At 69.0% G+C, this 42799-nt stretch carries 29 protein-coding genes; 14 read left to right on the plus strand and 15 right to left on the minus strand.

What is annotated here, in order from left to right:
* Nucleotides 1-221 precede the first annotated feature (221 nt).
* Nucleotides 222-1454 carry a hypothetical protein gene (locus AB1L88_RS11810; RefSeq protein ID WP_367096856.1) on the plus strand — a complete coding sequence of 411 codons (1233 nt, stop codon included), beginning with the start codon at nt 222-224 and terminating at the stop codon, nt 1452-1454.
* Nucleotides 1455-1661: 207 nt separating this feature from the next.
* Here the strand turns inward: AB1L88_RS11810 and AB1L88_RS11815 are convergent, their stop codons facing one another.
* Together AB1L88_RS11815 and AB1L88_RS11820 are read right to left on the minus strand one after the other, a co-directional pair.
* Nucleotides 1662-6788, minus strand: a complete 5127-nt coding sequence (locus AB1L88_RS11815; RefSeq protein WP_367096857.1) for a PAS domain S-box protein — start codon at nt 6786-6788, stop codon at nt 1662-1664.
* A gap of 401 nt (nt 6789-7189) precedes the next feature.
* A complete protein-coding gene (locus tag AB1L88_RS11820; protein WP_367096858.1) occupies nt 7190-8737 on the minus strand; it encodes a hypothetical protein in 1548 nt (515 codons plus the stop codon).
* Between the two features lie 267 nt (nt 8738-9004).
* Here AB1L88_RS11820 and AB1L88_RS11825 point away from each other — a divergent pair, with 267 nt between their 5' ends.
* Nucleotides 9005-10345: a neutral/alkaline non-lysosomal ceramidase N-terminal domain-containing protein gene (locus tag AB1L88_RS11825; protein ID WP_367096859.1), complete on the plus strand. Its 1341-nt coding sequence runs from the start codon at nt 9005-9007 to the stop codon at nt 10343-10345.
* A 50-nt stretch (nt 10346-10395) separates the two neighbouring features.
* Here AB1L88_RS11825 and AB1L88_RS11830 read toward each other — a convergent pair whose 3' ends face one another.
* Entirely contained in the window at nt 10396-12258 is a 1863-nt protein-coding gene (locus tag AB1L88_RS11830) for a GDSL-type esterase/lipase family protein (protein ID WP_367096860.1), read from the minus strand.
* Between the two features lie 476 nt (nt 12259-12734).
* Here AB1L88_RS11830 and AB1L88_RS11835 point away from each other — a divergent pair, with 476 nt between their 5' ends.
* Genes AB1L88_RS11835 through AB1L88_RS11845 form a run of 3 tightly spaced genes read left to right on the plus strand, consistent with a single transcriptional unit; the run spans nt 12735 to nt 16983 of the window.
* Complete coding sequence (locus tag AB1L88_RS11835) at nt 12735-13145, plus strand: GntR family transcriptional regulator (RefSeq protein ID WP_367096861.1); 411 nt, start codon at nt 12735-12737, stop codon at nt 13143-13145.
* Nucleotides 13142-14104 carry an ABC transporter ATP-binding protein gene (locus tag AB1L88_RS11840; protein ID WP_367096862.1) on the plus strand — a complete coding sequence of 321 codons (963 nt, stop codon included), beginning with the start codon at nt 13142-13144 and terminating at the stop codon, nt 14102-14104. Before AB1L88_RS11835 ends, AB1L88_RS11840 begins: the two co-directional genes overlap by 4 nt.
* 50 nt (nt 14105-14154) lie before the next feature.
* The gene (locus AB1L88_RS11845; RefSeq protein WP_367096863.1) at nt 14155-16983 is read left to right on the plus strand and encodes an ABC transporter permease subunit; all 2829 of its coding nucleotides are present in this window, start codon (nt 14155-14157) and stop codon (nt 16981-16983) included.
* Nucleotides 16984-16987: 4 nt separating this feature from the next.
* Here AB1L88_RS11845 and AB1L88_RS11850 read toward each other — a convergent pair whose 3' ends face one another.
* A complete protein-coding gene (locus AB1L88_RS11850) occupies nt 16988-19477 on the minus strand; it encodes a DUF1549 domain-containing protein (protein ID WP_367096864.1) in 2490 nt (829 codons plus the stop codon).
* A gap of 154 nt (nt 19478-19631) precedes the next feature.
* On the opposite strand from AB1L88_RS11850, the gene AB1L88_RS11855 reads away from it, so the two are divergent.
* Nucleotides 19632-20999 carry a DUF1501 domain-containing protein gene (locus AB1L88_RS11855; protein WP_367096865.1) on the plus strand — a complete coding sequence of 456 codons (1368 nt, stop codon included), beginning with the start codon at nt 19632-19634 and terminating at the stop codon, nt 20997-20999.
* A 24-nt stretch (nt 21000-21023) separates the two neighbouring features.
* On the opposite strand, the gene AB1L88_RS11860 is transcribed toward AB1L88_RS11855, so the two are convergent.
* Nucleotides 21024-21830, minus strand: coding sequence for an alpha/beta hydrolase (locus AB1L88_RS11860; RefSeq protein ID WP_367096866.1), 807 nt, complete (start codon nt 21828-21830; stop codon nt 21024-21026).
* Between the two features lie 293 nt (nt 21831-22123).
* Here AB1L88_RS11860 and AB1L88_RS11865 point away from each other — a divergent pair, with 293 nt between their 5' ends.
* The gene (locus AB1L88_RS11865; protein WP_367096867.1) at nt 22124-23587 is read left to right on the plus strand and encodes a M81 family metallopeptidase; all 1464 of its coding nucleotides are present in this window, start codon (nt 22124-22126) and stop codon (nt 23585-23587) included.
* 235 nt (nt 23588-23822) lie between these two features.
* Nucleotides 23823-24368, plus strand: a complete 546-nt coding sequence (locus tag AB1L88_RS11870; protein WP_367096868.1) for a hypothetical protein — start codon at nt 23823-23825, stop codon at nt 24366-24368.
* A gap of 285 nt (nt 24369-24653) precedes the next feature.
* Here AB1L88_RS11870 and AB1L88_RS11875 read toward each other — a convergent pair whose 3' ends face one another.
* Nucleotides 24654-26006 (minus strand): IS1182 family transposase, encoded by a 1353-nt coding sequence (locus AB1L88_RS11875; protein WP_367096869.1) that lies wholly within the window; start codon nt 26004-26006, stop codon nt 24654-24656.
* 122 nt (nt 26007-26128) lie between these two features.
* Between AB1L88_RS11875 and AB1L88_RS11880 the strand changes: the two genes are divergently transcribed.
* Entirely contained in the window at nt 26129-26932 is an 804-nt protein-coding gene (locus AB1L88_RS11880) for a leucine-rich repeat domain-containing protein (protein ID WP_367096870.1), read from the plus strand.
* A gap of 18 nt (nt 26933-26950) precedes the next feature.
* Here AB1L88_RS11880 and AB1L88_RS11885 read toward each other — a convergent pair whose 3' ends face one another.
* Both AB1L88_RS11885 and AB1L88_RS11890 read right to left on the minus strand, forming a co-directional pair.
* A complete protein-coding gene (locus AB1L88_RS11885) occupies nt 26951-27568 on the minus strand; it encodes a Uma2 family endonuclease (RefSeq protein ID WP_367096871.1) in 618 nt (205 codons plus the stop codon).
* 152 nt (nt 27569-27720) lie between these two features.
* Nucleotides 27721-28383, minus strand: coding sequence for an RraA family protein (locus AB1L88_RS11890; RefSeq protein WP_367096872.1), 663 nt, complete (start codon nt 28381-28383; stop codon nt 27721-27723).
* A gap of 152 nt (nt 28384-28535) precedes the next feature.
* On the opposite strand from AB1L88_RS11890, the gene AB1L88_RS11895 reads away from it, so the two are divergent.
* On the plus strand, nt 28536-28946 hold the full coding sequence (locus tag AB1L88_RS11895; RefSeq protein ID WP_367096873.1) for a c-type cytochrome domain-containing protein: 411 nt from the start codon (nt 28536-28538) through the stop codon (nt 28944-28946).
* Nucleotides 28947-28976: 30 nt separating this feature from the next.
* On the opposite strand, the gene AB1L88_RS11900 is transcribed toward AB1L88_RS11895, so the two are convergent.
* Together AB1L88_RS11900 and AB1L88_RS11905 are read right to left on the minus strand one after the other, a co-directional pair.
* Nucleotides 28977-30545: a hypothetical protein gene (locus AB1L88_RS11900; protein ID WP_367096874.1), complete on the minus strand. Its 1569-nt coding sequence runs from the start codon at nt 30543-30545 to the stop codon at nt 28977-28979.
* Nucleotides 30545-31477, minus strand: a complete 933-nt coding sequence (locus AB1L88_RS11905) for an ABC transporter ATP-binding protein (RefSeq protein WP_367096875.1) — start codon at nt 31475-31477, stop codon at nt 30545-30547. Before AB1L88_RS11905 ends, AB1L88_RS11900 begins: the two co-directional genes overlap by 1 nt.
* A gap of 169 nt (nt 31478-31646) precedes the next feature.
* Between AB1L88_RS11905 and AB1L88_RS11910 the strand changes: the two genes are divergently transcribed.
* Complete coding sequence (locus AB1L88_RS11910; protein WP_367096876.1) at nt 31647-32564, plus strand: sugar phosphate isomerase/epimerase family protein; 918 nt, start codon at nt 31647-31649, stop codon at nt 32562-32564.
* A complete protein-coding gene (locus AB1L88_RS11915) occupies nt 32527-33585 on the plus strand; it encodes a glycosyltransferase family 2 protein (protein WP_367096877.1) in 1059 nt (352 codons plus the stop codon). The genes AB1L88_RS11910 and AB1L88_RS11915 overlap by 38 nt, the downstream gene beginning before the upstream one ends.
* On the opposite strand, the gene AB1L88_RS11920 is transcribed toward AB1L88_RS11915, so the two are convergent.
* Nucleotides 33548-34633 carry a lysylphosphatidylglycerol synthase transmembrane domain-containing protein gene (locus AB1L88_RS11920; protein WP_367096878.1) on the minus strand — a complete coding sequence of 362 codons (1086 nt, stop codon included), beginning with the start codon at nt 34631-34633 and terminating at the stop codon, nt 33548-33550. The two genes, AB1L88_RS11915 and AB1L88_RS11920, sit on opposite strands and share 38 nt — an antisense overlap.
* Before the next feature lie 182 nt (nt 34634-34815).
* Here AB1L88_RS11920 and AB1L88_RS11925 point away from each other — a divergent pair, with 182 nt between their 5' ends.
* On the plus strand, nt 34816-36327 hold the full coding sequence (locus AB1L88_RS11925; RefSeq protein WP_367096879.1) for a glycosyltransferase family 39 protein: 1512 nt from the start codon (nt 34816-34818) through the stop codon (nt 36325-36327).
* 34 nt (nt 36328-36361) lie between these two features.
* Here the strand turns inward: AB1L88_RS11925 and AB1L88_RS11930 are convergent, their stop codons facing one another.
* The 4 genes from AB1L88_RS11930 to def form a co-directional block, all read right to left on the minus strand.
* The gene (locus AB1L88_RS11930) at nt 36362-37117 is read right to left on the minus strand and encodes an SMI1/KNR4 family protein (protein ID WP_367096880.1); all 756 of its coding nucleotides are present in this window, start codon (nt 37115-37117) and stop codon (nt 36362-36364) included.
* Entirely contained in the window at nt 37114-38583 is a 1470-nt protein-coding gene (gene miaB / locus AB1L88_RS11935; protein ID WP_367096881.1) for a tRNA (N6-isopentenyl adenosine(37)-C2)-methylthiotransferase MiaB, read from the minus strand. Before miaB ends, AB1L88_RS11930 begins: the two co-directional genes overlap by 4 nt.
* A gap of 383 nt (nt 38584-38966) precedes the next feature.
* A complete protein-coding gene (fmt, locus tag AB1L88_RS11940; protein ID WP_367096882.1) occupies nt 38967-39959 on the minus strand; it encodes a methionyl-tRNA formyltransferase in 993 nt (330 codons plus the stop codon).
* 64 nt (nt 39960-40023) lie between these two features.
* Complete coding sequence (gene def / locus AB1L88_RS11945; protein ID WP_367096883.1) at nt 40024-40689, minus strand: peptide deformylase; 666 nt, start codon at nt 40687-40689, stop codon at nt 40024-40026.
* Between the two features lie 920 nt (nt 40690-41609).
* On the opposite strand from def, the gene AB1L88_RS11950 reads away from it, so the two are divergent.
* The gene (locus AB1L88_RS11950; protein ID WP_367096884.1) at nt 41610-42587 is read left to right on the plus strand and encodes an ATP-binding cassette domain-containing protein; all 978 of its coding nucleotides are present in this window, start codon (nt 41610-41612) and stop codon (nt 42585-42587) included.
* The last annotated feature ends 212 nt before the right edge of the window (nt 42588-42799 follow it).

Here is a 42799-nt window from a genome sequence, read left to right on the forward strand (position 1 = left end):
GCGTGGGGTGAGGGACGGGGGAGTTGCATCGGACAAGGGGCCGGCCCAGGGGGCGGCCAGGGGCGACGGGTAAGGTCGTCCCGAGGCTCCGGAGGCGCAACGGCGTCGTCAGCCGGGCGGTCGAGGGCGGTAAGGGGCGGCGGGTGTGGTTGTTCAGAGGGAGGAGGCGAAACGTGGGGAACGGGCGTTGTGATCGGCGGGGGCGGAGATATTGGGGACTGGTGGCGGGGCTATCGGGAATTGCTCTGGCGCCGTCGGCGGCGACGGCAGGGGAGCCGGCCGGGCATCGGGTGGCGGCGGTGGTGACGGAGTACCGGCATAATTCGCATGCGGACGTGATCGTCAGCCGATTGTTGCTGACGGACATGCTGGACGGGACGGGGGAGGACTCGCCGTTGAGCCTGGCCTCGCTGTATACGGATCAGAGGCCGGCGAATGACATCAGCCGGTTGCTGGCGGCGTCGCATCGGTTCCCGATCGCGCCGACGATCGGCGAGGCGCTGACGTTGGGGACGGGTGAGCTGGCGGTCGACGGGGTCCTGCTCGTCGCCGAGCACGGGGACTACCCGTTCTCGGAGACGGGGAACCATCAGTACCCGAAGCGTCGGTTCTGGGACGAGACGCTGGAGGTCTTCCGCGAGAGCGGCCGGGTGGTGCCGGTGTTCATCGACAAGCACCTGGCGGACAACTGGGAGGATGCTGCATTCATTTATGAGTCGGCCCGGGAGCTGGGGATTCCGCTGATGGCCGGCTCGTCGGTCTCGGGGACGTGGCGGCACCCGCCGGCCGACGTGGAGCGGGGGGCGAGGCTGTCGGAGATCGTGGCCTTCACGTATGGATCGACCGATGCGTATGGGTTCCATGCGCTGGAGGCGGTGCAGGCGCTGGCCGAGCAGCGGGCCGGGGGTGAGACGGGGGTGCGGGCGGTGCAGTGCCTCCGCGGCGAGGCGGTCTGGGAGGCGCTGGACGGGGGGGCGTGCGACCGCGAGCTGTTCGAGGACGCCTTGCGGCGGGTGCCGGCCTATCGGGAGGGGCGGGCGATCGACCGATCGGCGGTGCGCGATCCGAAGCTGATGATCGTGGAGTATCGCGACGGGCTGCGGGTTTCTCTGTTCGAGCTGAACGGGGCGGTGGCCAACTGGGCGGCCGCCTGGCGGTATGGGGAGGAGGGGCGGCCGGTCGAATCGACCCTGTTCTGGACCCAGGAGGCGCGGCCGGCGGCGCATTTCACGCTCTTGCTCAACGGGATCGAGGGGATGATGCTGACCGGCGAGCCGTCGTGGCCGGTCGAGCGGACCCTGTTGACGAGCGGGACGCTCGACGCCCTGCTCCTGTCGATGACCCGGGGGGGCGAGCGGATCGCCACGCCGCACCTGGACGTGCGCTATCAGCCGACCTGGCGATGGCAAGAGCCGCCGCCGCCGCCGCCGGGAAGGCCGTGGAATGAGCAGTAAGGTAGTCAGAGCGGTGGGGAGAATCGGGGAGGAAGCGGTTCGATCGTTTCCGCGGCGTGAGGGCGGGGGCGAGGGTGTCGAGGACCGCGAACCCTGGCGTTCGTGCCGGGTTCCCCCTCACCCGGCCTGACGGCCACCCTCTCCCCCGCGGGCGGGGGAGAGGGTTGAGGGCGCTCGTTCACCCTCTCGCCGCATGCGGGGACCTGGTCAGGCTTCCCGATGGAGGACGACGCGGTTGCGGCCGGAGCGCTTGGCCTGATACAGGGCCTGGTCGGCGCGGTTGATCAGGAGCTCGCTGTCGAAGGAGCCGGCGGGGCCGGTGGAGACGCCGAAGCTGGCGGTGATGGGGCGGAGGGGCCAGGGGTGCGCGGCGATGGTCAGGCGCAGCCGGTCGGCGATCTGGGCGCCGGCGTCGGCGTCGGCGCCGGGCAGGATGATCAGGAACTCCTCGCCGCCGTAGCGGATGGCGAGGTCATAAGGCCGAAGGACCTGGCCGAGGATCGAGGCCAGCTCGCGCAGGACCTGATCGCCGGCGAGGTGGCCGAAGTCGTCGTTGAAGGCCTTGAAGCGGTCGACGTCGAGCATGACCAGGGAGAGCATGCCGCCCAGGCGCCGGGAATGGTCGATGGCGGAGTCGACGTGGGCGGCCAGGGCATGGCGGTTCGCCAGGCCGGTCAGGGCGTCGACCGAGGCCAGGCGGGAGAGCTGCTGCTCGGCCTGGACCCGATCGGTCACGTCGATCAGGCAGGCGGCCCAGCGATAGCCGCCGTCGGACCCGGTGATCCGCGTGGCGTCGAGCTGGACGTGGCGAGGGCTGCCGGTGGCGTCGGTGACCTCGAGCGTCCCGCAGTAGACGAGCTTGTCGGTCGGGGCGTCCTCGAAGGTCTGCTGCACGATGGGGCGGAGCGGCTCCTGGAGGAGTTCGGTGAAGCGACGGCCGGTGAGCCGGGCCGGGGTCTCCCCGAGCAGGAAGGCGCAGCGGGGGTTGACGGCCTCGATGAGCCCCCGGTTGTCGATGATGCCGATGCCGATGGACGCGCCGAGGAAGAGTTGGCGGAAGCGGTCCTCGCTGCGTCGGAGCGCCTGCTCGGCCCGTTTCCGCCCGGTCGTGTCCTGGACGACGCAGGCGAAGCGCCGCGTTCCCGGGCCGGCGGTGCCGATGGCGCTGACGGAGACATCGAGCCATCGGGGGTTGTTCGGGTCGAGGCGGTCCTGGTATTCGAAGTGGGCCGGCTCCTGGCCGGGTTGGCTGGCTCGGAAGGCGCGGGCCCAGAGGCCTTGGTGTTCGGGGCTGAGGTGGAGCCGCAGGCGTTGATCGTGGGGCGGGTTGGCGGGGTCGACGCCGAGGAAGTGAGCCGCCGATGCGTTGAGCTTGACGAAGCGGGGTTCGTCGCCCTGGAGCTCGACGATGGCCATCATCATGGGGACGCTGTCGAAGAAGCTGCGGAGGGTCTCCTCCCCCTCGCGCAGGGCCTTCTCGGCCTGGACCTTCTCGGTCACGTCGCGGGAGGTCAGCAGCAAGCCGCGGAAGGTGGGATGATGCAGCAGGTTCGTCCCGACGACCTCCAGGACGCGCCATGAGCCGTCCTTGTGGCGGACGCGGAGGGTGAGGGCCGGGTGGAACTCGGGGTCGCGCAGGAATTCGTCGAACACGGGTCGGACCGAGGGGAGGTCGTCCTCGTGGATGTACTCGAAGACGTTGGTGCCGATGACTTCGTGCGACTGGTAGCCGAGCAACTGGCCCAGCAGGGGGCTCTGCCAGCGGATGGTGCCGTCGACCTCGACGATGGTGAGCAGGTTGGAGATCTGCTCCATCAGGAGCCCGAGCCAGCCGGCGCCGGCGCCGGGCGTCGAGCCGGGGACGGCCCAGGCCTCGAACGACCGGTGGAGCGGGTCGGGGTCGGGGGACGGGGCCTCGCCGAGGAGTTCGACGTCGGGCGGGTCGCGGTCGGGCGGGATCGGTTCGGGGGCGGCTTCGGCGTCTTCGAGCAGCCGGATCAGGGCGTCGACGACCTCGGGATCGAGGTGGGAGCCGGCGAGCCGGCGCAGGTGGTCGCGGGTCTGCTCCTCGCTCCAGGCGGGCCGATAGGGGCGGTCGGACCGGAGGGCGTCGTAGATGTCGACCGCGGCGAAGATGCGGGCGCCCAGGGGGATCTGCTCGCCGGCCAGGCCGCGGGGGTAGCCGGCGCCGTCCCAGCGCTCGTGGTGGCAGTAGGGGATGTCGAGGGCCGACTGGAGGAAGGGGATGGGGGCGAGCATGGCATGGGCCAGCACGGGGTGACGCTCCATGACCTGGCGCTCTCGGGCGTCGAGCGGGCCGGCCTTGTTGAGGATGCGGTCGGGGATGGCCATCTTGCCGATGTCGTGCAGCAGGGCGCCGCGCCGGAGGTGGACGAGGTCGGCATCCGAGACCCCCATGCGACGGGCGAGCCGGAGGGTCAGGGCGGTGACCCTCCGCGAGTGGCCCTCGGTCTCGTGGTCCCGGAAATCGAGGGCGCGCGACCAGCCGGCGATGGTGGCGTCGTAGGCGGCTTCCAGCTCCGCGTTGGCCTGCTCCAGGCCGGCGACGAGCCGGGCGTTCTCCAGGGCGATGGCCGCCTGGGAGGCGAGCCCGGCGGCCAGGCGTTCGGAACGCTCGGTGAAGATGCCGGCGCCCTCGTGGCCGAGCAGGATGGCGCCGAGGATGGCGCCGGAGCGGCCGACCAGGGGCATGGCCATGCAACTGACCAGGGCCGGCCCCTCGGCCTGGCGGCCGGCGACGCGCCGGAAGTGGGGGTCGAGCCGGGCGTCGTCGAGCCGGATGACGCCGTGGCCGCGGAGCATCGGCCGCAGCAGTTCGATCCAGTTGAGGCCCGGGACCTCGGACGATTCGAGGTGCTCCGACCCGGAGCTGGTGAACATGCGATAGATGCGTTCTTCCTCGTGGGGCCCTTCGGTGAACAGGACGGCGAACCCGGCGCCGGTGAGGCCGACGGCGGCGTCGGCGATGGCCTGGACGAGGGAGCCGAGGTCCAGCTCGGAGGCGAGCAGCAGGCCGACCCGGTTGAGGGCCTCGACCGCCTCGGCCTGCTCGCGAAGCTCGGCCTCGAGGTTCAGGCGGTCGCTGATGTCGCGGGTGACGCCGGCCAGCCCGACGACCCCTTCGGAAGGGTCGCGGAGCGGGGCGGCGGTGATCTGGACGGGGCAAGGGTCGCCGTCGCGCCGCAGGAGATGGCCGTGGAAGGTGGCGGCCCCCTCGGCATAGGCCGTGTTCATGGCCTTGATCACCGCCTCGCTTTCATCCGAGGGGCAGAAGTCGAGGGCGTGGCGCCCCTGGAGTTCGGCGGGGGTCAGGCCGGTGAGCTGTCCGAGCCGATGATTCCAGCGGATGAGCCTGCCGTCGAGGTCGATCACGAAGAGGATGTCGGGGACCGCCTCCATGATGGTCTGGAGTTCGCCGAGGGCGGCCTTGAGGCGGTGTTCGGTCTGCTTGCGATCGGTGATGTCGGTGGCCTCGGGGACGAGCAGGGTGACGGCGCCCGAGGCGTCGAGGATCGGCTTGATCGAGAAGTCGATGAAGGCGGTCTCCTCGGCCGACTTCCGGACCTGTTCCTCGTAACGGACGGAGACGCCGGAGGCGGCCCGCGCGATGGCGTCTCGGAGCCGCTGCTGGACGGCCGGCGAGACGGTCCACCAGTCGCATTCCCAGAAGGGCTTGCCGATGACGTCGTCGGGGGTCAGGTTGCCGATTGCGAGGGCATGGTCGTTGACCTGGAGCGTGGTGCCGTCGGGCGAGAGGATGGCGGCGTACTGGAAGGTCTGATCGAAGATGGCCCGGAAGCGTTCCTCCCCGAGGCGGAGGGCCTCGCTGGCCTGGGCCTGCTGGGTGACGTCGGCCAGGAAGCCGAGGAACCGGGCCGGCCGGCCCGACTCCCGGGGGAAGAAGCTCCCGTCGTCCCTCAGGATGATGCACTCGCCTCGGCGATTGATCACGCGGTAAGTGCCGTGGAACCCCGTCTCGGGGTGGGAGGAGATCTGGAGGTCCGAGACGAATCCGTCCCGGTCGTCGGGGTGGATCCGGGCGATCCAGCGGTCGAGGCCGCCTTCGAGCTCCTCGGGGGAGAAGCCGAGGACCTGCTCGCAGGCCCCGCCGAAGGTGAGGTGGTCGGCGTCGATGTCCCACTCGTAGAGCACCAGGCCGGCGGCCGAGGCGGCCTCTTCGTATCGGGTCCTCCACTCGGCCTGTTGCTGCTCGGCGAGGCGTCGCTGGGTCACGTCGCGGCCGATGATGCCCAGGGCGCAGGGGGAGCCGTCGGCCTCTCGGATCGGGAAGACGAGGGTGCTGGTGGCCTTCGGGTTCCCGGCCGGGCCATAACGGTCCTCGAACTGCTGGGGGGTGTCCTGCTCCAGGACGAGTTGCTCGCGGCGGCGGTCCTCGGCGGCCCGGTCGGCGGGGCCCGGGGCCTCGGCCGGGGAGCCGGGCCGGGCGTCGGGATCGCCCGGGAGGGGGGCGGTGAACCGGGCATTGGCCATCAGGCAGTGGCCCTCGAGATCCTTCAGGGCCACGGCCGCGGGGACGTGGTCGAGGAACCCCCGGAGCAGGGCCTCGCTGGTGCGGAGCGCCCGGTTGACGGTCTCGAGGGTGGCGGTCCGCTCGGCGACGTGCTCTTCGAGCGTGTCGCGCTCGGCCCGCAGCTGGTCTTCCAGGCGTTTCCGGTCGGAGATGTCGCGGATGCTAGCGCGGAACCCGAGGCCATGGCCGTGGGCGTCCTGCATCGGCCGCCAGGAGATGGCGGCCCATCGGATCGACCCGTCGCGATGGCGGACCCGGAACTCGAGATTGTCTCCCGAGGCTCCCGCGAGGGCGTCGGTGAGGGTCCGGGCGAGCGTGGGGCGGTCGTCGGGGTGGACGAATCCGAGCGGGTAATCGGGCCGCTTTAGGCAGTCGGCGGGGGAGCATCCGGTGAAATGCTCGACGGCCGGATTGACCCATCGGGTCACGCCGTCGGCGTCGATCCAGGACTCCCAATCGGCGGTGCTGTTGGCGATGAGTCGGAAGAGGTCGTTCTGATTCCAGCCCAGCGCCGTGCCTCGGGCCGGGTGTGAGACGCGGGGCGATTGCACGTCGATCGTCCCGGGGTCGGGGCCGGGGCCGGGGCTGGGGGGCAGGTCCGCCTGGTCCGTCGCCGGTCCGTTGGCGTTGGCGTCGGCGTCGATGGTGAGGTCGGCGTTGACGTTGGACGAATCACCCGACGCCTGGGGGCGGGTCGGCAATTCGGCCCAGGACGCGAGGGGAATGGAGTTGCAACGACCGGGGAGTGCCTGGTATCTCACGTCGTACGGGTCGTCTTGCACCTTGACCATCCTGACGAAACGAGGAGTCGTGCCTTCACCGAACGATCGGCAGGAGGGCCGCCGGACTGGCACCCGGCTTCACTAAGGGGCCCAGCGCGATTGGCCGTGTGCCACACCTTCACATTTGCATGGTCGTTCGGTTCGAATATCCCCGATAGTGAACCCTAGGTTGTTTTGGGGGCCTTGTGCGAAGTCTCCGGGAAAATCGCCGGCCGGTCGGGGAGGGATCGCCCCCGACCCGGGGCGGGAGGCCCCCGAGTCGTCGGGCGGCGAGCCGCGGGATCGCCCCGGTGGCCTGATCTCCCGATGGGGGACATTCTGGGAGCAGCGTCTTCGATGAGCGTGTTTTTTGCCGGGGGGGATCGATTCGCATGACCGCATCCCCCCCGAGGGGCAGGGCGTCAGTCGCGCTGGGGAGGGTTGTTGCCGTACGACCAGGGGGCGCCGGTGAAGGGCGGGCGGCGGGGGGGCTCGGGGGTGGTGCCGGGTGCGAGCCGGCCGATCAGGTCGATGCCGACGTCGCGCATCTGGGTGCCGGCGGTGATTTCGAGGTTGCTGTAGCTGGTCAGGCGGGTCTCGTAGCCGCCGCCGCTGGGAGCGAAGGCGGCCTCATCGGGGACGTAGCCGACGCAGCCGTTGGCGAGCGAGACGGGGAAGGTGAACGGGAAGGCGCTGGCGGCCTTGATGTCGAGCCCGAGCTGGCAGAAATACTCGGCCGGGGTCGTCACGAACACCGCCGGGCCGACCTGGACGGCCTGGACCTCGACCTCGGCCTTCGGCTCCTTCCGGAGGAGGGCGTCGAGCATGACGGTTTCCTTGGCGAAGGTCCACTCGGTCGGGTCGACCTCGGAGCGTTCCCGGGCCAGGATCTCGACGCTCTCGCGGACGCGATCGGGCGAGGGGACGCGGCGATCGACGTCCCAGACCTTCAGGGCGGCATCGACCGGGAGCAAGTCGCCCGGCTCCATGCTGAGCAGGACCTTGACCGCCTCGGCCCCGACTCGGCCGCCGACCTGTTGCGCCCAGCGCTCGCCGTTCGGGTACACGTAGGGGCTCTGGTTGTTGACCTGGGTGATGTCGCCCGAGGCCCCGGCCAGGAAGACGACGACCGCGTCCTCGCCGTAGTACCCCTGGATCACTTTCTCAAGATAATAGATATAATTCGCCGAGATGCCGCCCGGGCTGGTGGTGGCGTGGCAGGCGAAGTTGACGATGCAGCCGAGCAGGCGGTTGGGGTCTTCGGCGTCCCAGGCCCCCACGACGCCGACCTCGGGGTCGACCGGCCCGGCGGGCTCGACGATGTCGGGGTTGCCGAGGCCCGGGTGGGTGACCGTGCGCCCGTCCTTCATCAGGAAGCGTCGGTTGAAGGCGACCTGGTCCTCGATGCCGGAGCCGACGCCCCCCTTGGCGGCGATCCGCCGGTCGTTCGCCTCGCAAATGGCGTCGATCAGGGCCTGCTCGGTTTCTTCGAGATAGACGGGGTTGACGCAGGTGGAGTGCTCATACGCAAGCTCCTGCACGTTTTGCGGGGCATGGTCGTACTCGTCGGGCATGATCCAGACGATCGGGCCGGACGAGTGGGAATGCGAGGCGCCGATGAGGATCGAATCGGCGGGGATCCCGGTGCGGTCCTCGACCGCCCTGCGGACCTTCAGCACGGTCTCGCGGCGGATGCCCAGGGCATCGACCCCGACGATCGCCACGCGGGACTGGCCGTCGTCGAAGACGGCCGCGCGGACCTTGCAGGGGTCGTGCAAGGACCGGTGGTACGACTTGCCGTAGCCGCCGGGCGCCTCCATGCCGATCTCGGGCGTGATGTCGCGGACGGAGAACCCGGCCTTGAACACCGGGGCGGCGGCCTGCGGTTCGTCGTCGGCGAGGGCGGGGGCTGAGGCAGCGGCCGAGAGCAGGGCGACGGCGAGTCCCAGGGGGACGATTGATCGAGGCATCGTGATTCCTCTTGGGCCATCTGGGCGAATCGGGTGGGTGGCCGGCGAGCGGGATCGGTCCGAGTCCGGCCCGCCCGCCGTCGACGATCGGGGTGCCGCGCATGGTGCACGCTGGTGGACCGATCGCCATGCCGCTATGGTAAGGGAGCCTCGGTTCTCCAACAATGGATTGACCAATCTTGGAGCCTCGTGATGATGCGTCGTGATCGAGTTCGGCGAGAAATGGGCGCGAGCGGGCGCTGGGCGGTTTGCGGGGTGATGGTCGGAATGCTCGTCGTTTCGGCCTCGGCAAAGGCCGCGGACGGCGCGCCCGAGACGTGGAAGGCCGGGGTTGCCCGGGTGGTGATCACGCCGGAGGAAGACGTCTGGCTGGCCGGTTACGGCACGAAGCGGGTGCCGGACGGGAAACTGCATGACCTGTGGGCCAAGGCGGTTTGCCTGGAGGATGCCGAAGGGAATCGCGCCGTCCTGATCACGACGGACTTCCAGGGGGTGCCGAAGGGGATGAGCGACCGGGTGTTCGATCGCCTGGAGGAGCGCTTCGGGATCGAACGGACTCAGGTCATGCTGACGTTCTCGCATAATCATTGCGGCCCACGACTGGGGGAGGATCTGGTCGATTACTACCCGGTCGAGGAGGAGCAGGTTGGGCTCGTCGAGCGGTACACCGACGCCATGGTCGAGACGATGGTGGACCTGGTGGGGGAGTCGATGGAATCGCTCGCCCCGGCGGTGCTGAAGGCAGGGCAGGGAACGGCGACCTTCGCGGTGAACCGGCGGAACAATACGGAGGCCGAGGTGCCGGCATTGATCGAGCGCGGCGAACCGCTGGCCGGGCCGGTCGATCATTCGGTGCCGGTGTTGAGCATCGAACGGCCGGATGGGTCGCAGGCCGCTGTGCTGTTCGGGTACGCCTGCCACCCGACGACCCTGAGCTTCACGACCTGGTGCGGCGACTACCCGGGGTTTGCCCAGGTTGAGCTGGAGCGAGCGTTCCCGGGGACGACGGCGATGTTCGTCAACACGTGCGGCGGGGATCAGAACCCCATTCCCCGTCGGTCGGTCGAGCTGTGCGAGCGCTACGGCGAGGAACTGGCCGACGCGGTGGGCGAGACGCTGCAACGGCCGATGGAACCGATCGCGCCGGTCCTGCGCACGGCGTTCGCGATGGTGGAGCTCCCTTATCTCGAAGTCGTGACCCGGGAACACTTGAACGAGCGATTGGACGATGCGAACGCGATCGTGGCCCGGTGGGCGGCCCGGCTGCTCCGGAAGCTGGACGCGGGGGAGACGTTCGAGGCGTCGTATCCGTATCCGGTGCATGCCTGGCGGCTCGGGGAGGACACCCTGATGATCGGGATGGGGGCCGAGACGGTGGTCGATTACGCCCTCCGGTTCAAGCGGGAGTACGGCTCGAACACGTGGGTGTGCGGCTATGTCGATGACATGATCGCCTATATCCCGTCCCGTCGCGTGTGGGAAGAAGGGGGATACGAGGGGGGATCGTATCTCTATGAGTATGGACGTCCCGCGTTCCGGTGGGCCGGCGACGTGGAGGAGAGGATCGCGGCGACGGTCGATCGGCTGGTGAGGGACGTGAGGGAGTGAGGAGGACGTCGGGCCGCGGTTTCGCCGGGGAAATCGCGGCCCGATGACGGTCAAGGGGTGGGGGATTCGGCGGCGGGGTCGCCCCAGAGGACGCGGCCGATGAACAACGCGCCGGTGGCCCCTCGGCGTCGGGCGTCCTCGTTCCAGACCCCTTCGGAGACCGTGACCCAGGATTCGCGGTCGCTGATGGCCGATGCGCCGAAGTTGCCGAGCTCGCCGCCGCGCTCGGGGATGATGATGCGCTCGGTGCTGCGGATGACCTGGAGCAACTCGGGATCGACCTGGGCGACAAAGAGCGGGGCGCGGTGCCGCATGATGTGGTCGTTGTCGGCCCCGCGGCGGGTGTAGACGAGGAACAGGCCGTCGCCGTGCGCGAGCCAGTGCTGCTGCGTGTTGTAGCTGCAGAGGTCGGTGCCGTCGTCGAAGGTCCAGGCCTTGGCGGGGCGGTAGTTCAGGCCATCATCACCGACGCTTGCGTACCCCTTCAGGTCGTTGCGGATGGTGAGATAGTACCGGTCGGCGCAGCGGATCAGGGAGGGTTCGTAAAGCCCGCGTTCCTCAGCAAGCGAGAGGATGTTCCCATGTTCCCGGTAGGTCAGGGTCTCGCCGTCGAAGGAGCAGCGGGCGACGGTGACGCTGAACGGCTCGCCGGCCGATCGGCCGATGTAGAAGGGCAGGAGGACGGTGCCGTCGTCCTCGATGACGAACTGGGCGCAGGCGCTCCGGGCGAAGTTGAATCGTTCATCGTCGGGCATTTCCAGGCGTTGCCAGGGGGTCCAACGACGGGTCTCGGGGTCGAAGACGGCGAAGGCGGTCTGGTGGGCGCGGGCCTGGTCTTCGAGCTGCTCGCCGGCGGCGCTGTAGCGGACCTGGGCGCCGACGGCGATCACCTTGCCCGAGGCCGGGTGCAGCATGGGGGTGACGTCGGCGACGGCCACGTCGACCCCCCCCGGCTCGCGGACCCAGTCGAGTTCCTCGACCGGTTCGGGCCCGGTCCAGGTCTGGCCGAGGTCGGCACTTGTGAGCATGCTCAGGCCCGAGTAATGGTCTGAGGTGTGCAAGTGCTGTTGCAAGGTGATCAGGACGTTCGGTCGGTGCGGCTCGTCTGAGGGGGGGAGGACGGTCGCCCTGGGGTGGTACCACAGGAACCGGCCGTCGTCGTGTTCGAGGACGGTCTGGGCCGAGGTTTCGAAGGGAATAATCGGGGGAGATTCAAGCAACTGTTGCAACGTGGGCATCATGAGGTTCGCAAGTTCGCGATGGCCGCGCGGGTTGGGGTGGAGGCCGTCGGTCGTCCAGTCGCGGAGGTTCTGGCCGTCGGCCCGGGCCTCGGTCCAGTGGGCGTAGTGATCGACGAGGGCAACGCCGGTGTCGCGGGCAACGTCTCGGCAGGCCTCGATGTAGGGTTCGAGCTGGAGGTTCGGATTGCGGCCGAGGCCGTCGGGATCGGCGTCGTCGGCCCATCGCGGTTCGGTCATCAGGACCGGCTCGATCCCGGCGAGCAGGAGGTGCTCGACGATCGTCCGGAGATTGCGGGCGAAGTCGTCGATCGAGAGGCGGCTGGTGGTGGCCCCCTGGTCGACGTAGCTGTCGTTGGCGCCGTACATGACGGTGACGATGCGCGGACGCTGGGCGATCAGGCCGTCGAGCCGGGCGAGGGCCTGGTCGGTCCGCTCGCCGCCGACGCCGAGGTTGATCCCCTCGACCGCGAGGCCGTCGGCATTCAGGGCCGCCTCGACGCGGGCGATGAAGGTGTCTTCGGGCGAGACGCCCGGGCGGACGCCCTTGGTGATGGAGTCGCCGAGGGCGATGATCCGGCCCGGCGGCTTGGGCGAGGAGGCGGGATCCTCGGCGGAGGCGGCCGTGCCGAGCAGGAGGATCAGGGGGGTGACGGGCCAGCGGGCGTGCGTCATGGGACGAGGTTCCTTGGCCCATCGGGGCCGTTCGGGGTGAGGGCGAGTGGGGTGATCGGGCGGACAAGGACGGCCGGCGTGGGCTCCGGGGCGTGTTCCGGCGCAGGGATCGCCCGGGAGGAATTGAGGTAGTTAGATTGTGTATTAGTTATTTACGATTGAATGATAGGTCATATCTGTGTTGCTGGGTGATGGTGGCCTCGTGTGGCGGTTCTCCGGTTCGGTGTTGCCGGGCTGATATGATGGGGCGGGCCTGCCTCGGAACGCAAGGACCCCTCACCCCGGCCCTCTCCCCGCGAGCGGGGAGAGGGGGGCAGATTCGACCTTCTCGCGGGCGAGAGGGGTAGAAGTGTAAACATTGCGAAACTTCGAGCCCGTCGTGCTCGAATTTTTTCCGAAGTTCTCCCTTGATCGGCGGCGAGTGTGGCGCCATAGTGTATGAGTTCAATAGAACACCAGGACGGAGGGCCTGAGCCATGCTCTTACTCGGCCTGATCCCGGGGGACGATCGGGCGATTTACGCCCAGATCGCCGATCGGGTGCGGTTCGCGGTGGCGTCGGGGGCCTTGCGGCCGGGGGAGCTGGTCCCTTCGGTCCGCGAGCTGGCCAAGCAGTTGGTGGTCAATCCGAACACGGTGGCGCGGGCCTATCGGGAGCTGCAGGCCGAAGGGCTGCTCGACGCCGTGCGGGGGACCGGCCTGAGCGTGACGGTCGAGGCCCCCGAGCGTTGCCAGTCTGCCCGCCACGCCTTCGTGCGCGACCGCCTTCGCGCGGCGATCGACGACGCGAGGCGGAGCGGGCTCGACCCATCGGAAATCGAACGCATCTTGCACGACCAATGGCGGGAGTCCGGCGTGGCGGGCCAACACGAAGGGGGACAGTCATGACGCAACAGGGTGCGGCCATCCGAATCGTCCAGCTCGCGAAGCGGTTCCGGGGGGTGACGGCGGTCGACGGCCTCTCGCTCGACGTGCCCGAGGGGGCCGTCTTCGGCCTGCTCGGCGAGAACGGCGCGGGCAAGACGACGACGATCCAGGTCTTGCTCGGCCTGCTCGCCCCCGACGCCGGGCAGACGCGCGTGCTGGGGCTCGACCCGAGCCGGGAGGGCCTGGCCGTGCGTCGCCGGGTCGGCTACGTGCCCGAGGTCCCGGCCCTCTACGACTGGATGACGCCGGCCGAGATCGGCTGGTTCGCCGCCGGGTTCCACGCCGAGGGCCCCGGCGGGTCGGTCGGGTACGAGTCGCGGTTCAACGACCTGATCCGGGGGTTCGCCCTGCCCCCGGCCCGCAAGATCAAGATGTTGTCGAAGGGGATGCGGGCGAAGGTCAGCCTGTCGCTCGCGCTGGCGGGCGATCCGGGATTGTTGATCCTCGACGAGCCGACCTCGGGACTCGACGTGATGGTCCGCCGCGAGTTCCTGGAGCAGATGGTGGACCTGGCCGGGTCGGGCCGCACGGTCCTGCTCTCCAGCCATCAGCTCGCCGAGGTGGAGCGGGTGGCGAGCCATGTGGCCCTGATGCACGGCGGGAAGCTGCTCCTGGCCGAGCCGCTCGATCAGCTCCGGTCGCAGACCTTCTTGCTGGCGATCACCTTCGGCGATCGTTCCCACCCGGTCGCCCCTCCCGATCACCTGCCGATGGAATTGATCGACGCCGCCGATGCCCCCCGGCAGGCCCACTGGCTCGTCCGGGCCCGCGATCGGGCGGCGTGCGAGGCGGTGCGGGCCTTGCCGGGGGTCGAGTCGGTCGAGATCGAAGTCCCCACGCTCGAAGATATTTATCTCGGTTACATGCGGTCGCGTCGGCCGACGCCGTCCGGCCCCCCGTCCGAGGTCCACGTGGCCTGATCGGGTTCCTGCGCGTTCTATCCGTTGACCCGTTGAGGGGAGGCCCGCTCATGCTTGCTCGGCTCTGGTGGAAAGACGCCCGGCAATTCGGCCCGGCCTGGGGGGCGATTGCCGTGATGGCCCTGGTCGGCTTCCTGCTGGCCGGCCGCTATCTGCCCGATGAGGACGGGGTTGATACGAGTATCTGGGGCTTCGCGATCCTCTTCTCCGGCCTCTATGCCCTGGCCATCGCGACGGCCGCGATCGCCGGCGAGCGCGAGAACGGGACCTTGCGCCTGCTGGATACGCTCCCGGCGCCGAGGGGGCGACTCTGGGACGCCAAGGCGTCGTTCGCGGTCGTCTCGTCGCTGGCGTTGACGCTCGTCTTGCTGCTGATCGCGGCCACGCAGGTGAATTCGTGGGAGTTCGACGGCCTGGGCGGGCCGGGGGCGACGCTCGGCAAGCTCCTCCTGGTCCTTGCCCTGATCCTGGAGGCGATCGGCTGGGGATTGTTCTGGTCGGCCCTCGTGCCGAACGTGCTGGCGGCGGCGGCGGTGGCGGCATGTTGCCTGCTCCTGCTCCTGCCCGCGCTGGCGCCGGTGATCGGCGAATCGACGCCGACGATCTTGATGCCATCCTCGACGCCGATCCGATTGTGGATCGCGATCACCACGGCGGGGCTCTCCCGGGTGGTCTTCCTCGCCTCCGGGCCGCCCCATCGCCCCTGGAAGGGTGTTCGGGCGGAAACGCCGGGCACGGGACAGGCCGTCGCGTCGCCGAGCGATCATGTGTCCATTCGCGCCCCATCCGGCTCGTCCTGGTCCCGGACCCTGGCCAGCCTCGCCTGGCAGGCGTCGCGCGAGGCGCGATCGGCGTGGCCGTACCTGGTGCTGCTGGGCCTGGGGGTCCCGGTGCTGGGGTGGCTCGCGGCCGATGTGATCTACGGCCTGGATCCGTTCGGCCTGGCGCTCTTCCTCTGCCCCGTGGTGGCATTGCTGGCGGGCGTGGGGGTGTTCCACGCCGAGCAGCGCGGCCGGTCGTTCCTGCTCCTGACCCATCACGGGGTCCGCCCGGCCATCGTCTGGCCGATCAAGGTGGCGGTCTGGGGGGTGGGACTCATGATGATCTGGGTCCCCCTGAGTTTGTTTCTCCTGGCTGTCGGACCGAGGCCGACGCTTACCCTGGTCGAGGCGACGGTGGTCTACCTGGGCCTGACCCTGGCGAGCTTCTCGGTGGGATTGCTCTGCGGCATGGCGATTCGGCGGGGGATCACGGCGGCCCTGATCGGCGTGGTGCTGCTGGTGGCCTTGATCGTGCCGGTCGGGATCATGATCGACATCCGGTTGCTCGATCCCCGGTGGACGATCGTCTTGCCCTTGGCCTTGCTCGCGGTGTCGTGGGCCTGGACGGGCCCCTGGATGCTCGACCGGCCGGGGGCGTCGCGGTGGGTCCGCCTGGGGGGGCTGGTGCTCCTGTTCGTGGGGACGTTGTTCCCCCTGTACATGGGCCTTCGCGTCTGGCCGATGCCCGACCCCGGCCCCCTGCCCGCCGAACTCCGTGCGCAGCTCACCGTCTCCCGGGCAGACGAGGGGGATGACGCCGGCCCGCTCTATCAAGAGGCCGTGAACGTGGTCAGGCAAGTTCAGTCGGATCGCGCGATGGCCGAGGGGATGGGCCGGCCGATGATCCTCACCAGTGAGGATCTCGATCGCCTGCCCGATGCGCAGACCTGGATCGATGCCCATGCCGAAGCCATTGAATTCGCCCGACGCGCCAGCATTCTCCCATATGTGCGGTTCGGATCCCTAGAAGGGCGTACGGTGTTCGATTGGGGCGCATCAGAAGACGTGCCGGTCATGCCGGTGGCCGACCTCCTCTGGGTGGTGGCCGATCGACGCCGGCAGATCGGCGACATGGACGGCGCGTGGGAGGATTTGCTCACGCTTTTCCGCATGTCTCGCCAGCCGTTTGAACCGAGGACGGCAAGGAATGCGACCATCCTCCTGGGCATCGAGGAACAGACCCTGCGCCGGGCGATGAACTGGGCGATGAGCGAGCGACAGACGCCCGAGCTGCTTCGCAATGCGCTCGAATCGTTTCAAACGCTCGATCCCCCGCCCGATCCGCTGCTCGTGATCGCGACCGAGCAGGTGATCGCCGAGCAGACGCTCGACCTCCCCCGCGAGACCTTGCGCGATGGCCTGGCACGGAGCAACACGCCTTCACGATCTCAGGGGAGCGTCACCCCCGAAATCGCCGCCTGGACGGGGGCCATCAGCACCCCCTGGGAGATCGAGCGGGCGCGGCGGGTGCTCCGGACGGTGCTTGGCGACTGGCGCATCGGCCTGGATCGGGGGCCGTTCCGCTCGGTGATTTACGAGCCGTACCGCGTGCAACGCGAGACGCAACTGCTGGAGGCGTCTCCCCTGGTCGAGGAACTCGTCCCCCCGATGCTCGCCCCGATGATCCGGGCGAATGACCAGAACGAGGTCGATCGGCGCGCCCTGGTCCAGATCCTCGCCCTGAGGGCCTGGCAGCTCGAGCACGACGGCCGGTGGCCCGACCGGCTCCAGGACCTCGTGCCGTCGGAACTCGACCGCCTGCCCGACGACCCGTACAAGCCCGGCCAGCCGTTCGGGTATGTCGGGTCCTCGACCGATGCCTCGGACGTCATCGGCTCGCTGAACTGGTTGCTGGGGGCCCCGCGCGGCCCCTCGTCGAGCGGCCTGCCGGTCATCTTGCTCTACAGCATCGGGCCCGATGCTGTGGATCAGCGCGGGGCCTTCGTCCTGCCGCGCAATCAGATCGGGCAGGGAGACATCGTCTACCCCCTGCCCGATGATCGGCCGCGACCCGCCAAACCGGACGATCCGGACCTGGAGTCGCTTGCGCCGGATTGATCGATCAATGCCGGAACAGGAATTCCGGGTGGTTGAGCAAGGACCAGAGCAGGTCCTCGGCCACCCGGCGGCGGTCGGCGTCGTCGGTGGCGGCGTCGAGCCGGTCGAGCGCGAGGGTCGTTTCGCTCTCGGTCGGGAACCGGCAGAGGGTGGCGAGGAAGAGTTCCTCGATCACACTGGCATCGTCGGCCCCCGAGGCCATCAGGCGGCCGATCCGGTTCTCCTCGGCGCTGACCTTGCGGTGGACCGTGCGACCGCCGACAAGCTGAAGTGCCTGCTCAAGTGTGGAATCTTCCTCGCGTTCGCATTCGCACGCCTCCGACCGCAGGGGCTGGCCGAAGGTCCGCAGGAACGGGTGGGAAAACTCGCCGTCGGGCACCTCGACCGCCCTCGTTCCGGGGGGAAGGTGAAAAAGTCGTTCATCCACGCCGGTCGCCTGGGAGATGGCGTCGAGCAACACCTCGGCCGGGAGCAGTTCCACGAGCGACCGGGAGAAATAGCGGTCGTCCCCGGCGTTGAAGGCGTTCGGCTCGGCCGAGAGCTGGTAGGCCCGGCTGGTGCAGATGAGGCGGATCGTCCGTTTCACGTCGAAGTCGTGGGCGACGAAGTCGTCGGCCAGGGCGTCGAGCAAGGCTTCGGAGATCGGCGGGTTCGAGGCGCGGAGGTCGTCGACCGGGTCGACGATCCCCTTGCCCATCAGGTGATGCCAGATGCGGTTGACGGCGGCCCTGGCGAAGAAGGGGTTGTCCGGCGACGTGATCCAGTCGGCCAGGGCCTCGCGGCGGTCGGCCCCCTCGGGGATGTCGGGGGCTTCGGCACCCAGCGGCTTCGGGGTCATCACCTGTCCGGTGCGGGGCTGGCGGACCTCGCGGCCGGGGCGGAGGTAGACGGTCTCTTCCTTGTTGTACTGGGCGAAGAACTGCGGGCCGTTCTTGTAGTTCACCTGGCTGAAGAAGGCGGCCATGCCGTAGTAGTCGTCCTGGGTCCAGCGGTCGGCCACGTGGTTGTGGCACTTGGCGCACTGGAGCCGGAGGCCGAGGAAGAGCTGGCTGACCGTCTCGACCCGCTCCTCCGGGTTCCGGATCCGGCGGTAGAAGCTGGCGGGCGGGTTCGAGTAGTTCGGCCCCTTCGCCGTCACGATGGAGCGGACGAACTCGTCGAACGGCGTGTTCTCGGCCACCTGGTCCCGGATCCAGCGGTAGTAGCTGAACGCCCCCTTGTGCCCCGTGTAGCGCTGATTGCACCCGAGCCGGTCGGCCCACTTCATCGTCCAGAAGTCGACATACTCGGTACTGTTGAGCAAATCGTCGACCACCCGCTCCCGCTTGTCGGGGGACGGATCGCCCACGAAGGTCCGGATCTGCTCCGGCGTCGGCGGCAGGCCGGTCACGCCGAGCGACACGCGCCTGAGGAACGTCGTGTCGTCGCTCAGTTCCGAGGGGGGGAGCCTCAGCAACTCCCACTTGGCGGCCAGGTGCTCGTCGATGAAATTGTTCGCGGGGGGGTCGGACCAGGCGAATCCGTCCACCGGCTCTCGGAAGATGAGGCGGACGGTGGCGACCTGGGTGTCGAAGTTGACCAGGATGGTGGTTTCGCCCGTGCCGACCTTGCGGATCAGGCCGCCCGGCGCGATCGTGGCGATGGTCTCGTCCGACGACTCATAACGGGCCAGCCGGGTGACGTCGCGCGTCGACCCGTCGTCGTAGATCAGTCGGGCCGACAAGTGTTGCGACGTACCCGGCAGGTCGATCACCCGGTCTCCGGGCGAGACCTCCAGCCCGACCGGCCTGGGCAACCCTTCCGGCTCGGGCCGAAGCCCCTCGGCGATCCAGTCGCGGACGATCCGATAGGTCGGGTCGCCCGGCGAGAACCGGACGCCCCCTTCATGCGGCACGGCCCCCGAGCCTTTGAGCAGGACCAGGCTCTGCTCCGGGTCGAACGGGTTGACCCGACGGTTGCCGACCTCCCGGGCGAGGCTCGCGAAGTCGAGCACCGGGTCGTACCCGCGGAGGCTCAGGCGGAAGCCGTCCTTGCCGGTCGGCGTTCCGTGGCAGGCCCCCGCATTGCAACCGGCCTTGGTCAGGGCGGGCAGGACCTCATGCTCGAACCGCCGAGGGTCGGCCACCCCGGCCCGATCGACCGTCACGGTTGCCGAGGCCTCGACCCCGCCGACCCGGGCCACGATCTCCGATCGGCCGTTGCTTTGCGGATGCATGAGCCCCGACCCTTCGATGCTCACCACCGAACCCTCGGCCGGATCGAGCGCGGCCTCGGCGGTCAGGTCGCGTACCGAGCCGTCGGCGAAGTGGCCGGTGACGACCAGTTGCGCCTCGCTCCGGGCGCCGTCCAGGTGGATCGTGCTCGGCTCGATCGTCAGGCGGATCGGCCCTGCGTCGTCGGCGACTGCGGGAGCACAGGCGAGCCACAGCACCCCGCCCAGGGTCAGCGAGCGCTTCATCCACGATTGCCTGGTCGGGTTCGGCCGGTCGGTCATGACGACCTCCTCACGGTGGATCGGCGGATCGGTCGGTCGATTCGGTCTGATCAAGATCGGGGTGGTTTCCCGAGCCTTTACTGTTTATAAGATATTAAACCTTTGGAGGCCCGAAACGCGAGGCCGATTCCCCGAACGAATGGAGAGCAAGGCGATGCGCCACGAGCCAATCGGTTGTCGGGAGTTTGTCGAGACTCGGACCTCGCGTCGCCAGATCCTTCAAATTGGTGTGCTCGGATGGCTCGGCCTGGGCCTGGCCGACGTCTTGAAGGCCGAAGGCTCGGGCCGGGGGCTGCCGATCAAGGCGAAGTCGGTCATCTTCCTGCACCAGTTCGGCGGCGCGAGCCATCACGACACCTTCGACATGAAGCCCGACGCCCCGGCCGAGATCCGGGGCGAGTTCAACCCGATCGCCTCGAACCTGCCCGGCGTCCAGGTCTGCGAATTGCTGCCGAAGATGGCGACCGTGATGGACAAGGTCTGCCTCGTCCGGTCGGTCAACCACCGGACCGGGGCGCACAACTCGGCCACCTATTACTCCCTGACCGGCCACAAGCCGCTCATCGACATCGTGACGGCCAACGCCACGGCGACCGACTTCCCGGCCTACGGCTCGATCGTCGACAAGCTCGCCCCCAGCCCGCCGACGATCCCGACCGCCGTCTCCCTGCCCACGATGATCGCCGACGGCCCCTTCCGCACCCCCGGCGAGTTCGCCGGTTTCCTCGGCAAGCAGCACGACCCCCTGTTCATCCTCAAAGACCCGAACAAGCCGGAGTTCTCGGTCGAGGAGCTGAGCCTGCCGCTCGAAGTCCCCACCGAACGCGCCGGCGACCGGCGGGCGATGCTCTCGGAGTTGACCCAGTTCGCCCGGCTCGGCGATCAACTTTCGGCCGTGAAGGGGATGAACGCGTATCAGCAGCGGGCCTTCGACCTGCTCACCTCCCCCGAGACCCAGCGGGCGTTCGACATCCACTCCGAGCCCGAATCGGTCCGCGAACGCTACGGCCGCACCACCTACGGCCAGAGTGTCTTGATGGCCCGCCGCCTGGTCGAGGCCGGCGTGCGGTTCGTCACCGTCTACTACTCCCCCAACATCGGCGGCTGGGACACGCACAAGGACAACTTCAACACCCTGCGCGACTCGCGCCTGCCGATCACCGATCAGACCCTGCCCACCCTGCTCGAAGACCTCGACGAGCGTGGCATGCTCGACGACACGATGGTCGTCTGGACCGGCGAGTTCGGCCGGACCCCCCGCATCAACAAGGACGCCGGCCGCGACCACTGGCCGCAGTGCTACACGATCCTCATGGCCGGCGGCGGCCTGAAGCGCGGCTACGTCCACGGCGCCTCCGACGCCTCCGGGGCCTACCCGAAGTCCGACCCCTGCACGCCCGACGACATCTCCGCCACCATGTTCCACTGCCTCGGCATCGACCCGGCCACCGAGCTGCGCGACCAGCTCAACCGGCCGATCCCCGTGTCTTATGGGTCGCCGATCGCCCCGATCCTCGCCTGATCCGCCGGGGGTGCCGGGGGCAGGTCATCCCCCGGTCGCCGGCATCCCCAACCCCGCCAGGAACGCGCCGAGCAGGCGGTTGAACGCCTCCGGCTGGCAGAGGTTGCTGGGGTCGATCGCATCAGCGATGACCTCAAGCTTCGCCCCGGGGATCGGCCCGATCGCCCGTTCCATGAGCGTGACGGCCGTCTTGCTCCACCCGCCGACGATCCCGAGCGTGGGGCAGGCGATCCGATCGGCCGGGCGGACCGCGTCGATCCGGCACATGGCGATGCTTTGTAACACCGCCTCGGTCGGCCGGAAGCCATCGACCAGATCGGGGATCGCCGCGTGCGCCGTCGGCCAGCGCCGGAAGAACAGGCCGGCCAGTCCCTTCAACACCGGCCGGGGCAGATAATACATCCCCAGCGTCAGGTACGAGCCGAGCAGCAAGAGCCCCTCCATCGGCCTGCTCGCCCGCAACTCGCCGAACGCATCGACCACGACCAGGCCCGCGAGTCGTTCCGGATGCCTCAATGCGAACTGCAAGGCGACCGCCCCGCCGTAGGACACGCCGACCATCACCGCCGATGGGACGCCCATCACATCCATCAAGCTCGCCAGGTCGTCGCACTGGCGGTCGATCACCGTCCCGATCGGCCCGTCGAGCCTGCCCGACCCGCCATTGCCGCGCAGGTCGGGCCGGATCACCCGGCGTGTCGCCCGAAACGCCTCCGCCTGCGGCGCGAACATCCGATGCGTCCCTCCCAGGCCGGGGACGAACAGCAGGGGCACTCCGACCCCCTCGTCCTCGTAATGCAGTTCCGTCTCGTCGAGCAACAGGCGGGGCATCGTCGGCGGCTCCCCCTCGACGGGGATCGGGCGAACGGGGAAACTCGGGCGATCGTCCGTCGCACCGACGAGCGCCGTTCGTTGCGTCTGCGTTTCGAGTCGCCCTTGCGGATCGACCCCCTCACCCGGCCTTCGGCCACCCTCTCCCCCAATGGGGGCGAGGGTTGAATCTGTCTCCCTCTCCCCCGCTTCGGGGGAGAGGGCCGGGGTGAGGGGGCCTTCACAAGCACGCAAGAACCGCGCTCGATCCTACCGGAATTCCCCCCCCCGATCCCGCCTCGGAGCCTCCCCCCATGCGCATCGCCATCGCCGGCCTGATGCACGAGTCGAACACCTTCAGCCCCGACCGGACCGGCCTCGATCAGTTCCGCGAGGGGAGTCTCGCCGACGGCCCCGCCCTCATCCCCGTCTGGCGCGAGGCCCACCACGAGGTCGGCGGCTTCCTCGAAGGGGCCGAGCGCTTCGGCTTCGAGGCCGTGCCCACGACGATGGCCTGGGCCACCCCCGGGGGGCCGGTCGACGACGCCGTGCTCGACGAGGTGACCGCCCGGATCGCCGACGCCCTCGCCCGCCTCCCCGTCGATGGGCTGCTGGTGGCGCTCCACGGCGCGATGGTCACGCCCCGCTTCCTCGACGCCGACGGCGAGGTCCTCCGCCGCCTCCGCGCCGCCCTCGGCCCCGACCGCCCCCTCGTCTGCTCGCTCGACTTCCACGCCAACGTCTCCCCGCTCATGGCGGAACATGCCGATGCCCTGGTCGGTTATCAGACCTATCCCCACGTCGATCAGCGCGAGCGCGGGCTCCTCGCCGCCGAACTGATCGCCCGCGCCGTCCGCGGCGAAATCCGGCCCGTCACCGCGATCGCCCAGCCGCCGATGATCGTCAACCTGCTCGGCCAGGACACCGGTTCCGAGCCGATGCGCTCGCTCATGAACGAGGCCCGATCCCTCGAACGACGCCCCGGCCTCCTCTCGGTCAGCCTGATGGGCGGCTTCCCCTACGCCGACGTGCCCGAGATGGGCTCGTCCGTCATCGCCGTGGCCGATGGTGATCGATCCCTTGCGCAAGCTGCCGCCGATGAACTGGCCGATCGCCTCTGGTCGATCCGCCACGACCTCGACGCCCGACGCCCCGACTCCGCCGAGGCCGTCCGCCAGGCGATCGCCTCCGACCGCACGCCCGTCGTCCTCGTCGACCTCGGCGACAACATCGGCGGCGGCACCCCCGGCGACGGCACCGTAATCCTCTCCGAGCTGATCCGCCAGCAGGCCCGCGATGCCGTCGTCGTGATCCACGACCCCGACGCCGTCGCCGAGGCCGCCCGACTCGGCCCCGGCGCCACCTTCGACCGCCCCGTCGGCGGCCGGAGCCACCCCGATTACGGCGGCCCCGTGCCTGTCCGCGGCGTCGTCCGATCGCTCCACGACGGCACCTGGATCGAGGACGCCCCCCGCCACGGCGGCCGCCGCCACAACGACCAGGGGCCCACCGCCGTCATCGACCTCCCCGGCCTCATCACCCTCGTCCTCAACACCCTCCGCACCCCCCCCTTCAGCCTCGGCCAGCTCACCAGCCTCGGCCTCGACCCCTCCTCCTCCTCCATCCTCGTCGCCAAGGCCGCCGTCGCCTACAAGGCCGCTTATGGTCCGATCGCCGGCTCGATCATCGAGGTCAACACCCCCGGCCTCACCGCCATCGACCCGGGGCGATTCGCGTATCGGAATATTCGAAGGCCGTTGTTCCCTATCGATCGGTGATCGGCGGTCGATCAGTCCTTCCCGGGCTCCCCAATCACGGATACGATGGTGCGCGATTCCCCGTTGCGGGCTTGTCACGTACGTAGACGCTACATGTCAGCAGTCGGCCCGATTTGTTCAGGGGCATTTCCAGGGCCTTGAGGGCACCCGACATCGCCCATGACCTCGGCTGGCTTGACCGGCTCATAGCGACTGCGAGACGATCACACCGGGCAAACGGGATCGAACCATGAGGATGAACCACTTTAACGTCCGTACCCTAATGATCGCCGTGGTGGTGATCGCGATCAACCTCTCCGTTGGGATTGCCCTTTGGCGACTCGATAAAACGCTCCTGTGTCGGATTGCCGTCATCGGGATGGCGATGCAATTCGGGCTGGTCCGGCTGATCCAGGGGCGAGGACGCCCCTTCTGGGGCGGGTACGTGGCCGCCGCCGCCGCGCTGATCTCGGCATCGAGCTTCCTCGTCTTCCCGCCCCAATTTGCGGGAGGCGCCCCGCCCGTATTTGGCCCGGCTCCCGCCCCGACGTATCCCGGCTCGGTGATGTGGCGGGCGTGGGACCGATACGATCGGTTCACCGATCCGCTCTGGGCGCCTGTCTACAGCTTCTTCGATCAGGCGGAATTCGACCCTCTGTCGCTGAGGGTCCAGGCCGCCGCGTATGCCTCGTACGCCTTGGTAGCGTCCCTACCCCAGTTGGCCATTGCGTTACTTTGCGGTCTGGCCACTCAAGCGGCTGTCCGTCTCCTCTCGTCACGGCCGCCTTCGCCACTCGCATGACGCCCGCTGTCATCACTGCCGGTAATCCGTTGGAGCCGATGTGCACGCGGGCGATTGCGACCAAACCGTTCGCCACCTGGAGTATTCCCCAGCCTGGTAGGGTCCGCTGTGAGGCTGGGATGTTTTCGATTTTCTTCGTGATCGGAGGCACCTGCGAGGGGCGGTCTGCCTGAGGCGATGGGTTCCGCGCGTCGGGCGTCTTCCCGCCTCGAATCGGGCTCGCGAGCCCCTCGGGCGGGCCGAGGGGCCCAGGTCCCGGCCCGGGTGGACCGCGATCGCCTCCGCTTACGCCGTCAGGACGATCATCTGCCATCCGAAATGCATGACGTTGTAGGCCAGCACGCACCACAACGCCACGCATCGCACCTTGGGCAGCCCTCGGACCCGGAACGGCGTCAGGCCCCGCTCGGACTTCAACTCCCCGTTGACCGTCTCGACCGTCGCGGCTCGGTCCTTGTAGCCCGACTTGGCCTCGGCCGTCCCCATCCGGCTCCGCCAGGCGGCCACCGCCTGGCTGTCCCCTTTCTTCGGTTGGTGCGGGTCGGCGGCCGTCTTCCGGGGCCGGGGCACCGGCATGGTCATCGTCACCGGGGGCTCGGACGCGGCGGCCAGGTCCAGGTCCTCGAGCTTGACGTAACCGCCGTCGACCAGGTGCTCCCGAACCACGCCGCCGGTCCGCTCGGCGATCTGCTCACGCATCGGCTCGGCCAGCCCGGCGTCGCCGCCCGCGTTGGTCACCTCGACCCCGACGATGGCGCGGCTCTCGGTGTCCACGGCCAGTTGCACGTTGTACGCCGGGCGGCTGCCCCCGTCGGGCATCCGCATGTACCGCGACTCGGGGTCGGTCATGCTCGCCCGGGCCGGGTTCGACCGGCTGGGCTTGGCCTTCTGCTGCGCCTTGGCCTGCTCGACCTTCGCCAGCTCGTCGAGGGCCTGCGTCATGCGGTCGACCTTCCGCTGCGCCGCCCGCGTCTCGGCGGCCCGGCGTCGCTCGGTCGCGTCCTCGGCCCGCTCCGCCTGGCGCCGGATGATCTCCAGATGGGCCCGCGCCTGCTGCAAGGCCCGCTCGATCGTCTCACGCCGCTTGAAGCTGTTGGCCCCGGCGCCGGCCCGGACCCGGGTGCCGTCCTGGGCGATCCGGCTGACCGTCACGAGCCCGCCGCGGATCAGCACCGCGAGCATCTGGGTCAGCAGGTCCTGAAGCGCCTGCGCGTGGGCCACCCGAAAGTCATTGAGCATGTGATAGTTGACGGGCACCATGCCGCAGAGCCAGCGGTACGGGTCGCTCGACGCGCAGAGTCGTGCCAGTTCCCGGCCGCCGGCAACCCCCTGGGTGGCGGCATAGAGCCACAGCGCCACGAGCAGCTTCGGATCGGTGGCCGACCGCCCCGGCGTCTCGCCCCGGGCCCGGATCGCGTCAAGGAACCGCGAGAGGTCCCAGGACTCGACCAGTTGCCAGACGAGTCGTGCATCGTGATCGTCGCCGATCAATTCGTCGAGCGAGCAGGGCCGCATGAGCATCTGCTCGCGGTTAGGCCGCCGCAGTCGCGGCGGCGGGGCTGGGCCGAGGTCGACCGGGGGCCGCTCCGTCGGCCCGTCGTCGCCCTCCAGGTCGGGAAATAGCGGTGAAGTGCTCATGTGGATATTATGCACGACCAGGGGGCGAAAAAATCCCAGCCTCTGTGCGGACCTCCTCAACCCGGATCAGGGAGGTCCGCACAGCGGACCCTACCAGGCTGGAACGTCGCAATGGAGCGAACATGCCGAGGAAGTCGAAAGCCGTTCAGATCGCCGAGCAAATCGCCGCCGTCCAGGCGGGGGGCGACACGCTCAACCTCGACGCATTCAACGTCGTGACGACCCTCCCGGAGGAGATCCGGGGCTGTCGCTGGTTGCGCTGCCTGATGCTGGGGATCAACCCGTTGAAGGAACTGCCGGACTGGATCGGAGAGCTGACGAGTCTCGAAGACTTGAACGTGTTCACCTGTCAGTTGGAACGCCTGCCCGACGCGCTCGGCGAGCTCACGTCCCTGACCTGCCTGGTCCTCACGAACAATCCGCTCCGTCAGGTGCCCGAATCGATCCGCAACCTGCGCCGGCTCCGCATCCTGAGCCTTTCGGGATGCGACCTCACGACGCTCCCGGCCTGGATCGGCGAGCTGACGGAGCTCGAAGAACTCGACCTGGATATGAACCAGTTGACCGAGCTGCCCGACTCGATTTGCCGCCTGACGAAGCTCGAATCGCTCTCCCTCTCGACGGGATCGCGGCTGACCGCGTTGCCGGCGGACTTCGGGGACCTGGCCAACCTGAAGGACCTCGACCTCCGGGGCAATCGCCTCACCGCCCTGCCGGATTCCTTCTCGAAGCTCGTCCGGCTCCGATCGCTCGACCTGCGACGCAATCAGTTGACCGACGTCCCGCCTTATTTCTCGACATTCATCCAACTGAAGCAACTGGATCTCGGCGACAACCCCCTCCCCCCTCCCCTCGCCAAAGCCGCCGAGAAGGGGAGTCGAGCGATCTTGAAGGCGATCGCCACGCGGGAGACGCCTCCGGCCTGATGACGCGATGGGACGCGATCATCCCGCCACGGCCGGCAGGAGCGAGGCCACGGGCAGCTCGGCAATCGCCCGTCCGTCGAGGGTCAGGGGGATGGCCTCGCAGTCGCCGAAGGAACGGATCGAGCGGTATTCAGGCTTGTCACCGCCGATCGGGTCGGCGTGGGCCTCGATGGTGCGCGTGCGGAGGTTCACCACCCAGTAGGCCACGACGCCGCCGGCGGCATAGGCCGATCGCATGCGACCGAGGTCCTTCGCCACGCTCGTGTCAGCGACCTCGATCACCAGGGAGACGTCGGCGGGGGTTGGGTCTCGGTCGAGGTAGTCGTCCGGGCCTCCGCGGACGATCGTTAAATCCGGTTCGGGGACCGAATGCGGCCCGAGGTGGAGCGGGCACTCGGGGGCCAGATGCCAGCCGGGCGGGATGATCGGGAACAGGGCGGCCAGAATCTTCTTCAGGGCGGTCGAGCGCGGCGGATTCTTGGTCATCTTCTCGACGAGCTGCCCCTCCCAGAGTTCGACCCGACGGCCTTCGGGAATCGCGCCGCATTCGATCATCCGGGCGTAATCCTCGGCCGTGATGAGGTACGGCCGGCCTCCCCTGGCCCCGGCCGGCGGGCTGCTGGGTGCGACGCTCATGCGGAGGCTCCCTTGAACGGAATCCGACGAACCACGTCTCCCCTCCATGCTACCCCGCTTCAGCCGGGCCCGTCGATGCAACCCGCCTCCGGACCCTGGGGGAGCGTTGCGACCCCCACTTTTGACTCACCGACGAGGGCAGCCCGATCCGATCAGAGGACCCCGTAGCGGCGGAACGCCTCGGTGACGGTCATCCCCTCGGCGAGCTTGTCGCGGACGAGGTTCTCGCCGCGGACCTTGTCCTCAGCCTTCGCGATGGCCTCATCGGCGATGGCGGAGGGGACGAAGACGATGCCGTCGTGGTCGGCCAGGACGAGGTCGCCGGGCGCGACGGACACGCCGCCGAAGTCGATCGGCACGTCGTGGGCCTCGACGTCGATCCGCCCCAGGCTGTCGGCCGGGTGGATGCCGCGGCAGAAGACGGGGAAACCCATCTCGATAATCGCCTGCGTGTCGCGCGTGAATCCGTCGATCAGGACGCCGCGGCACCCTCGGTAGCGGGCGGCGGTCGACAGGAGTTCGCCCCAGAAGCTCCACTCGCAGGAGGAGACGACCATCACATCGCCGTCCGCCAGCGCATCGACGGCGGCCATTTCCCCCTTGTACGGCTCGGCGGGTTCGAGGGTCGGCGCGACGATCGTCTTCACCGGCCGGACCACACCGGCGCAGCGGAAGGCGGGGGCCAGCGGGCGGATGTCGGCCCTCGGGCACTGGTTGCGGGCGCCGAGGCGGTCGAGCACGTCGGCCACCACGGGCGTGTACAATGCGGCCAGGCGATCGGCCAGGGCGATCGATTCAGACTTCGGGGCACTCACGAGAACAGGCTCCGTGGCGGGGGGACGGGTCGGCCGGTTGTCCCGGCATCCTCAGCCCCGTAGCATGGCAGACCGGGCCGCCGATGGCGAGAGACTGGCCCGGCTTTCCCGGCCCACTCCCCCTCCATGTCTCCCCACCGAGAACGCCGTCGATGCGACACCACCACCCCTCCTCCTGGACCCGCGTCGTCCTCCTTTGTGCCCTGCTCTGTGCTCCCGGCCTCGCCCTCGCCGACGACCCGGAAGGGGCCGCCTTCTTCGAGAAGAAGATCCGACCCGTCCTCATCGAACGCTGCTACGCCTGCCACTCGTCGCAGGCGAAGCCGCCGAAGGCCGGGTTCCGCGTCGATACCCGATCGGGCCTGCGCCGAGGCGGCCATTCCGGCCCGGCCATCGAGCCGGGGCGGCCGGACGACAGCCTCCTCATCCGGGTGCTTGAGCATACGAGCGAGATCGCCATGATGCCCCCCGACGGCCGTCTGCCCGACGCCGTCCTCGACGACTTCCGCGCCTGGATCGAGCGAGGGGCCCCCGACCCCAGGCCCGAAACCCCGCCCCACTGAGCCGATCTGGATCCAATCCCCCTGCTCCGATCAGGCGTTCCCCTTTGATGCCGAGGCCATCGGCCCGTCGATCGGGTCGGCCAGCTCGGGATCGTGCTCCTTGTCCGGGACGCCGAAGACGTCGTCGAACGGGTCGGGCGAGCGCCGGGCCGAGGTCCCCCGGACCGCGCGGTCGATCCGCCGCTGGACCATTTCGAGCAGGAACTGGAAGAGGAACGTGAACCCCACCGCCGGCAGAAGGGACGCGATCCGGACGGTCTGGATCGACATTTCCAGCGGCGCATCCCGGAGGATTCCCGTCGAGAGGAGGACGCCCGCGATCGGGCTGACGGCGATGATGGTGAACGCGGCATTCTGATACCCGGCGCCCCCCAGCCCCGCCCCGATCACGAGCGGGACCAACCAGGCGAAGAACAGGAACAGGATAAACACCGTTTGTCCGTACTTGCGCATGAACAGTTGTGCGGCCTGAAGCCCCAGCCCCACATAGGCGATGGTCAGGACGCCGATGGCGATCGTCTGCGAGTAGGCCGCCGCCCCGTCCTCGCCCCGGCCCTCGATCACCTCCCAGGCGATGGTCGTCCCGATCAGGACGATGCCGCAGAGCACGACCACCCCCAGGCGGTTGACCCCCGAGTCGGACCAGGGGTTCGGCCGCCGGCGCCCCATCCGAAGGGCTCGCCTGACCCCCTTGATGTACTCGCTCCGATCCGGCGTCAGCGTCGCCGCCAGCAACATGGCGATGAACATCATGACATAAAGCAAGACGAGCACGACTCCGTCCACGTCTTGCAAACCCCACGTCACGCCGAGCACAAGGAACATGAGCGTCGTCAAAAACGCCATCGCCTGCCGCTTGGTGTAGAGGTGGGCGCGGTCCGACCGCATCCGGCGCACCGAGGGGACGAACAGGAAGCCGATCAGGATCAGTTCATACGCCACCACCAGGGGCATCCACGGCACCGAGAGCCCGAAGAAGTCGATCCGCGCCATCCGCCCCGACAGGTCGAACAGCATGTACTGGACGCCGAAGAACAACCCCTGGCCCAGGAACAGGCCGAAGACGACCAGGCCGATCAGCCCCCGGTTCCCCGCCTTCGGCTTCTTGCTGATCATCGCCCCCAGCAAGGTGAGCGTATGCACGAGCCCCGCCGCCAGCAAGAGCGGGAACTCGAACGCGAGCAACCCCTGCCACCCCGCCGGCCCGACCGCCGCCAGGAACACGGCAAAGGGCACCGTCAGCAACGTCAACCAGTACTGCAACAAGGGCGCGCCCAGCACGAACCCGACCGCCAGCCAGTGCGGCGGCACGGGCGAGACCCGGTGGAAGTCGAGGATCCCGCTCTCCCTTGCCCCCCCGACCGCGCTGCCGATCTCCCCCGCCCCGGCGAACACCAGGGTCACCACCTGGAGCATGATGATGAGGGTCAGCGGCGTCGTCCCGCTGAGTTGGTTGATCTGATAATACGACCAGCAGACGATCGCGCAGAGCGTCACCACCACGATCGACCAGGGGATCACCCGATTGCGGCGCAATCGAGAGCGGGCGTGCTTCGTCAGGATCGGGTTGTCGAGGACGATGTCGAACCGGCTGGCCATCACGAAAGCTCCTTGGCGCCGACCTTCAGGAACAGCTCTTCCAGGCCTTCCTTGCGACGGCTGAACGACGCGACCCGCACCCCCGCCCCGACCAGTGCCGCCAGCAATCCGGCCGCCTGCTCGGCATCCCCTTGATAGGGCACCTCGAAGCTCGACGCCCCCGTCTGCTCGACCCCCGAGGCCGCCGGGTCGGCAGCGACGATCCGGCGAAGGTCGTCGGCCTGGCCGCCGATGACCTCGATCACCAGCATGCCGCCGCCCATCACCCGGTTCCGCACCTCGTCGACCGTGCCGCTGACGACCATCCGGCCGCGTTCCATGATGGCGACCGACGTGCAGAACTCGGTCATCTCGGCCAGGATGTGCGAGGAGATCAGGACCGTCTTCCCCTCGGCCGACAGCCGCTTCAAGACGTTCTTCAGGTCGATCCGGCCGCGAGGATCCACCCCGCTGGCCGGCTCGTCGAGCAGGAGGACCTTCGGGTCGGAGATCAAGGTCTTCGCCAGCATCACCCGCTGCCGCATGCCGCGAGACAGGGTGGCGACCATCTCGTTCTTCTTCTCGGGCAGGCTGACCAGGTCGAGCGACCGGTCGATCATGGCGTTCCGGTCGTGCCTCGGGATGCCGTAACTGGAGGCGAACAGGTCGAGGAACTCCCAGACCTTCAGGTCGTCGTACATCGGGGGGAAGTCCGGCATGAAGGCGACCGCCCGGCAGGCGTCCCGCGGCCGCTCGCGCATGTCGACCCCGGCCAGGTTGATCTCGCCGTAGGTCGGCTCGATCAGGCCGAGGATCGCCCGCATGGTGGTGGTCTTGCCCGCGCCGTTCGGGCCGATCAGGCCGCAGACCTCGCCCGGCCCGACCTCCAGCGACAGGTCGTGCACGGCGCAGACCGTGTCGTAATCGACCCGAAGGTCCTTGACGTGAATCATCCCCGAGGTGCTCCGGATCGCTTCGTCATCCCGGCCGCCGACGCTACGGTATGGCCACCGGCGGAGACTGTCCATAGGATGACGGACATCATTCATTCGCTCGCTTGCGTTTCGAGGACGGCCGGGTGCCAGGGCCCTGTTGCCGTCGATCATCCGGAGCCCCCTCGCGATGAAGCTCGGCTTCAATACCGCCATCGTCCCCGACCTGTCGCTCGAACAGGTGCTCGACCTCGCCCGCGACCAGGGGTTCTCGTGCATCGAGGCCTGCTGCTGGCCCCCCGGCAAGGCCGAGCGCCGCTACGCCGGGGTCACGCACATCGACGTGGAGGGCCTCGACGCCGACGGCATCCGGCGCATCCAGGCCCTCTGCTCCTCGAAGGGGGTTTCGCTCTCGTCGCTCGGATATTATCCGAACGTCCTGCAGCCCGACCGCGAGCAGGGCGAGCGGGAGATCGCCCACCTGCGCCGGGTGATCGAGGCATCCGCCGCGCTCGGGGTCAACGTGGTGACGACCTTCGTCGGCCGCGACCCCGGCCTGTCGGTCGACGAGAACTGGCCCCGGTTCCTCGACGTCTGGCGGCCGTTGATCGCCCTGGCCGACGAGAAGGGGGTGAAGGTCGGCATCGAGAACTGCCCGATGATCTTCACCCGAGACGAGTGGCCGGGCGGGAAGAACCTGGCCACCACCCCGGCCATCTGGCGCCGGATGTTCGAGGACATCCCCAGCCCCAACTTCGGCCTGAACTACGATCCGTCGCACTTCATCTGGCAGATGGTCGACTACATCGCCCCGATCTACGAGTTCAAGGACCGCCTGCACCACGTCCACGCCAAGGACGCCCGGATCGACCGTGCAAAGCTGAACGAGCACGGCATCATGGGCTACCCGAACCTCTGGCATACGCCCAAGATCCCCGGCCTGGGGGACGTGGACTGGGGGCGTTACTTCGGGGCCCTCTCCGACGTCGGGTATGACGGGCCGGTCGCCATCGAGGTCGAGGACCGCGCCTTCGAGGGCTCGCTCGAAAAACGGAAGGAGTCGCTGATCATTGCCCGCCGCCACCTCATCCAGTTCCTCGCCGGCTGAGCCGAACGGTCCGCCGATCGACCTGTCGATCCTGATCCCCGTGAAGGACGAGGCCGAGAACGTCGGGCCGCTCCACGCCGAGATCGCCGGGGCGCTCGGGCCGCTCCCCCTGCGCTTCGAGGTCATCTTCGTCGACGACGGCTCGACCGACGGAACCGCCGGCCGCCTGCGGGCGATCCAGGAGAAGGACCCGGAGCACGTCCGGATCGCCTTCCTGCGGACCAACTGCGGGCAGACGGCCGCGCTGTCGGCCGCGATGGATCTGGCCCGCGGCGAGGTCCTCGTGCCGATGGACGGCGACGGCCAGAACGACCCGGGCGACATCCCGAGGCTCTTGGAGAAGCTCGACGAGGGGTTCGACGTCGTCTCCGGCTGGCGACGCGACCGCAAGGACAAGTGGCTGACCCGCCGGGTGCCCTCGCAGATCGCCAACCGGCTGGTGGCGCGGCTCTCCCGGGTCCCCTTGCACGACTTCGGCTGCACGCTCAAGGCGTATCGGCGGAGGGTCCTGCGCGGGGTCCGGCTCTATGGGGAGATGCACCGCTTCATCCCCGTCTTCGCCTCGTGGCAAGGGGCGAGGGTGGCCGAGCTGGTCGTCAACCATCGCCCCCGGCAGGCCGGGCGGACGAAGTACGGACTGGGGCGGACGTTCAACGTCGTGCTCGACCTGATCCTGATCCGCTTCTATCAGCGCTACGCCCAGCGGCCGATCCACTTCTTCGGCCGGGTCGGCCTGTATGCGTTGGCGGCGAGCGTCGCGGCCTTCGGATTGATGGTCTTCTACAAGTATGGCTATCCGGCGATCGGTTTCCCGAAGAAGGATTTCGTCGAGACCCCCCTGCCCCAGGTGGCGGTCACCTTCTTCCTGGCCGGGGTGCAGTTGATCGTGACGGGCGTGGTGGCCGAGATGGTGATGCGGACCTATTACGAGTCGCAGGGCAAGCCGACGTACCTGCTCGGCGAGGTCCTGCAAGGACCGACGGTCAGCGATCGGCCGGGGCCGCCTGCGAGACCCGACTGACCGGACCCGGGCCGGGGGGGAGGGACGAGCCGGCCCCACCCTTCCCGTTCGGGGTGTCCTCGTTGCCCATCTGCGTCTGGGTCAGCTCCCGGACCTGCCCGGCGTTGGCCAGGTAGACGAACAGGGCGATCAGGGCCCCGAGGAACTGCGCGACGCGGAAGGCCATCATCGTGACCGCCCCGCCGTCGTAGTCGGCCAGCCTGAACAGGACGCCGCTGATCTGCTCCGAGACGCCGAGCGCCCCGAACGGCAGGGGGATGGCCGTGCTGAAGAGGACCAGCGGGACGATCAGGAAGTGCTGCGCCAGGCCCGGCACATCGGGGAAGATGGCCCGGCCGATGTAGATGAACGCGAAGATGTTCAGGACGTGCGTCAGCGACGACATCACCACCGTGCCCACGACCACGTCCATCCGGCGCCGGTAGGCCGAGCCCATCACGGCCAGCTCGTGCAGGGCCGCCGCGAACTTCCGGCGGTGGGCGAACCGCTCGGCCAGCGGACGATACAAGGGGGGGGCGAACGCCACCGCCATCACGCCGATGACCGCGACCGACATGAACACCGCGGCGCCGATCAGGCGACGGACCGGGGCCTCGACCTCGTCCCAGGCGAAGGCCCCGACCGCCATCGCCAGCAGGAACATGCCGAGCAGGCCGATCATCCGGTCGATCGCCACCGAGGCCACCGCCTGGGTCTTGCGCGACTGCTCGCGCATCAGGTAGGCTGCCTTGACGAAGTCCCCCCCGACCGCCCCCGGGATGACCATGTTGAACAAAAGCCCGATGAAGCCCAGCCGCAAGGCGTCGCGCACCCGGAACGGCAGGCCGAGCGCCCGGACGAGCACATACCAGCGGAGGAAGGCCAGCAATGCCCCGCTGAAGTAGAGCGCGAAGCCGACGGCGAACAGGCCGTAGTTGATCTTGCGGTCGAGCACCTCGGCGACCTGGTCGCGGTTCGTCCAGAGCGCGAGGCTGAGCAACCCCAGCCCGATCGACAGGCGGACCACATAGCCGATGATCAGGCGGACGGTGCGCTTGGGAGGCGTCATGCGGCTTCTCGTCGGCGGCGAAACGGGGACGACAGGGCGTCGGACGACGCTTTGGAGCAAACGTAGTGAAGCCCGGCAATTGTGTCAACCAGAGCTGAATGGACCAGCCAAGGCGGCTCGGCGTCCGAGGACCCCGACCCGGGCCTCGGCGATCGCCCAGTCCTGACGAGGTTCGAGGCCCGATGCCCATGACCCGATCCGACCGCCTCTGGCTTGCCCTGATCATGGTCATTGTCCTCGCCTGGCAAGTCCCCCTGTTCGGGCGCACGAAGGCCGGGCAGGATGAGAACTTCTACGGCGTGCCCGGCATGATGATCCTGCGGACCGGCCTGCCCCAGATCCCGTACATCCCGTCGCGGGACCCGGAGACGATCTACTACCACTCCGACGAGGTCCTCTACACCCTGCCCCCGCTCGGGTTCTACCTGGAAGCGGCCGTCCACCTGGTCCTGGGAGACGGCCTCGGCCCGGCCCGGATGGCGTCGATGATCGCGGGATTGGTGGCGGTTTTGATCGTCTGCGACCTGGCCCGGCGCTGGTCGGGGTCGAGGCGGGCGGCCCTGCTGGCGGCGGCCAGCTACCTGTTCTCGCGGGCCTTCCTCTTCCCGGCCACGACCGCCCGGCCCGACATGGCGGCGATCGCCTTCGGCCTGGGGGCCGTCTGGTCGGTCTCCCGGGACGACCGACGGTGGCGAGACGTGGTGCTCGGCGGGGCATTGGCGGGCCTGAGCATGCTCTGCCACCCGCTCGGCCTGGTGCCGACGGCGCAGGTCGGGCTGGCCCTGCTCGTCGGCAATCGATGCTGGAAACGGAAGCTGGGCGAGGCGACGGCCTATTCGGTCGTCGCCCTGGCGGCCTTCGGGCTCTGGTTGCCGATGATCGCGCTGCACCCGGAGCTGTTCCGGATCCAGTTCGGCGGCAATGTCCTCGATCGCGCCGGGCCGGGGCTGGGGGAGACGATCCTGGCCTTGCCTGGCGTGGTGGCCTTCCAAAGCTGGAACGCCTTCGACCACGTCGGCCCGATCCAGGGGGGGCTGTACGGCCTCGGCACGCTCTGGCTGATGCGAGAGGTGGGCCGGGGGGCGGATCGGGGGCGATTGCGGCGGGTTCTGTTCCATGCGGTGGCGGCGGTGGTGCTGCTGGTTTTGGTGATGGGGCGTCACCATATCCGGAACTACTACGGCTATCCGGCGGCCCTGCTCAGCGTGCCGGTGGGCCTGATGCTCGACCGGTTGGCGTCGCGGCTCGGGGCGAAGGTCGGCAGCACGCGGGCGACGGCGATCGTGGCGGCGGCGCTGGTGCTGGCGATGGTGCCGGGTTCGGGGCTGCGGGTGCTGGGGGCGCATCTCCGGCACTGGGACGACCCGAATTACCGGGTCGGGCCGTTCGTCGACCGGATCGCGGCCGACCTACCCCCGGGGGCCCTCGTGGCCGCCGACGGGTCGTACGTGCTGGAGTTCTTCCTGCGGGATCGTCCCGTGGTCGAGGCGATCGTCGATCCGTTCTACTACAACGTGCGGCTCGAACCGTTCGAGTATGCCGTGTTCGGGCCGATCGGGCTGGAGCAGATCCGGCCGGAGATCGAGGGGCTTGAGCTGGTCAGGACTTACGGCGATCGAGATGACCCGTTCGGGCTGTACGCGGAGCTGTATCGGCGGGTCCGGGCGGATTCAGGCGAACGGTCGGAGCTGTGATCCCGAGGTGTGCCCGACCCCAACGGCCGGTTGCTCAGAGCGCCGCGTCGTCGAGCGGGCCGTGTTGCAGGTGGCGTAGCAGGGCCTCGGCGTCGAAGCGGGAGATGCCCAGGGTGGTGGCGAGGGCGAAGTCGTCGAGCCCGGAATCGACCGGCATGCTGACGCGGGGCAGGAGGCGTCGGAGGCGATCGGGCAGCGGGGGCGCGGGGCAGCGGCGGCGATGCTCGGCCCAGGGGTCGCCCAGGCCGACGAAGCCGGGGTCGAGCCAGTAGGCGCGGCCCCCTTCGCGGAGCAATCGGGCGAACCAGGCCTCGAAGCTCGGGGCGATGATCCGGGGCGGGAGGCCGGTCAGGTCGTCGCCGGAGGCGAAGATCGGGGCGTCGCCGCAGGGGAGCCAGCGATAGGCGAGGTCGATGCAGATGGTCTCGGCCTCGTTCGGGTTGCCCAGCTCGAACCAGCTCTCGGGCTGGACGATCAGGCCGGGGACGCGGGCGAAGGGGACCATCGGCCCGATGGCGCCGATCGGATGCACGGCGGGGCCGGCCTCGGGGTAGAAGCCGTCGGAGAGCCGCAGCCAGGCGCGGAGCGACCGGGGGAGGGTGAAGCCGTGGCGGGCCTCCCAGTTGTCGATCGCGGCCGGAGGCACGGGGGTGCGCAGGGCCGAGGCCCCGTCGCCGATCGCGGCCAGGTGCTTCGGGGACGGCAGCCAGGACGGCGGCACGCCTGCGGCCCTCGCCCAGCTCCCGACGGCCTCTTCCAGGCGGTCTGTGGTGGCGGTGATCGGGCTCATGACAGGGCGGCCTCCGCGACCGGGACCGATTCGGATTCCGAGGTCACGACCCGGCCGATGAGCGTGACGGCGCTGACCTGATCGACCACGACCGGCAAGAGGTGGCCCGCCTGCCGCAGGTTGCCGGTGAAGACGACGATGCGGTCGCACGAGGTCCGGCCGGTCATCTGCGTGACGCCGATGCCGCTCGGGTCATCCTCGCTTCGCTTGCCGGCCGCCTTGCTCGGCCCCTCGACCAGGACCTCGACGGTCTGGCCGATCAACGGGCGGTTGTCCTCGACGCTGATGGCGTTCTGGAGGGCGAGCAGCTCGAGGTTCCGGCGCTTCTTGACCTCCTCGGGCACGTCGTCGGCGAAGCGGTCGTCGGCCTTCGTGCCGGCCCGGGGGCTGTACTTGAAGATGAAGCTGTTCTTGAACCGGGAGCGTTCGACCAGCTCCATCGACTTCTGAAAGCTTGCCTCGGTCTCGCCGCAGAAGCCGACGATGAAGTCGCTGGAGACGGCGCAGTCGGGGACCGTCTCCCGGATGCGGCCCATCATCTCGTCGTACTGGGCCACGGTATACAATCGCTTCATCCGCCTGAGGACCTCGTCACAACCGCTCTGCGCCGGGACGTGCAGATAGCGGCTGACCCTCCGCAAATCTCGGACCGCTTGCAGCAGGTCGTCGGTCATGTCGAGCGGGAAGTTGGTGACGAACTTCAGGCGGAGCAGGCCGTCGAGGTCGTGCAGGAGGGCGAGCAGGTCGGACAGGCGGGTGGTCCGGCCGTCGCCGTGGCGGTAGGTGTAACTGTTGACCGTCTGGCCGAGCAGGGTGATCTCCTTGACCCCCTGGGCGAGCAGGCGGCGGGCTTCCTCGACGATCAATTCGGGCGGTCGGCCCTGCTCGGGCCCCCGGACCGAGGGGACGATGCAGTAGGTGCAGAACTTGTCGCACCCCATCTGGATGCGGACGAACGCCTGGTGCGGGGTCGCCCCCTGGGGGGTCGGCTCGGGGGCGCGGTCGGGGTCGTAGGTGGGGAAGGTGTCGAGCACGTCGAGCGTCTTGCCGGCGTTGCGGGCCAGGCTGACGGCCATCTGGGGCTTCTGCTCAAGCTGGGCGGTCTGGAGCAGCTCGGAGACGCGGCCGATCTGGCCGGGGCCGACGACGAGGTCGACGTGGGGGGCGCGGTGGAGGATCTGCTTCTGGTCCTTCTGGGCCATGCAGCCGATGACGCCGATCTGGACGTCGGGCCGACGCTGCTTGAGGTGCTTGATGCGGCCCAGGGCGCTGTAAATCTTATCCTCGGCGTGCTGCCGGACGGAGCAGGTGTTGTAAAGAATGGCGTCGGCCTGGTGCAGGTCGTCGGTCAGCTCGTAGCCGTCTCGGCGAAGCTGCGCCACGATCAGCTCGCTGTCCAGCACGTTCATCTGGCAGCCGACCGTCTCGATATAGAGCGACTTGCGCGGCGTAGCCGGGTCCGACATGGTCAGGCTCCGGTCCGAAGGGCACAACCGCCCGACGGCTTGCGAGGGGCCAGGGAACTGCTGTGCCGACGGTTGCGATCGTCGGCGAAAGAGTTCCCATTCTAACGGAGAGGGACGGGGTTTGGAAACGTGGGTCCGCGGTCCTCGAGGGCGTCCGGGCCGGCAAAAGGGGCGGGAGGGGAATCAGGCGGGATCGTCCCTGGTGGGCAAGGCCGGGGTCCGGCCTTCGGGTCGTCCAAATACTCTACGAGATGCCCGGATTCCTGACAACCGGTTCTTCCGGGGATTCGGGGGGATTGCACGATGCCGAAGGAATCGGGGGCGTCGGAGCAATGAGGGGCATCGGAGCCGGCGAGGTGCGTCTTCGAGGACTCGACGGCACCCTACGGGAGGGCTGGGGATTCGGGGCCGAGGAGGTCGCCGGGGCGGACGGCGTGCCCCCGGAGGAAGGCGTCGACCGGCATCGGCTTCTTGCCGGGGACCTGGACGAACCAGAGGCGGACGGCGCCGGAGCCGGCGGCGACCACCAATCCCGGACCCGATCCCGAGGCGTCGGCCACGATCACCCGGCCCGGCTCCCCCTGCCCTTCGACGACGCTTGAGCGGTGGACGATCAAGCGAACGGGCTTCTTCTCGGGGTCGGACGGGTGCCAGTGGGTCGAGGCGGTCGGCCAGGGCTGCATGGCCCGGACGAGGTTGTGGACGTCCTGCGCGGGGCGGGACCAGTCGATGAGGCCGTCGTCCTTGCGGAGCTTCGGGGCCTTGGTGGCCTGGGCGGTCTCCTGGGGGATGACCTCGGCGCTGCCGGCGGCGAGGGCGTCGATCGCCTCGACGATCAAAGGGGCGCCGAGCCGGGCGAGCCGGGCCTCAAGCTCCCCGGCGGTCTCGTCGCGGGCGATCGGGGTGCGGGCGACGGCGATCATGCCGCCGGCGTCGACGCGGGGGGACATGAGGATGACGGTCACGCCCGACTCGGTCTCCCCCCGCTGGATGGCCCGGGCGACCGGGGCGGCGCCGCGGTACTTCGGGAGGATCGAGCCGTGGAGGTTGATCCCCCCCATCGGCGGCACGCCGAGCAGCTCGGCCGAGAGGATCTGGCCGTAGGCGGCGGTGACGAGCAGGTCGGGCCGCAGGGACCGGACCAGCTCGACCCCCTCGGGGGCGTTGACGTCCTCCGGCTGCTCGACCCGCACGCCCTGGCGGATCGCCTCCTGCTTGATCGGGCTCGGGATCAGCTCCTGCTTGCGCCCCTGGGGGCGGTCGGGCTGGGTGACGAGGGCGACGACCTCGTGCCCGGTCTTGAGCAGGGCCTGGAAGGTCGGCAGGGCGAAATCCTTCGTGCCGAGCATCACGATCCGGACGGCGGGGGCGGCCATGAGGGGGAATCCCAAGGGGTTCGTTCGAAAGCGGATCTGTCAAGCGAGGCCAGGTTCGGGCGATTCAAGCGTTCTGGGAATTCGGGGCCTCGGCGGGGGCCGGGGCGGAGGCGAGGCGGTCGGCGTCGGAGAGGACGTCGGGCAGGATGCCGCCGTGCTGGACGAGGGCTTCGAGGCGGGCTTGCAGGGCGGCGTCGTCGCCGAAGAGCCCTTCGGCCTGGCTCTTGCGGAAGTCGACCTCGATCTCGCGGAGCTTGGCGGAGGTGGCGGCGCGGACGGGGGCGTCGAAGCGGTCGGTGATGAGGGTGCCGTCGAGGTGGTCGGTCTCGTGCTGGATGGCCCGGGAGAGGAGTCCGTCGACGTCGGCCTCGATCTGGCGGCCGTGCAGGTCGAAGGCCCGGACGCGGATCTTCTTCGAACGGCGGACCTTGCCGTAGAGGGCGGGGAGGCTGAGGCAGCCTTCCTCCTCCTCGACGACCGACTCGCGCTTGAGGATCTCGGGGTTGATGAAGACCTGCTCCTGGTCGGGTTGCTCGGGGTCGGCGGTCAGGTTGAGGACGAAGAACCGGAAGGGCAAGGCGACCTGATTGGCGGCCAGGCCGATCCCCCTGGCCTCGTACATCAGGTCGAACATGCGGCGGACGGTCGCCCGGAACTCGTCGTCGATCCGGCGCAGGGGCTGGCTCTTGTAGCGGAGGGCCGGGTGGGGGAAGTTCACGATCCGAAGCACGACGATGGCTCCCGGGCTGGCTGGCAAGGTGGTGTGACTCGCAGATGAGAGGGATGCGTCGATTATACGCGGCCGGTCGGGTCGGTGGCCACCGCGTCTCGCCGGGCAGAGGCGGGGGATCGGGTGGCGTGGGTGCGCTGCGGGTGCGCCAATTGGTGCGCCGGAGTGTTCATGGGGATTGTGTTGCGCTATCTGGGGTTACGTCGAGAAAATGCGTTCGTTTCGTGCGGGCGCTCAGGGAGATTGGGTTCGTTTGGTGATCGTCATTGGGTTTGTTTGGCGCAATGGGGATTGGGTTCGTTTCGGAGAGGAATTGGGTCTGTTTGGTGGGCCCCGGCAGGACGGATTCGGCGGTGTTCGTGGGGGCACGTTGGGTTTGTTTCGCGCCGGTGGGGATTTGAGTTCGTGTGGCGCGGTCGATATGGCGTGCTTTGGCGCGGGGGAGAGTGGTTGGGGCTTCCGAGGGGGTCGAGGTCGAGGGGGACGGCGGGGGAATTCATGGTGCGTCATCGGGGGGTTGGGGCCAGGGTGCAGCAAGCATCGATTCCTGGAGACGCGAGGCGTCGACAAGACTATCGGGAAAATCGGCCGTCTCAGTCACAGAATCGGGATCAAGTACCCTGGGCGATGGGTCAATCCATGGTGTGTAGGGTGCTGTCGAGTCTTCGAAGACGCACCAGATCTGGGGAGGCGATCGACAGCGCTTGACGCGGTGTCGGGACGATCTCCACATCGAATCTTCGAAGGCGCACCAGATCTGGGGAGGTGCGTCTTCGAAGACTCGACAGCACCCTACGGGCCGAGAAGACTCGACAGGGCTTGGGGCACCCGTGGGTTGAGGGGGGCAGGTCGAGGGGGAATAATGAGGGGCGGGTGGGGTGCGGGGTGTGGCCGGGGAGCGACGTCAGTCGATTGGGCGCATGATTGAAGTGGAGCGGCTGTCGAAGCGGTACGGGGCGGTGAGGGCGGTCGAGGGGATCAGCTTCTCGATCGGCCGGGGGGAGATCGTCGGCCTGCTCGGTCCGAACGGGGCGGGGAAGTCGACGACGATGAGGATGCTGACGACGTACCTGATGCCCACGAGCGGCCGGGCTCGGCTGGCCGGGCATGACGTGATGGACGAACCGCTCCAGGTGCGGCGGAAGATCGGGTACTTGCCCGAGAGCGTGCCGTTGTACCCGGAGATGAGGGTCAGGGAGTTCCTCCGATTCCGGGCCTCGCTGAAGGACGTGCCGCGGTCGAGGCGTCGGGGGGCGATCGACGACGCGATCGAGATGACGGGCCTGGGGGCGGTGGCGCATCGGGTGGTCGGGAACCTGTCGAAGGGGTATCGGCAGCGGGTGGGGCTGGCCGATGCCCTGCTGAGCGACCCGGATATCCTCATTCTGGACGAGCCGACGGCGGGCCTGGACCCGATCCAGATTGGCGAGGTCCGGGACCTGATCCGGGAGCTGGGCAAGCGGCACACGATCCTCTTGAGCACGCACATCCTGCCCGAGGTGGAGATGGTCTGCGGCCGGGTCATTATTATCGCCTCGGGCCGGATCGCGCTGGATCAGCCGTTGGAGCGGTTGCGGTCGGGCCGGGCGGTCGAGGTGGAGGTCCGGGGGCCGAAGGATTCGGTGCGGGGTGCGTTGGAGACGGCGCCGGGGGCCGGGGCGGTGCGGCCGATCGCGGTCGAGGGGGCGGCGCAGGGGGATGCGGGGGTTTGTGCCTTCGAGGTCCGGCCGAAGGACGAGGCGGCGGTCGACGAGCTTCGGGAACTGATCGCCAGGCGGGTCGTCCAGAACGGTTGGGCGGTGCGGCGATTGGACCTGTCGCGCTCGACGCTGGAAGAACGGTTCGTGAGGGCCGTTCGGGATGCGGTGGTCGTCGATCACGAGGGGGAAGCGGCGTGAGCGATCGGGCGACGTTTGGGCCGGAGCGACGGTTCGAGCCGGGGACCCCTCACCCCGGCCCTCTCCCCGCGGGCGGGGAGAGTGGGACAGAGTGCTCCCAACCCTCGCCCCCTGTGGGGGAGAGGGTGGCCGTAGGCCGGGTGAGGGGGAAGCAGTCGTGTCGGTGCTTCGGCGTTTCTCGTCGTATCGCTTCCGGTCGAACCTGGTGGGAT

The organism is Tautonia sp. JC769 (assembly GCF_040717455.1).
Lineage (GTDB): Bacteria > Planctomycetota > Planctomycetia > Isosphaerales > Isosphaeraceae > Tautonia.

Coding starts and splice junctions, on each gene's coding strand:
- AB1L88_RS11895 (WP_367096873.1), top strand. CDS start 28,536: ATGCGACACCACCACCCCTCCTCCTGGACCCGCGTCGTCCTCCTTTGT.
- AB1L88_RS11825 (WP_367096859.1), top strand. CDS start 9,005: ATGCTCGTCGTTTCGGCCTCGGCAAAGGCCGCGGACGGCGCGCCCGAG.
- fmt (WP_367096882.1), bottom strand. CDS start 39,959: ATGGCCGCCCCCGCCGTCCGGATCGTGATGCTCGGCACGAAGGATTTC.
- AB1L88_RS11860 (WP_367096866.1), bottom strand. CDS start 21,830: ATGCCCCGCCTGTTGCTCGACGAGACGGAACTGCATTACGAGGACGAG.
- AB1L88_RS11950 (WP_367096884.1), top strand. CDS start 41,610: ATGATTGAAGTGGAGCGGCTGTCGAAGCGGTACGGGGCGGTGAGGGCG.
- AB1L88_RS11840 (WP_367096862.1), top strand. CDS start 13,142: ATGACGCAACAGGGTGCGGCCATCCGAATCGTCCAGCTCGCGAAGCGG.
- AB1L88_RS11850 (WP_367096864.1), bottom strand. CDS start 19,477: ATGACCGACCGGCCGAACCCGACCAGGCAATCGTGGATGAAGCGCTCG.
- AB1L88_RS11905 (WP_367096875.1), bottom strand. CDS start 31,477: ATGATTCACGTCAAGGACCTTCGGGTCGATTACGACACGGTCTGCGCC.
- AB1L88_RS11845 (WP_367096863.1), top strand. CDS start 14,155: ATGCTTGCTCGGCTCTGGTGGAAAGACGCCCGGCAATTCGGCCCGGCC.
- AB1L88_RS11880 (WP_367096870.1), top strand. CDS start 26,129: ATGCCGAGGAAGTCGAAAGCCGTTCAGATCGCCGAGCAAATCGCCGCC.
- AB1L88_RS11875 (WP_367096869.1), bottom strand. CDS start 26,006: ATGAGCACTTCACCGCTATTTCCCGACCTGGAGGGCGACGACGGGCCG.
- AB1L88_RS11920 (WP_367096878.1), bottom strand. CDS start 34,633: ATGACGCCTCCCAAGCGCACCGTCCGCCTGATCATCGGCTATGTGGTC.
- AB1L88_RS11885 (WP_367096871.1), bottom strand. CDS start 27,568: ATGAGCGTCGCACCCAGCAGCCCGCCGGCCGGGGCCAGGGGAGGCCGG.
- AB1L88_RS11830 (WP_367096860.1), bottom strand. CDS start 12,258: ATGACGCACGCCCGCTGGCCCGTCACCCCCCTGATCCTCCTGCTCGGC.
- AB1L88_RS11910 (WP_367096876.1), top strand. CDS start 31,647: ATGAAGCTCGGCTTCAATACCGCCATCGTCCCCGACCTGTCGCTCGAA.
- AB1L88_RS11930 (WP_367096880.1), bottom strand. CDS start 37,117: ATGAGCCCGATCACCGCCACCACAGACCGCCTGGAAGAGGCCGTCGGG.
- AB1L88_RS11835 (WP_367096861.1), top strand. CDS start 12,735: ATGCTCTTACTCGGCCTGATCCCGGGGGACGATCGGGCGATTTACGCC.
- miaB (WP_367096881.1), bottom strand. CDS start 38,583: ATGTCGGACCCGGCTACGCCGCGCAAGTCGCTCTATATCGAGACGGTC.
- AB1L88_RS11925 (WP_367096879.1), top strand. CDS start 34,816: ATGCCCATGACCCGATCCGACCGCCTCTGGCTTGCCCTGATCATGGTC.
- AB1L88_RS11855 (WP_367096865.1), top strand. CDS start 19,632: ATGCGCCACGAGCCAATCGGTTGTCGGGAGTTTGTCGAGACTCGGACC.
- AB1L88_RS11900 (WP_367096874.1), bottom strand. CDS start 30,545: ATGGCCAGCCGGTTCGACATCGTCCTCGACAACCCGATCCTGACGAAG.
- AB1L88_RS11865 (WP_367096867.1), top strand. CDS start 22,124: ATGCGCATCGCCATCGCCGGCCTGATGCACGAGTCGAACACCTTCAGC.
- AB1L88_RS11870 (WP_367096868.1), top strand. CDS start 23,823: ATGAACCACTTTAACGTCCGTACCCTAATGATCGCCGTGGTGGTGATC.
- AB1L88_RS11820 (WP_367096858.1), bottom strand. CDS start 8,737: ATGCCTCGATCAATCGTCCCCCTGGGACTCGCCGTCGCCCTGCTCTCG.